Raw genomic sequence first — 57,671 nt, forward strand, 5'->3', positions numbered from 1 at the left:
GGCAGGCCGGCGTGATCCGCCACTTCCAGCGCCATGTCGAGCGGCGCGATCGCCATCGGCCCGCTGGTGGTGCGGCCGACGCGCACCTTGATGCCGCGCACCAGATCGGCATGCTCACGCGCCGCCTTCAGGCATTCCGGCGAAGAGATCAGCCGTAGATTCTCGTTCTCGCCGAACATCACATTCAGCGAGAAGGCGAAGATGCCGGGATAGGAGATGTTGATCAGCGGCACGATGCGGGTTTCCGACCGCTCGATCACATGCTTGCGGAAGCCCAGAATGTTGCCCGGCCCGGCCGAGCCGGCATCGATCAGCGTGGTGCAGCCGGCCTGCCGCGCGTAGGAATCGGGATCGACGCCCAGCGAAGTGCCGCCGTAATAGACATGGGTGTGAAGATCGATCAGGCCGGGCGTGACGATCTTGCCGGAAACGTCGCGGACCTCCTTGCCTTGCAGCCCGTCGCCGACGGCGGCCACCTTGCCGCCCGTAAAGCCGACATCGGTGACCTTGTCCAGCCCCTGCGCCGGATCGATCACCCGGCCGCCCTTCAGCACCAGATCGTGCATTGCCCTGTCCCTCTTCTCAGCTCAGCCGACCGCGCGCGGCCACCGGCAGCTCGCCCACGATCTCGTCCCCGCGCACGGTGACATAGCGGTCCACCATGTTGCACACGACGCAGACATGGTTCGGCACGATGCGCACCACCTCTCCCACGCCCGGCCGTTCGTTGCAGGCCGACAGGTCGAGGAAGCCGTGTTCTTCCGAGAATTTCGGGATGCGCGCCTGCGGATGGTCGAGGATCAACCCGTGCCCGTCCAGCCCCGGCATGGTCTCCACGGTCAGGGTCTTGGAGCCGGCATCGAGGATGCCGCGCTCAGGTGCCGCGCGGCTGACAACCGTCGAATAGACGGTCAGCGCGCAATCCTCCAGCGTGGCCGCCCCGCAGGCCAGCATCATCCGGTCGTTGAAGATGCAGGTGCCGGCGCGGTGTTCGGTCGCCCCCTTGATCTTGCCGAGATTGACGAGGTTCGGCGTACCGCCGGAGGACACCACAGTGACCTCCAGCCCCATGTCGCGCACGCCTGCCGTGGCAGTGTCGAGGAAGGTCTGCGTCTCCGCCATCGCATCCTCGGGCGGATAGAGCATGAAGCCGGCGAAATTCAGCCCCTCGGCCTCCTTGATGGCGCGGGCGACGGCAATCGCGTCCGCCGGGCTCTCGACGCCGGATCGCTTGCGCCCGGTATCGCATTCCACCACCACATCGAGCGGCTTGCCGGCCAGTGTGGCAGCCTTGGCGAGGTCTCCGACCACGATGGGGTTATCGGCGGCGACGCGCATGGTCACACGCTGCATCAGCTTCGCGAGGCGGCCCATCTTCTCCTCGCCCAGCAGATTGTAGCTGATGAAGATGTCGTCCTGCCCGCCATCGGCCATCACCTCGGCCTCGCCCAGCTTCTGGCAGGTGATGCCGGAAGCACCGGCCTTGCGCTGCAGTGCCGCCAACACCGGGCTCTTGTGGGTCTTAATGTGCGGCCGGTTGGCCACCCCCGCCTTGTCGCACAGCGCCTGCACGCGGGCGATGTTGCGCTCCACCACGTCGAGGTCGATGACCACCGCCGGGGTGGAATAGTTGAGGGCGATCTCCCGCTTCAGCTTTTCGATGTTCATGGCGATTCATCCTACTCGCATGTCATTGCCGGGCTTGACCCGGCAATCCAGGCTGCATCGGCTTTTTCCCGTTATTCGATGTCAGAGGCTAGGCACCGCCCCTGGATGCCCGGGTCAAGCCCGGGCATGACAATCGTGTTTACGCACTCTCCGCCGGCGGGGCGGTGACGATGGATTTCAGCTCCGGCCGGGGATCGCGCAGCTTGGCCATATCCGGCTTCGGCCGGCCGAGGCCCGGAATGCCGGCAAAAGCCTGCTCCATGCCCTGCGCGATGTTCAGCAATTCCAGATCGCCGCGGAAGCGGCCGATGGCCTGCAGCCCGAACGGCATGCCCTGCGCATCGACGCCGCAGGGCAGCGAGATCGCCGGGTTGGTGGTCAGCGTGATGAAATAGGTCAGTGCCAGCCAGTGATAGTAGTTACGCAGCTTCTGGCCTTCGAGTTCCTGCAGGTAGAGCTGCGTCCAGGGGAAGGGCGAAACCGGCGTGGTCGGCGCCAGGATCAGGTCGTACTCCCTATAGAGCGCCTGGAAGCGGCGGAACAGGCTGGTCTGCTCGGTATGCGCCCAGGCCGCATCGGCCAGCGACATGGAGGCCGCCAGCTCGTAATTGGCGATGATGTTCGGCCCCAGCTTCTCGCGCTCGTTATTGTAGGAATGGTGATAACGCGCGAGGTAGCTCTGGCCGCGCACGACGTCGAAGCAGCGGTCCGCCTCGCCGAAATCGAACGTCAGTTCGTCGCAGCTTTTGAACAGATGCCCCATCGCCTTCATGCGGTCGCGCATCACCTGCTTGATCTCGGAAGAGACCGGGCACTGGCCGAAATCGACGCTCCAGGCGACGCGGAGCGTACCCAGATCGACCGGACGATAGGCGGCAATCTCCTTCGGATCGACCGGCTGGGACAGCGGATCGCGGTCATCCACCCCGACCTGGCTGGCGAACAGCAGGCGGGTATCGGCCACATTGCGGCCCATCGGCCCCAGCACCGAGATCGGCGTCCAGCCGAGGCCGCGCCCATCCATCGGCACCAGCCCCGGTGACGGGCGGAAGCCGACGATACCGCAGATCGCGGCGGGGATGCGCAAGCTACCGCCTGTGTCAGAGCCGGTGCAGATCGGCAGCATGTCGCAGGCCAGCGCCGCCGCCGAGCCGCCGGACGAGCCGCCGGCATTCAGGGTCGGGTTGAACGGGTTGCCGGTGGCGCCCCAGACCGGGTTGCGTGAATTGGCGCCGGCGCCAAACTCCGGCACGTTGGTCTTGGCGGTGACGATGGCGCCGCCCTTGCGGGCCAGCGCGATCTGCGCCGAGTCCTTCTTCGGCACATTGTCGCGGTAAAGCGGCGAACCGTGGGTGGTCAGCAGCCCCTCGGTATCCTGCAGATCCTTCACGCCCAGCGGCAGCCCGTGCAGCGGACCCAGCTCACCGCCCTTCAGCACCGCCGCCTCGGCGGCCTTTGCCTCCTCCCGCGCGCGCCTGTAGCCCTTGGCGGAGATCGCGTTCACCGCCGGATTCACCGCCTCGATACGATCGATGCAGGCTTCCAGCAGTTCGACCGGGGAAACCTCCTTCGTGCCGATGCGGCGGCGCAGTTCGACGGCGGACAGGGACAACAGCGACTCGGCAGACATGGAACGGTCTTTCAGTAAGGGGATCAGACGGTGGGGGTAAGCGGGACGGGTTCGGCGCCGACCGGGCGGCGGATACAGGCGACCTGCTGGCCCGGCGCCACCTCCATCAGCACCGGATCGATCTGCCGGCATTCCGGGATGACATAGGGGCAGCGTGTGTGGAAATGGCAGCCGCTGGGCGGCTTGGCCGGGCTCGGTACATCGCCCTGCAGGATCAGCCGGCTGGCGCGCTTCTTCTTCGGGTCAGGGATCGGCGCGGCCGACAACAGCGCCTCGGTATAGGGATGCAAGGGGCGCGTGAACAAGGTGCGCTTGTCCGTCAGCTCCACCACCCGCCCCAGATACATCACCGCGATGCGGTGGCTGATATGGCGCATGACGGCCAGATCATGGCTGATGAACAGATAGGCAAGCCGGTATTCCTCCTGCAGGTCGATCAGCAGGTTCAGCACCTGCGCCTGCACCGAGACATCGAGCGCGGAGACCGGCTCGTCGGCCACGATCACATCGGGATTGACCGACAGCGCCTTGGCAATGCCGAGACGCTGGCGCTGGCCACCGGAAAATTCATGCGTGTATTTCCGCATGTTCTCCGGCCGCAGCCCGACGCGCTGGAACAGCTGCGCCACCCGCTCGTCCTTCTCCCGGCCCCGCGCGATGCCGTAATTCTCCAGCGGTTCGCCGACGATGGTGCCGGCCCGCAGGCGCGGATTCATCGAGGAATACGGGTCCTGGAATACGGTCTGGATGCGCCGCCGGTGTTCCCACATCTTCCCCTGGCTCAGATGCGTCACATCCGTCCCGCCCAGCAGGATTTCACCGGAGGTCGGCTCCAGCAGCTTCAGCACGGTCTTGCCGACGGTGGATTTGCCGCAGCCGGATTCGCCGACCACGCCCAGCGTCTCGCCGCGCTTCAGGCTGAAAGACACGCCATCCACCGCACGCACCGCGCCGACCTGGCGCTGCAACAGCCCGCCGAGGATCGGGAAATGCTTCACGAGGTTGCGGACTTCGAGGCTCGGCTGTTCGGAGCTCATGCGGCACTCTCCATCACGCGGGCGGTTTCCCAGCAGGCGGCGACATGGCCCGGCCGGCTCTCGACCAGCGGCGGCCGTTCAGCGCGGCAGCGGTCGGTGGCGAAGTCGCAGCGCGGCGCGAAGGCGCAACCGGGGATCGGCTGTGTCAGCACCGGCACGAGGCCCGGAATCTCCTGCAGGCGGGCGCGGCGCCCTTCCGCCTCGGCATCGATATCGAGGCGCGGCACGGCGCGCATCAGCCCGCGCGTATAGGGGTGCAGCGGGTTCTCGAACAGCTCCTCGACTGTTGCCTCCTCGACCTTGCGGCCGGCATACATGACCACGACACGCTGCGCGGTTTCCGCGACCACGCCGAGATCGTGGGTGATCAGGATGATGGCGGCGTCGATCTTCTGCTTCAGCTCGATCATCAGATCGAGGATCTGCGCCTGGATGGTCACATCCAGCGCGGTGGTCGGCTCGTCGGCGATCAGCACCTTCGGATTGCAGGAGAGTGCGATGGCGATCATCACGCGCTGGCGCATGCCGCCGGAAAGCTGATGCGGATATTCGTTCAGCCGCCGCTTCGCATCGGCGATGCCGACCAGCTCCAGCATCTCCCGCGCGCGCTCTAGTCCCTGCTCCCAGGACACGCCCAGGTGCCGCACCACATTCTCCGCAATCTGCGTGCCGATGGTCAGCACCGGATTCAGGCTGGTCATCGGCTCCTGGAAGATCATCGAGATTTCGTGGCCGCGGATCGCCCGCATCTCCTCCTCGGAGAGTTTGGTGAGATCGCGCCCCTCGAATTCGATGGCGCCATCGACGATGCGGCCGGTCTCGGCCTGGATCAGCCGCAGGATCGACAGCGAGGTCACCGACTTGCCGCAGCCCGATTCGCCGACGATGGCCAGCGTCTCGCCCTGGCTCACCTCGAAGGACACGCCATCGACGGCCCGCACCACGCCATCCTGGGTGAAGAAATGGGTCTTGAGGTCCCGGACCTTCAGAATGCTCACATGCGCCTCGACAATCTCGGGTCCAGCCGGTCGCGCAGACCGTCGCCCAGCATGTTCACCGCCAGCACGGTGAGGGTGAGGAAGGCGCCGGGGATCAGGATGCTCCAGGGCGCGATCTGGAAGAAGGTGCGGCCCTGCGAGATGATGTTGCCCCAGCTGGGGATTTCCGGCGGCACACCGGCGCCCAGGAAGGACAGCCCCGCCTCCACCAGCATGGCGGAGGCACAGACATAGGTTGCCTGCACGATCAGCGGCGCCATGGTGTTCGGCAATATGTGCTTCACCAGCAGCTTCGGCCCGCGCGTACCGCCCGATATCGCGCTCTCGATATAGGGCTGGCTGCGGATCGACAGCACGACCGAGCGTGTCAGTCGCACGATGCGCGGCACTTCGGGAATGACGATGGCAACCAGCACGATGCCGAGGCCCGGACGGGTCAGGGTGATCAGCGCGATCGCCAGCAGGATGGAGGGGATCGACATGATGCCGTCCATGATCCGCATGACGATGGCATCCACCTTGCGGAAATAGCCACACAGCAGCCCCAGCGTCAGCCCGATTACGCTGGCGAAGGCAGCGACCGCCAGACCCACCACCAGCGAGACGCGGGCGCCATAGATGGTGCGGGAATAGACGTCGCGACCATACTGGTCGGTGCCGAACCACCAGCGCTCCGACGGCGGCTTCAGGCGCTGCGCGGGGTTCAGCTTCAGCGGATCGCCGGTGATCCAGGGCGCGATCACCGCCAGCACGATGAGGGTCAGCAGGATGCTCCCGCCGATGAAGATGGTGGGGTTGCGCCGGATCGCCGTGCGGGCGCGGGAGAGAAGACCGGGTGCCTCGGCGGCGCTGGCCGTGCCAGTGCCGCCCTCGGTGACCGCTGCCATGCCCTCAGCCTCTCAAGGCGAAGGAGCGGCGTGGAGGCATTTTCACGGCAATTTCAATTGATTGTCCCATTCGCCTCACCCCGCCTCTGTTCATCAGCGCCGCCTTAGGGCAGCTTTATCTTGTAAAGTATGGTGACAAAAATCCGGTGGGGTCAACGGCGTAACTTCTCCTAGTCCACAGAGCAAAAATTAATTAGCATATCCACATGAACGCCGGACTAAACAAGACATATGAACCGCACAAGCCATGCCCACAGCTAAAGGCAGGCGAAATTTGTTTTGTAGTTGAGCAGTACAATGAAGGTAAAATTGAGCGTCTTTATCATGAACATGCCCCAAGGCGCAGGATGAGCCGCGATGCAATTGTTAGCACATTACGCTGCTTAAATGCCGCCACCACCAAAATGAGCTTAATTCAAATTATATCAGCACATCTAAACACTGCTGGAAAAAAGCCGGAAAGACATCCTGCCTTCAACATCAGATCTGCATACATTGAACCTGGTGTGCAAAGATTATATTGCGGAACCAACACCGTATCTTGGGCAGATATTGTAATTAGTAAATCTCACTTCCGAACATAACAGTTACTTCGTCATGGTCGGGCTTGACCCGACCATCCATCCGGCGTTGCCGCAGGATGTATACGGATGCCCTATTACACCTACATCCTCGCCAGCAAACCGGGCGGCACGCTCTATATCGGCACGACCAACGACCTCATCCGCCGTATCCACGAGCATCGCGAAGCGGCCGTACCCGGCTTCACCAAACGCTATAAAATCCACCATCTCGTCTATTTCGAGGAACACGCCACCTCCGAGCAGGCGATCCGTCGGGAGAAACGTCTGAAGACCTGGTTGCGGATCTGGAAGGTGCAGTTGATTGAAACGGACAATCCGGACTGGAATGATCTGTATCCCTTACTGCTCTGAAGCTGCGCCTTCCGCTGTATGGTCGGGTCAAGCCCGACCATGACGAGATATGTTGGAATGCAAGGAGCTTCCCATACTCCCTCGTCACCCTCGGGCTTGACCCGAGGGTCTAGGGGCGATGCCCTACCTGTGACGTCTCAACCCACCGCGCCTGGATTGCCGGGTCAAGCCCGGCACTGACAGGGGATTAAAAAATCAACCCTGGGCTGGTCTCCTTGTCGAGCGGCCAGATCGGGCGCTGCACCTTGGTGAAGGGAATCTTCTCATAGGTGCGGCTGAGCGGCGCATCGGATTCGATGTAGAGCACCTTCTTGGCAATGGGCCCGAAGGCGGCCATGAAGTGGTTGGTGGACTTCACCAGCAGGATTTTCTGCTCCGTCGGCTCGATGCCGACATTGCGGAACAGCTCCAGCCCCAGCGCCTGGGTACGGTTGGAGATCAGCACCACTTTCACCCCGCCGATGCGGATAGCGGCACAATCGCCCAGCGGCACGGTGGTCGGGCCAAAGCTCTGCCGGCAGTCGCGGGCCAGCGCCGTGACCTCCACCATGGCATCGATGGGCTGGCCGGAGGTCGGGCCGATCTTGCCGCCGAAGCGCAGGGGGAAGGTCGCCCCCAGACCGGCATCGAAGCACAGCCGAACGGCCAGCGGGTCCCAGATCGGGCCGACCGCGGCATCCTGCGCATCCTGCGCGATCAGCTCGCGCAAGATGCTGGTATTGTCGGAGGGCGCGCCGCCGCCGGCATTATCCGCCGGATCGGCCATGACCACAGGTGCCACATTGGAGTCGATACCCTGCCTCACGCCGGAGGAAATCGAGTGATATTCCGGCATGGTCTTACCGCGCATGGAGACGAACTCCTCGCCCAGCTTTGTGGCCAGCGCATCGGCCTTCGCCTTGTCCCCATCCGCCACCACCAGGATGCGTCCCGACAGTTCCGGCACGTCGCCATAGGGGAAGCAGTGCGCGGCGGAGACCGAGAGGATGCCGTCCTTGCCTTCCAGCGCGAACATGCGGTCCACGAAGCCGCGCATCAGCGGCAGTGTCGTTGGGTAGCTGCTGATCTGCCGGCAGTCATAGACCGACATGACCGGCTTCACCTCGCCGCGGATCGTGCGCAGCACCAAGTCCAGCAGGTCTTCCGCGCGGTCCTGCACGTCGGTATGCGGGAATTCCTTGTAGAGGATGACGATGTCGGCGTTCTTCATCCGCTTCAGCGTCAGGTGGCAGTGCGGGTCCAGCTCCACGCCGATCACGCAGTCCGGCCCGACGATGGCGCGGGCGCGCTCCAGAATATCGCCCTCCACATCGTCATAGCCGTGGGCGACCATCGCGCCATGCAGGCCGAACAGCACGCCGTCCAGCGGCAGCGCCGCCTTCAGCTGGTCCAGCACCTCGTCGCGCATGAACTCATAGGCATCGCGGTTCACCGTGCCGGCCGGGCTGGCGGCGAAGCAGCTGCCCTCGATCAGCGTATAGCCCTCCGCCTTGGCGCGCTTGCGGGCAACGAACAGCGGTGCGGTGCACATGCGCGGCGTGTCGTCGGGATGCTCGCCCGGACGCAGCCAGACGCTCTCCCGGAAGGCATCCAGGCTGGTCGGCAGCGGCGAAAAGGTGTTGGTCTCGGTGGCAATGGTCGCGGAGAACAGACGCATGGAAGGCTCCTCAGGCGGCAGACTCAGGCGGCGGGCGGGGTCCAGACGGTCTGCTCGTCCAGCGGATAGACAGGGCGCGGCAGGCGGGTCCAGTTGAAGTTGTGGAGTGCGGGCGAGGTCAGGCCGGGGCAATCCACCTCATAGATCCGGTCGGGCGTGAAGAACTCGTCGAAGCCGGCGCGGAAATGCCCCCGGCTCTTCACCACGAGGCAGCGCACCTTCGACAGATCGACACCGAACAGCTCCAGCTGCATCGGCTCCAGACATTGCTGGCGGTTGGTGATGACCACGACCTGCACGCCGCCGACCTGCAGCAACGCCGCCGGCCCCAGATCGCAGGCCATGTCCTGATACATGCCGCGCCGCCCGACGAAGGGACCATCCGCCAGCGCCAGCACCTCCACCTCGGCGGTGAAGGGCTGCGAGAACTCGTTGCTCTCCCTGGAATTGAAGGTGGCGGTGAAGCGCGTCCCCTTGCCCAGCCGGTGCGCCTCGGCAGCCAATGCGGGGTCGAAGAACACGCCCAGCGCTGCGCCCTTCGCTCCCGCCTCGACCAGCGCCTTCAGGATATAGATAGTGTTGCCGCGCCCGCCGCCGCCCGGATTGTCGGCAACATCGGCCAGCAGAACCGGATCGCGCTTCCCCTCCCCGGCAGCGACGGCCAGTGCCACCGCGTCCTCCAGCGAGGTCATCGGCTTCTTGAAGCGCTCCTTCATCGCCCAGACCTTCTGCGCGATATCCAGCGCCAGCGCACGCGCCGCCGCGCGATTGCCATTGCGCGCCGTCACCACGGGCGTGAAGCCGTTCTTCGGGCAGTCGGAGAAGGCGAAACCAGCCATCACCGAAACATTCATGATGTCACCGCCGACCTTGGACTGGCCGTAAGCGATCACCTCGCCATAGGGATTGCCCGGCGCGGTCAGCAGCGCGATGGAGGGCGGCACCAACGGCAGCTTCACCATTTCGATGGCGGTCTTGCTGCCGGCCAGCAACTCGCGCAGATGCTTCGCCGCCTCGACGCCCCGGTCATAGATATCGGTGTGCGGATTCTTAAGATAGCCAACAAAAACCGACACATTATCAATCATTTTGCGTGAAATATTCGCGTGCAGATCGAATACAGCGGCAATCGGCAGGTCCGGGCCGACAACGCTGCGGATCGCCTCGAACAGATCGCCGTCCGGATCGTCGCTGCCGGTCGCCAGCGCCGCACCGTGCGAGGAAATGAAGATGCCGTCGAGCGGCCCGGCCTTGCGCAGCCCATCCAGGATGTCGGCAACGAATTCCTCGAAATAGGCCTGATCGACCGGTCCGCCCGGCTGCGCCAGCGCGACGCGCAGCGGCACCGGCGTCCAGGGGCCGGTGCGGTCCATCTCCGCGAAGAAGCCCGGAAGGTCCGGCAGGGTGATGGAGTTCTCCGAGCGTGACTGGCGGACGATCTCCTCGCCGCTGATGTCGGTATCCTCCGCGAAATCCGCCGCCGTCGAGACCGGGGAAAAACGGTTGCATTCGATGGCGAAGCCCAGAAGGGCGATACGCGGGTTTTCTGTCGGCACGGGCTGGCTTTCCTAAGGATGGCGGGTCGTAACCGCAGCGGACGCCGCGGACAATTTTCTTATGCAAACCCGGCGGCTAACGCAGGTCAACGAACCGATTTGCAGATCAGCGTTCTATTTTGTTGCGCCCCTGTTTTGCGGACAGCATAGTAAATTAGTCATATTGACAGACAAGTAAGCAAAATATCGATTGAACAGGGATTCCGGAGGGGATGGCGATGACACGATCTTCCTTTAAACGCATTCTGCTGGGTGGTGCTTCCGCCCTGCTCCTGGCCGGCGTGGCCGTCCTTCCCGCCAAGGCGGAATCGGTGCTGCGCGCCTCCATGCATGCCGACGTGCGTACGCTCGACCCGCACTGGACGACGCAGACCATTGCCGGCATCCACGGTATGCTGGTCTATGACACGCTGTTCGGCGTGGACGAGGATCTGGTGCCGCACCCCCAGATGGTCGGCGACTACAAGATCAGCGACGACGGGCTGAAGTACAGCTTCACCCTGCGCGACGGGCTGAAATGGCATGACGGTACTCCGGTCACCACGAAGGACGTGATCGCCTCGCTGAAGCGCTGGGGCGGCAAGGACCAGGCGGCCCGCGCCATGATGAGCTACGTCACCGCGCTGGAAGCGGTGGACGACAAGACCTTCACCATGACGCTGTCCAAGCCCTACGGGCTGGTGCTCGACACGCTGGGCAAGACCGGCACCATGGTGCCGGTGATCATGCGGGAGCAGGACGCCAAGACCGAGGGCAATGCCCAGGTGACGGAAGCCGTCGGCTCCGGCCCCTTCATGATGCTGAAGGACCAGTGGGTGCCGGGCAGCAAGACGGTCTATGCGAAGAACCCGAACTATGTGCCACGCAAGGAAAAGCCCTCCGTCTTCTCCGGCGCGAAAATCCCGAAGGTGGACAAGGTCGAGCTGCTGTGGATCGCCGATGCGCAGACCCGCATGCAGGCGCTGATCGCCGGCGAGATCGATTTCCTGGAACAGCCCTCGGTCGATTTCATCCCGATCCTGGAAGGCGATTCCAACATCAAGGTCATCAATACCGGCAGTGTGGACAGCCACTGGGGCACGATCCGCATCAACCACCTGCATCCGCCGTTCGACAAGCCGGAGGCGCGGCAGGCGATGTACCGAGTGGTCAAGCAGCTGGACTTCCTGCAGACCATCGTCGGCAACGAGAAATATTACCGCGAGTGCTACAGCTTCATCACCTGTGGTACGCCCTATTCGAACGATAGCGGTAAGGAGATGATCGCCGACTACAATCCGAAGAAGGCGCTCGAGCTGATGAAGGCCGCCGGCTACAACAACGAGCCGATCTATGTGCTGGCCGCCACCGACCACCACACCATCACCCCGGCCGCGCAGGTGCTGCTGACCAGCATGCGCGAGGCGGGTCTGAACGTGAACGCGGTGTCCATCGACTGGGGCTCCGTCGTTGCCCGCCGGGCCAAGCGCGAGAAGCCCGAGGATGGCGGCTGGAACATCTTCGTCACCACCTCCTCTGGCGTTGGCTCGCTGAATCCGGCGCTGAATACCTGGATCGGCGCCGGCTGCGACAAGGCCAATGTCGGCTGGCCCTGCGACGAGGAGCTGGAAAAGCTGCGCGCCGAATTCGCCTTCGCCAAGACGGTGGATGAGCGCAAGGCAATGGCGAAGAAGATCCAGGAGCGCGCGGCCTATGTCGTGCCCTACATCAACTTTGGCCAGTGGACCCAGCCGCTCGCCTACCGGTCCGACAAGATCGACGGCATCGTTCCGGTCACCGGCCTGACGGTGTTCTGGAATATCGAAAAGAAGGGCTGATCCCCTTCTCTCCTTCCGGTGGCTGCCTGCAGGGAAAAGCCCGGGGCAGCCACCGGTTCTGTTTTCCCGGTTTTGTGTTTCCGAAGCGTCTGGATGCCCGGATGACCGCCTATCTCCTCCGCCGGCTGTTCGCCACCCTTCCCGTCATGGCCGTCGTGGCGGTTTTCGTGTTCATGCTGCTGCGCCTGGCGCCGGGCGATCCCGCGGCGCTGATCGCCGGCGACGACGCGACCCTGGCCGATATCGAGGCGATCCGTGCCAAGCTGGGGCTCGACCTGCCGATCTGGGAGCAGTTCATCCTCTGGCTTTCCGATATTCTTCAGGGCGATCTCGGTGTGTCGATCTTCTCCAACCTGCCGGTCACCACGCTGATCGCGCAGCGGTTGGAGCCGACGCTGATGCTGATGCTGGCGACGCTGTTCGTCGCCGTCACGCTGGCGATCCCGCTTGGCGTTCTGGCCGCCTGGAAGGCCCGCACCATCATCGACCGGCTGGTCATGGTGATCTCCGTGCTGGGCTTCGCCATTCCCGTCTTCCTGGCCGGATATGTGCTGATCTATGTGTTCTCGATCCAGCTGCGCTGGCTGCCCGTGCAGGGCTACAAGCCGCTGGCGCAGGGGCTGTGGCCCTGCATCCAGAGCCTGATCCTGCCGGCAGTGGCACTGGGCACCACCTATATGGCGCTGATCGCACGCATCACCCGCGCCTCCATGCTGGACGTGCTGGCGCAGGATTATATCCGCACCGCCAACGCCAAGGGGCTGGCGACACAGCGCGTGCTGCTGCTGCATGCGCTGAAGAACGCCTCCGTACCCATCGTGACGGTTATCGGCATCGGTATCGCACTGCTGATCAGCGGCGTCGTCATCACCGAGACCGTGTTCAACATCCCCGGCCTGGGGCGGCTGACCGTCGATGCTGTGCTGAAGCGCGACTATCCCATCGTGCAGGGGCTGATCCTGGTGTTCGCCGGGACCAAGGTGCTGATCAATCTGGCGATCGACATGTCCTACGCCTTCCTCGACCCGCGCATCCGGTATTAGCGGGTTTCCAAGCACGACTGTTTGGATTTCACTCTTCCGTCACCCCCGCACTTGTTGCGGGGGGCCAGGGTTCAGCCAGCTGGATCGCTGCCAAGGCTAGCTGAAGCCTGGATTCCCGGGACAAGCCCGGGAATGACAGGATGATGAGTAACGCACCGCCTCAGGCGATGCCGGGGCGGTCGGAGAGCGTTTCCTCGAAGGCGCCGGTATAGCCGAACAGCCCGACCGAGCCGCCGGTGTGCAGGAACACGACGTTCTCGCCCTTCTTGAAATGGCCCTTGCGGATCAGGTCGATCAGGCCGGCCATGCCCTTGCCGGAATAGACCGGGTCAAGGATGATCCCCTCCATCTCGGCGGTCAGGCGCAGCGCCTCCAGCATGCTCTCGGTCGGGATGCCATAGCCCTGCCCGACATAGTCGGCATTGGCCTTCACAGACTGCCGCGCGACAGCGCCCGGAATGCCCAGATGCGCCGCCGTCTTCTCGACCAGCGCGAAGACATTCTCCTCCTGCTTTTCCTTAGGTGCGCGTACCGAGATGCCCAGTACCGGAATGCCGGAGCGGATCGCCTCCAGCCCGGTCACAAGGCCGGCCTGGGTACCGGCACTGCCGGTCGCATGCACCAGATGGTCGATGCGCAGCCCCATCTCATTCGCCTGCGCCACCAGCTCGATGGCGCAGTTCACATAGCCCAGCGCACCGACCGGGTTGGAGCCGCCGCCGGGGATGATGTAGGGCTTCTTCCCCGCCGCCTTCAGCTCCTCTGCCTTCTTCGCCATTGCCGCGTTCATGTCGGTGCCGCCGGGGCAGTCGGACAGATAGGCGCCGAACAGCCGGTCAAGGAAGACATTGCCGGATTTCAGATATTCGCCCGGTGCCTCGTCAATCCGGTGTTCCAGGATGATGTGGCAGGCCATGCCGAGGCGCGCGGCTGCAGCCGCGGTCTGGCGCGCATGGTTGGACTGGACGGCACCCTGGGTGATGACGGTATCAGCCCCCTGCGCCAGCGCGTCGGCCATCAGATATTCCAGCTTGCGCGTCTTGTTACCGCCCGAGGCAAGGCCGGTACAGTCGTCGCGCTTGATCCACAGATTGGGGCCGCCGAGATGCTGCGACAGCCGCTCCATCGGCTCCAGCGGCGTCGGCAGATGGGCGAAGCGGTGGCGGGGAAAGCGGGCGAGGTTCATGCGGCGTTTCCTGTCGGTTTCTTGTTATCGGTAAAGGCGGGAAGCGGCTGCAGCCGCTTGGCGATTCTGACCGTGAGATCGGCCAGGGCAAGCGAGGAATCGATGAAGGGCAGCGAAAGATCGTCTGGCCCCAGAACCAGCGGCACCTCGGTACAGCCGGCGACGATGGCGTCCGCCCCCTGCTCCGCCAGTCCCTCGGCGAGGCTGCGCATGGCGGCACGGATATCAGCGCCGCGCTCGCCCGCCTTGATGCGGTAGAGCAATTCCATGAAACGGGCCTGCGCCGCATCGTCGAAGCCGACAGGCCGATAGCCGGCGCGTTCCAGCGAAGTCTCGTACAATCGCGCCGCGCGCGTACCCTCGGTCGCCAGCACGCCGACGGTGCGGGCTTCAGGCGCCTGCCGGCGCAGCGCCTCCAGCGTGGCATCGAGGATGGACAGGAACGGCAGATCGGTTGCCGCGCGGATATCGGCCTCCCAGTGGTGCGCGGTGTTGCAGGCCATCACCAGCAGGTCGGCCCCGGCGGCATCGAGACGGCGCGCCATGGCGGCAAGGTCGGGAGCGGGAGACGGGCCGGTGCCGGCCACCGCACGGTTGCGGTTCGGCACCTTGGGATTGCAATCGACCAGCAGATGCAGGTGCTCCTGGTCGGTCGATGCGCCAGTCAGCGCCGTGGTGCGTTCCAGCAGCTTCGCCATGAAGTCCAGCGTCGCCTCGGGCCCCAGCCCGCCCAGCACGCCGACCACCCGGTCGGTTTTATCGCTCATCCCGCTCTCTCCCTTGGCACCGCTCTCAGGCGGCTTTTGCCGTCACTATACACGCCGGCCCGAAGCGTTGGCACCTGCAAGCGCCTATCCTCCGGCCCGACTTTATCGCAGGGCCGCACTGCGCACGCCGGGGCTGCGCATCGGGCCTTCCGATGGCTAGAGTATTGGCTCAACAGGCACAGGCAGACCGGAACCCTTCATGACCGACCCGCACGCCATACCGGTCCGCGCGACGATGACGCTGCTGCCCATGCTGGCGGCCATCACCATCGTCAGCCAGTTCTTCCGTACCTCGCTGGGCGTCATCGCGCCGGAACTGATCCAGGATCTGTCGCTGTCGCCAGCGATGCTCGGCCTGGCCAATGGCAGCTTCTACATCGCGCTGTTCGTGGCGCAGATTCCGGTCGGCATCCTGTTCGACCGCATCGGCACGCGGCGCACCGTTGCCTGGCTGACAGGCATCGCCGTTGCCGGTGCGCTGTTGCACGCCGTGGCGCGCAATGGCGAGGAGCTGGTGGCCGCCCGCCTGCTGCTGGGGCTGGGCTGCGGCGGCAGCTTCATGGGAGCGGTCATGCTGTCCTCGCGCTGGTTTGGCGGCGACCGGCTGAGCATGGTGCTGAGCTGGGTATTCTCGCTGAGCCAGATCGGTACGCTGCTGGCCGCCACGCCGCTTGCCGCCTCCGCAGACCTGTTTGGCTGGCGCTGGACCTTCGCTGGCACGGCCATCGTCACCGGCCTTACCGGTGCCGTGTTCTACCTGCTGGTCCGCGACGATCCACCGGGCCGCCCGGCCCCGCCGCCCAGCAAGGACGGGTTTGGCGATATCCTGCGTGGGCTGATGGCGGTCTGGAAGACGCCGCATCTCAGCCGCATCCTCGCCGTCCATACCTTCGCCTATGCCAGCCAGTCGACCGTTCTGGGCCTGTGGGGCGGCCCCTACCTGCATGACATCCATGGGCTGGATGCGGTGGGACGCGGCAATGTGCTGCTGGCGATGGGGGCGGCGCAGATCGCCGGCATCCTGAGCTTCGGGCCGCTCGACCGGGTCTTCAACACACGCAAATGGCTGGTCGCGGCAGGCGCCGCCGGCACCATCGCCGTGCTGCTGGCGCTGGCCTTGCTGAAATCCCCACCGGCCTGGTTCGCCATCTCCCTGCTGGTACTGCTGTGCTTCGTGACCACCTACTCGCTGGTCATCGTCGCGCATGGCCGCAGCCTGTTCCCGGACCATCTGGCCGGGCGCGGCATCACCACGGTGAACCTGGCGCAGGTGTTCGGCTGCGCCTTCCTGCCGGTGGCGACCGGCGCCATCGTGAATGCCTTCCCCAATACCAGCGCCGGCTACACGGAGGATGCCTACCGCCTCGCCTTTGGATTTATCGCCCTGTGCCTGGCACTGGGCTGCGCCTGGTATCTGGGCGGGCCGGATTCCAAACCGAAGCGGTTAACCAAGCGCTGAGGCCTTGCGCCGTTCCCCCCAGCCCAGCACGAACACCATCAGGCAGGGCAGGAAAGTCAGCGTCACGATGGTCGCGCCCAGGATACCGAACAGCACAATGGCGCCGACTCCCCGGTAGAGTTCGGTCCCCTCACCCGGCAGCAGCACAAGCGGCGCCAGCCCGCAGATCGTGGTGATGGTTGACATGGCAATCGGCCGCAGGCGCGACGCGACAGCCTCGCGGATGGCGTCCCTGATCCCGCGCCCCTCCTTGCGGATCAGTTCCATGGCCTGATGCACGATCAGGATCGGGTTGTTCACCACCGTTCCCATCAGAATCAGGAAGCCAAGCATGGAGATCATGTCGAAGGGCTGGCGGATTTCGGCCAGACCAACGCTCGGCAGCCATCCCCCCACGACATTCATTAGCCACAGCCCGACGATACCGCCGGCAATGCCCAGCGGAATCGTCGCCATGATCAGCAGAGGATACCCCCAATGAGTGAAGATGGCCACCAGCAGCAGATAGACGATCACGATGGCCACGACATAATTGCCGGACAGCGCCTCCTGCGTGGCGGCAAGCTGGTCGCTGGCGCCGGAGATATCGATGCGGATGTCAGCCGGTACCGCGCCGCTGTCGCGCAGATGCTGCACCAGTTCCTGGCGGACCAGCGCCACGCCGGATTCCAGCGGCACATCGTCGGGCGGGATCACGTTCAGGGTGAGGGTGCGGCGTCCGTTCAGCCGGCGGATGATGTTGGTATCGACGGTCTCCACGATCCGCGCCACGGAAGACAGCGGCACGACAGCGCCTTGCGGTGTCCGGATCGGCAAAGTCCCGATCCCGTCCAGCGGCACGCGCTGCCCTTCCCCGCTGTAGAAATAGATGTCGATCTTATCGTCATCCTGGAAGAACTCGCCGACATAGGCGCCATCGGTCAGCGCTGAGACCATGAAGCCGATATCCTGCCCGTTCAGCCCCAGCTCGGCCGCACGCCGCCAGTCCGGGCGGACCTCGATCAGCGGCTGGGAGAGCGACAGGGTGGATGGCTGTGCCTGAATGCGCGGATTGTCGAATATTTCCCCGGCACGGCGGTAGGCGGCCAGCGCCACCTCATACACCGCCTGCAGCGACGGTCCGGAGATATCCAGATTGATGCTGCGCGTGCCGCCATCATTGCTGGTGATGATCGAGCCTTGCGTGGCGAAGGCGCGCATGCCCGGATATTCTCGATACTTTCTGGCAATGGCTTCGCTCAGCGCATCGATCTGCGCCGGATCGACGCTCTCGGCGATGATGCGGATCTGCTGCGCCTCGATCCGCATGTTGATGTAGCGCATCGCCGGTACCGGCACCTCGCCCGCCGCGAATCGCGCCGGGTCATCATCCACGAAGGGCAGGAAATAGGCCTCCAGCTCCCGGCCAATCTCCGACATGGCTGACAGGTTATAGCCCGGCGGCGCATTCATCACCGCGAAGGTCTTGGGCTCCTCGCCTTCGGGAAGATATTCTGCCGCCGGCGTCAGCCCGACGATCACGAAAGCGCAGAGCGCCACTGTGCCGGCAAGGCAGCCCAGCCTTCGGGCGGGCGTGGCGATCAGCGCCTGAACGCCGTCGGCGATACGTTCGTCCAGCTTCTTCCGGGCCGGACCGTCCTTTCCCGCTTTGCCGCCCGGCGCGGCGCCGATGAAATCGATGCGGGCGGCGGCGGTCGGCACCAGCGTGACCGCAACCAGCATGGAAGCCAGAATCGAGGCGGAGATGGCGATGGCGATGTCGGAATAGATCTGCCCGGCTTCCTCCTCGATGAACAGGATCGGGACAAAGACCAGGATCGTGGTCAGGGTGGAGGCAACCACCGCCGGCCAGACCTTGCGGACGCCTTCGATGGCCGCCCGCATGCGGTCCAGCCCCTTGCGGCGGTGGAGATCGATGCTTTCCAGCACAACGATGCTGTTGTCCAGGGTCATCCCAATGGCGAAGGCGACACCGGCGAGCGAGATCACATTGACCGTGCGCCCGGCCAGCAGCAGGCCTAGGAAAGCAGCGACCGTACAGAGCGGGATGCCCATGACGCCGACCAGCGTCGCCTTGCCGGACCGCAGGAACAGGAACATCACGGCAGTCGCCAGCACGGCGCCGATGCCCAGATTGATCCAGACATTGCGCACCGATGCCTCGACATAGCGCACATCGTCGGACAACAACGTCATCTGCATGCCGGCGGGACGCAGCACCTCCGCATTCACCTCGTCGATGGTTTCCAGCATTGCGCGCTTGATGTCGATGACATTGGAGCCGCTCTCGCGCCGCACCGACAGGCTGACCACCGGTTGCCCGTTCACGAAGGATTCGGTGCGCTGCTTGGCATGGCCCAGCCTGATCTCGCCGAGATCCTTCAGCCGGACCAGCGCATCGCCGCGCCGCACGACAATGAGGTCGCCGAGCGCTTCCAGATCGTCGAACCGCCCTATGGTGCGCAGCAGAAAGCGCCGTTTCCCGCTTTCCAGCTCGCCGCCGGATGTGTCCCTGTTGCGCTGCGCCAGTGCCTCCCGGACATCCAGGACGGTCAGGTCACGTTCGGCAAGGCGGGCCGGGTCGAGCAATATCTGCACCTGGCGTTCAGCACCGCCATAGACATTGACGCGCGACACCCCAGTCACCGCCTCCATGCGCGGGCGCACGGTATCGTCGAGGAAATCCTCCATCATGATCATGTTCAGGCCGCGCGGATTGCCCGGCAGCGGCGTGACATTGAAAAACATGAAGGAATTGGCGGAGAAGGAAGTGGCGTAGATGCGCGGCTGATCGACATTCTCCGGATAGGACGGCACCTGGCTTAGCGCGTTGTTCACCTGGATCAGCTTCTCGGTGATATCCACGTCGAAGGCGAATTCCAGCTCGATCTCCGCCTCGCCGGTGCTGGCCGTCGCGACCAGCCGTTCCAGGCTGGGAATGCTGCGCAGATACTGTTCCTGCTCGATCAGGATTTCCTTCTCGATATCCTGCGGCGTCGCCCCCGGCCAGTCCGTCCGGACCGAGATGGTGCGCACATCGAGATCGGGAATCATCTGTACCGGTATGCGCGTCGCGGCAACGACGCCCAGCACGCCGAGCACCAGGACCGTGACGGTCATCAGCGTGCCACGGCGAATGATGGCTTCGAACACGATGCCTCCCCCGGTCAGCTGTCGGAACGGATGGTGACGGCCTGCCCCTCGCGCAGGGACTCATTGCCGCGGGTGACAATCTCCATCCCGGCCTCCAGCCCGGAGAGCACCTGAATACTGCCATTCACCGTGATGCCCGGCCTGATCAGCCGTTCGGAAACGCGGATCTCGCCATTCGTACGCTCGACGATCCAGACCGCCACCCGCCCGTCGGGAAAGCGGACCAGGGCATCGCGCGGGACGATGATGTCCCGGGTGCCGGTGTCGAGCCGGAGAATAGCCTGCGCGGACATGCCCGGAACCACGCGGTGGCTGGCCGCATCGAAGGCAACACGCATGATGGCGGCACGGCTTTCCGGATCGCTGACCGGGATGAGCGCCTGGACGCTTCCCACGATGTTCTGATCCGGCAGGGCATCGAAGCGAACCGTCGCCTGCATGTCCGGAGCGATGCGCGGGAAAACCTCCTGCGGCACCCGTACATCCAGGAACAATTGCCCGGCATCGACCATTTCCAGCACGGCCGTGCCGGGGCTCAGCCATTCGCCGACATTCGCCATACGGCGCGACACGATTCCGGCATAGGGCGCGACCAGCCTGTGCCGGGCAAGGCGTGCCAGCTGGAAGGCTTCTTCCGCCTGCAGGCGCTCCATCTCGGCCTTCGCGATCCGCACGGCAGCGGCGCGGGCCTCGACCTCGTTCTCCGGGATGCCCCGGCGCTGGACCAGCGCCTCGCCGACACGCAGCTGACGGCGCGCCTCGTCATAGGCCGCCCTTGCCGCCCGCGTCGCCGCGGCAAGACGATCCAGTGTCAGATGTTCCAGTTCGGTATCCATCTCCAGCAGCACGGCGCCGGCTTCGACGCGGTCGCCGATATCGGCATGCACCGCGGTCACAAGCCCGGCCACCGCGACCGACAGGGCCGAATGCCTGGGCGCCGTCACCGTGCCGGTCAGCGGCACCGTCTCGACAATCGGCTCCACCGTCACTCTTGCCGTCGTAACGATGGCGTCCTGGGCAAGAGCCTGCGGCATTGCCAGCCACAGGAAAGCTGTTGCCACTATCGGGGCGGCTAGTCTGTGCGTCACATATCCGGGCAAAGCAAATACCTCTCGGCGATCGGGTCACATCGTCGGGTATGTGTGAGAGTAAGTCGCATCTGGCAGAAGTCACCTTCTCATCCGCAATGCCATCAAAGAAGAGGACAAGAAAGCGCCCGGATGCGGCACGGCGCCAGCTCGCTGCTCGGTGAATCACTCCTCGGTGAACCCACGGGCCTTCAGCATCTCGTCCACCCAGCGCCGGTCCCAGGTGCCGGATTCGATCTGCCGCAGGATTTCCGCCTCCTTCGCCTGCTGTGCCTCGGCCAATCCGATGATCGACCCGGCCTCGGCTCGCGGCACCGCCAGCACGCCATCGGCATCGCCAATGACGATATCGCCGGAGTGAACCACCATGCCGCCGATGCTGAGCGGAACGCCGATCTCCCCCGGCCCGTCCTTGTACGGGCCGCGATGGGTGACGCCGGTGGCGAAGATCGGGAAATTGCCACCGCGGAAGGCGTCCAGATCGCGGATCGCCCCGTTAATGACGAAACCGGCGACACCGCGGACCTGCGCGTGGCGGGCAATCAGTTCGCCGACCACAGCACTGGTGGTATCGCCGCCGGCATCGACGACAATCACATCGCCCCGTTCCGCGACATCGATAGCCTTGTGGATCACCAGATTATCCCCCGGCCTTGTCAGCACCGTCAGCGCCGCCCCGGCCAGCCCGCCGCTTCCCCCTTCACAGGCGTGCATTGGCCGTAGATCGGCACCGCCGGCGAACATGCGGTTCATATTGTCGCTGACGATGGCGACGGGCACCGCCGCGAAACGATCCACCAGCGCGCGATCCGCGCGGACATGGCCGCGCACCCATCTGAAACCAACCGGCATGGATATCCCTCCCTCTCTAGGCCTGGCAAAGGCTACACGCGCGAACCGCGCCAAGAAACCGGCTTGTCGAGCCACGGCTTTCCTCGAACAATGCTGAAAAATTCCTGGAGGAACCCCATGCAGCTTACCCTTCTCGGCACCGGATGCCCGGTTGTCAGTCTGGAACGCTACGGACCGGCGCAGCTGATCCGGACACCGGACGCGGCCGTGCTGGTCGATTGCGGTTCCGGCGTCACCCAGCGGCTGGTGGCGGCGGGCTGCCCCGGCAAGCTGCTGGATGCGGTGCTGCTGACGCATCTCCATTCCGACCATCTGGTCGATCTCTACCAGCTCATCATCTCATCCTGGCATCAGGGGCGAGAGCGCCCACAGCGCATCTTCGGGCCGAAGGGGACGCGGCGCTATGTCGAGGGGTTGATGGCACTGTGGGAGCCGGAGCGCCGGCAGCGCATCGCCCATGAGGCAAGGCCATCCACCATCGGACTTGAGGTCGAGGTCACGGAAATATCGGATGGCTGGGCGGAACGCTTCGGCAGCTTGCGGGCTACCGGCTTCGCGGTCAATCACCGGCCGGTCGAACATGCCTTCGGCTTCGCGTTCGAGAGCGGCGGCAGGAAGCTGGTGCTGTCCGGTGATACCCGCCCCTGCCCGGCGCTGGAAGCACAGGCGAAGGGCGCCGACCTGCTGGTGAACGAGGTGTTCATCCATCGCGAGATGCCGGTGATCGCGGGTGTGCGCTCCGCCGAGACGGTGGCGAATGTCGGCGCCTACCACACACTGTCCACCGAGGTTGGCAAGATGGCGCAGCGCGCTGGCGCGAAACGTCTGGCGCTGACGCATTTCGTCCCGCCCGCCTGTGACCGCGAGGCGCTGCTGGCCGAGGTCCGTGCCGACTATGGCGGACCAGTCATCATCGGCGAGGATCTGATGCGCTTCGACCTGACAGCGGAAACCCTGACCTATGGCCAGGCGACCCTGTCGCTGCCCTCCTGAAGACTGGCATTTTAAGCACTTACTTCATTAAGTCTTTCTTAGCACCCCACTGCCATACTCTGCCGCTCAGGGACGCGTTGATCCAAATCAACGCGTCCGGCGTATCAGGCAGCAAGTATGTATGCACAGATGAAAAACTTTCTTCCTGCTCTGGGTCTCGCTTTGCTCGGCACGGTCGCCATCGCCTGGATGGCACTGGCGCCGACGGAAGGCGCGTCCGTTGCCGTGGTTTTTCCCCCGGGGACGGAACGGGAAGACATGCTGTTGCGCGTATCGCAGGCCGGCTGGCTGCCGGTTTCCTATCTGAATGGAAACACCATGCTGGCCGCCCCTTCCGATACACCCCGTTCGCTTCTCGCCAACGGTGCCTTGCTGGTTCTTAACGCCGACGGTGCACGCGGCTGTAGCCTTTAGGAAACAAAGATCATGAACGATTTGATCGCGCTTCGCCACAACATGGCGAAGTTCTCCCTGATCCTGCTCTGGGCCCACCTGCCCCTGATGCTGGCCGTCGGCTATGGCGTCGGGCTGGCAAACACCGTGACCGCCAGCATCATCATTGCGGGCGCCGCCCTCATCGCCACCCTGGCTTCGATCCGCGATCTCGCCCATGCCAGCGCGCGTTACACCATTGGCGTGGCGCTTGTCATCATCGTCTCGGCCTTTGTCTATGCCTTCGCTGGCCATCCCTGGCAGATCGACCTGCACATGTATTATTTTGCGGGCCTCGCCATTGTCGCCGGCTTCTGCTGCTGGCCGACCATCCTGCTGACGGCGGGCGTGGTCGCCGTGCACCATCTGGTGCTGAACTTCGCCCTGCCCGCCGCGGTCTTCCCCGATGGCGGCAGCCTTGCCCGCGTCATCCTGCACGCCGTCATCGTCGTGCTGGAAACCGGCGTGCTGATCTGGCTGACCAGCAATCTGGTGAAAGCGCTGTTCACCTCGGAAAGTGCCGTCAATGCCGCCAAGGAGGCGCAGGCCGAAACCGAACGCCTGTCCCTGGCGCGGGAACGCGACCAGGCGGCAACGGCGGAACAGCGCCGGGCCGAAATGATGAAGATCGCCAGCGAGTTCGAGCAGGGCGTCGGCCGGATTGCGGCCAATCTGAAGCAGGCATCGGAAAAGGCCCGGACCGAGTCCGACCGTCTGGCGGAAACCGCCGCCTCGACGCAGAGCGAGACTGATGAGGCCGCCGGCTCGGCCGAAGAAGCCGCGAATGGCGTGCAGAGCGTGGCCACGGCCTCCGAGGAGCTGAGCGCCTCGATCAGCGAGATCAGCCGGCAGGTAAACCAGGCAACCCAGCTGACCGACTCCGCCGGCCAGGATGCCCGGACCGCGAGCAAGACCGTTGAGGATCTGGCGCAGAGTGCCGAACAGATCGGCGCGGTACTGGTGCTGATCCAGGAAATCGCGGAGCAGACCAACCTGCTGGCGCTGAATGCGACCATCGAGGCCGCACGCGCCGGCGAGGCCGGCAAGGGCTTCGCCGTGGTTGCCTCGGAAGTGAAATCGCTGGCCAACCAGACCGGCGAGGCCACCGACAATATCCGCAAGCAGATCGGCGAGATCCAGGAAGCGACTCGCCTGGCCGTGCAGGCTATCGGTCAGGTCACCGGTGCTGTCTCCAACATCGACGGTGTGACCTCCACCATCGCCTCCGCCGTGCATGAGCAGAGCGCGGCCACCAGCGAGATTTCCGGTGCGGCACAGAAGGTGGCGCAGAGCGTCTCCAACACGGCGGCCAATATTCAGCACCTGCAATCCTCGGCCAGCCGCACCAATGCGGTTTCGATGAGCATGCAGGATGTCGCAACGGGCCTGCGTGACGAGGTCGGCAAGCTGGAGCAGGGGATCGCCAGTTTCCTCGACAATCTGCGCCGCGCCTGATTGACGTCCCTGTTCCCGGTCCGGGCAGGATTCACCCCTCCGGGCGCATGAGGGGTTGAATCCGCCCGGATCACTTTTTAGATGTTATAAAATTTTGAATAACACGCGGATAATCATGTCAACGGGATGCCAGGGCTGCAAAACGCAGCCTGAAGATTCGTTCGATTTCACCATGGCCTTCCAGCCGATCCTGGATGCCAGCCATGAGGAGATCTATGCGCATGAGGCGTTGGTGCGCGGCATGAATGGCGAGTCGGCAGGAAAGATTCTGGGCCAGGTCACCGAGAAAAACCGCTACTGGTTCGACCAGCAATGCCGGGTGAAGGCCATCGAGCTGGCAGCCCAGCTTGGTCTGGGGCCGAAACAGCGCCTGTCGATCAACTTCCTGCCCAACGCCGTGTACCAGCCGACGGCCTGCATCCGCATGACGGTGGAAACCGCCCGGAAAGTCGGCCTGCCGCTCGATCGGATTATCTTTGAGGTTACGGAAGGCGAGCAGGTTGTCGAACACGACAAGCTTGTCGCCATCATCCGTGCCTACAAGGAATTCGGCCTGCTGACCGCAATTGACGATTTCGGCGCCGGCTATTCCGGCCTGAATCTGCTGGCCGACTTCCAGCCCGACATCATCAAGCTCGACATGGCGCTGACCCGAAACATCGACAGCGACCGGGTGCGCCGCTCCATCGTGGCCGGCATCCTGACGGTCTGCCGCGAGCTGGACATCATGGTCATCGCCGAGGGCATCGAGACGCCGGAGGAATATGCGACGCTGCGGGAGATGGGTGTGCGTCATTTCCAGGGCTATCTGTTCGCCCGGCCTGTGTTCCGGGACTTCGCGCGGGAGATCGTCTTTCCCGGAGTTTGATCCTGCCGGTTTGACATAGATCATGGTGCCGCATCCGGCGGGCGCTAGGCTGGTTCCGTCGCCAGTAATGGCCAAACGAAATGCCTGGAGTCATGAATGTCTCACGTTCCGCACGAACTCGCCGAGGAATTCCCGGAATACAAGGAGAAGATGCATACGCTGAAGCAGGAAAGCGCGCATTTTGCACGTCTCAGCGATGAGTATCATGAGGTGAACCGTGCCATCCATCGCATGCAGGAACGCATCGAGCCGGTCTCCGAGGATGTCGAGGAAGAAATGCGCAAGAAGCGCCTCGCCCTGAAGGACGAGATTGCGGCCATCCTGAAAAGCGCCTGAGCCTTTCAGGCATGGACAGACCAAAGGGGGCAAAGCCCCCTTTTCTTTTGCCCGATCCTGACCGATGGTTTCCCGCCTTTTACGGGAGACCCCTGACGATGACCCATCCGCGCCGCGCCCGCGATCTCGGCATAGCCCCCGGCACGCTGCCGACTGGTCCGCTGAACGCCATCACCGACGTCGCCGGTGTGCGCGTCGGCCATGTGACGGTGCGCGAGGGCGAGCGCATCCGCACCGGCGTGACGGCGATCCTGCCGCATGGCGGCAATCCGTTTCAGGACAAGGTGCCGGCGGGCCTCGCCGTGTTCAATGGCTACGGCAAGCTGGCTGGCGCCACACAGCTGGTCGAGCTCGGCGAGATCGAGACGCCGATCCTGCTGACCAACACGCTGGCGGTCGGCCGCGCCATCGAAGCGGTGAACCGCTGGACCCTGGCACAGAAGGGCAATGAGCGTGTTGCCTCGCTGAATGCCATGGTGGGGGAGACCAATGACAGCCGTCTGAACGATATCCGCCAGCCCTTCCCTACCGTGGAACAGATGATAAACGCCATTGAGAGCGCCTCGGACGGCCCGGTCGCCGAGGGTGCCGTGGGTGCCGGTGCGGGCACTGTCGCGTTCGGTCACAAGGGCGGCATCGGCACCAGCTCGCGCGTGCTGTCCGGCAAGGATGGCGGCTACACGGTCGGTGTTCTGGTGCAGTCGAACTATGGCGGCGATCTGCGACTCGATGGGCAGAGTGTCAAGAATTTCAAAACCCTGCAGGCCGATGTTGACGGCTCGATCATGATGATCCTGGCAACCGATGCACCGCTGTCCGACCGCAATCTGCGACGTCTGGCGATGCGCTGCCATGGCGGGTTGGCCCGCACCGGGGCGGCGCTCAGCAACGGGTCCGGTGACTATGCCATCGCCTTCTCCACGGCAGAGGCGGTGCGCCGCACCCCAGACCGCCGCGCCGCCGCCAGCCCGATCCTCGACCTGCCGAACGACAAGATTTCTCCCCTCTTCCTCGCCGCCATCAAGGCGACGGAGGAAGCCATCCTGAATTCGCTGCTTATGGCGGAGACCGTGGAGGGCTGGGACACCGCCAGGGCGAAGCCGAACCGGGTCAAGGCCTTGCGGCTGGGCAATTGAGAACCAGCTTCCTGTTCCATGCAATGCGGCGCGGCGTCATTAGCGGGTGACGAAAGACCTGCCTGTCGGTCTATCATGCCGCCAAATCGAAGAACCCCATCGGGAGAAGACGGACCATGAACCTGCCTCTCGGCACCCGACAGGACGATGTGGCTATCGGCCATTCCGTGAAGCGCAAGGAAGACCCGAAGCTGCTGCGCGGCGAAGGTCGCTACAGCGACGATATCCGCCTGCCCGGCCAGGCCTATGCCGTAATGGTGCGCAGCCAGCACGCGCACGGCACCATCCTGTCCATCGATACCGAAGAAGCCCGCAGCATGCCGGGCGTGCTGGGCATCTATACCGGCAAAGATCTGGAAGCCGCCGGCTTCGGTGGGCTGAAATGCCTGGTCAGCATCCCCTCGCGCGATGGCGGCGGCATCAAGCAGACGCCGCGCCCGGCCCTGGCCATGGACAAGGTGCGCTATCTGGGCGACCCGGTGGCCTTCGTGGTGGCGGAGACGCCAGCCCAGGCGCGCGACGCAGCGGAATCCGTCTATGTCGATATCGACTCGCTTCCGGCGGTGACTGACGCCAAAGCGGCGCTGGAGGTCGGTGCACCCGTTCTCTATGACGAAGTGCCGGGTAATCTGGCGCTGGACTTCCAGTATGGCGACAGCGCCAAGGTGGAGGCTGCCTTCGCCTCGGCAGCGCATGTCGTGCGCATGGACATGGCGAACACGCGCGTCGTGGTGAATGCGATGGAGCCGCGCTCGGCCCTCGCCGAATACGATGCCGATGCCGGCAAATGGACGCTGCATGCCGGCAGCCAGGGCGCCTTCCCTCTGCGCAACCAGATCGCCCGCGACATCCTGAAGGTCGAACCGGAGAAGCTGCGTATCCTGACTGGCAATGTCGGCGGCTCCTTCGGCATGAAGGCGGCGGCCTATCCGGAATATCCCTGCGTGCTGTACGCTGCGCGCGAACTGGGCCGGCCGGTGAAATGGACCGCTGACCGCTCCGAGAGCTTCCTGTCGGACCAGCATGGCCGCGACCATCAGGTGACGGCGGCGCTGGCGCTTGACAAGGAGGGCCGGTTCCTGGCGCTGAAGATCGACGTGGCAGCCAATCTCGGCGCCTATATCTCCTCGGTCGGGCCGCTGCCGGGCAGCATGAACATCGTGAAGAATTCGGTCAGCCTGTACAAATTCCCGCTGATCGAGGTGAACAGCCGCTGCGTGCTGACCAACACCACGCCGATCGGCGCCTATCGCGGGGCCGGCCGCCCGGAATCCAACTATTTCGTCGAACGGCTGATCGACACCGCCGCCGCCGAGATGGGGCTGGACAAGCTGGCACTGCGCCGGCTGAACCATATCCAGCCCGACGAGATGCCCTATCAGGCGGCTTCCGGGAACAGCTATGACAGCGGCGAGTTCACCGCCCTGATGGACAAGGCGCTGGAAGTCTCCGACTGGCAGGGCTTCGCCGCCCGCAAGGCCGAGTCGGAAAAGCGCGGCAAGCTGCGCGGCATCGGCATCGGCGACTATCTGGAAGTCACCGCCCCGCCGGCCAAGGAGATGGGCGGCATCCGCTTCGAGGCCGATGGCGGCGTCACCATCATCACCGGCACCATGGATTACGGCCAGGGCCACGCCACGCCCTTCGCGCAGGTGCTGGCGCAGAAGCTGGGCATCCCGTTCGAGAAGATCGGCCTGCTGCAGGGCGACAGCGACCAGCTGATCGCCGGCGGCGGCACCGGCGGCTCGAAGTCGCTGATGGCCAGCGGGGCCGCCATTCTGGAAGCCGCCGACAAGGTCATCGAGAAGGGCCGGGAGATCGCCGCGGCGGCGTTGGAGGCCGCCCCCGCGGATATCGAATTCGCCGATGGCCGCTTCACCATCGCCGGCACCGACCGCTCCGTCTCGATCATGGAGCTGTCCGGCAGGCTGCAGCGCAAGGAAATCCCGCTGGGTGGCGCGCCGGACAGTCTGGATGTCAGCCACATCTATGATGCGGCGCCCTCCGCCTTCCCCAATGGCTGCCATGTCGCGGAAGTCGAGATCGACCCGGAAACCGGCGTGGTCGAGGTAGTGAAATACACCGCCATCAACGATTTCGGCACGGTGGTGAACCCCATGCTGGTCGAAGGCCAGGTGCATGGCGGCGTGGCGCAGGGGCTCGGCCAAATCCTGATGGAAACCACGATCTATGATGAGGGCGGTCAGTTGCTGAACGGCTCCTTCATGGATTACGCCATGCCGCGCGCCGACAACATGCCGGACATCGTGCAGGCCTATCATTCGGTGCCGGCGACGACGAACCCGCTGGGTGCGAAGGGCTGCGGCGAGGCCGGCTGTGCCGGCTCCATGCCGTCAATCATGAACGCCATCGTCGATGCGCTGTCGCCCTACGGGATCAGGCACATTGACATGCCGGCAACGCCGTTCCGGGTCTGGCAGGCGATTCAGGCGGCTAAGGCCGCCTAACCGCCAAACAGACGGCGCAGTCGGTCACGCAACACCTGCCAGATCAGGCTGGCGAGGTTCAGCTCCGCCTTTGCGGGTGCCTGGGCCTCGCCGCCGGTCAGCATGGCGGTAAGGTTAGCGGCGAAAGTCTCGGTCATGCGCCGCGCGAAGTCGGTGACAAGCGCGGAGCGGCCGAACTGCGCCAGCGGGCCGGTCAGCTTGTAGCGCACCGTGACATCGATGCGCGTGCCCTCGCCCTCCGCCAGCACCGTGTAGGCGATCTCACCCGCGGCCGAGGAACCGCCTTTGGCGTCGCGCCCCCTGCCCTTCACCGTACCGGTGCGGGATGAGTCGTCGCGGGCGACCTCGCCCTCGCCGGCGAAGCTGGCCTTGATCGGCCCGAAGCTGACAGTCAGCGAACCGGTCACGCGGCCGCCTTCCACCGTATCGACTGATGCGCCGGGCAGGCAGGCGGCCATGCGGCGGATGTCACCCAGCGCCGCCCAGACCTGATCGGCAGGCGCCGGCACCGTCACCTGCTGCGTCAGAACGGAGAACCCGTCGCCAGAGGTGCTGAAATCCATCGGTGCGGCTGCCGGCGCAACTGGCGCTGACTCGACAGCAACAGAAGCGGCAGCCGTTTCCGCGCGCGCCTCGAAGGACCAGTTCTGCGGCTGCGGCTGGCGGCCCTTCGCCACCTGCCGTATCGCCCCGACGATGCCGACATAGCCGGTACAGCGGCAGATATTCCCCGACAGTTCCCGCCGGATCGTCTCCTCATCCACATCGCCCAGCCGGGTGACGATGTCGCGTGCCGTCACCAGCATGCCCGGCGTGCAGTAGCCGCACTGCAGCGCATGATGCGCGGCGAAGGCCTCGCGCAGTTCCGCCATCACCGCGTCACCGTCGAAGCCCTCGACCGTGCGGATGTCGTCGCCATTGCAGGATACCGCGAAGGTCAGGCAGGAGCGCTGCGGCATGCCATCGACCAGCACGGTGCAGGCGCCGCACACACCCTGCTCGCAGCCCAGATGCGTGCCGGTCAGGCCGAGTTCGCCGCGCAGGAAATCCGCCAGATGGGTGCGCGGTTCCGCCTGTCCGCTGACCTTGCGGCCATTGACGGTCAGCTCGATGGGGTGCGCGGTCATTGCTGAGCCTCCGCAAGGGCTTCAAGGGCGCGGCGGACAGCGATCCTGTGCAGCTGCCGCGCCGAAGGTGGCCGATCCGACAGGCGCTCATCGATCTCGGCGGCGGCGGCTTCGGCGTCGCACGCCTCCAGCAGCAGCGGCGTGACCTCGACCGCGCCGCACACCAGCCGGAACACGCCGCGTTCCGGGTCGCTGACCACGGCACCGGTGGCCTTGGCGAATTCACCCGTCTTGCGGCAGATCTTGTAATAGCCCCAGCGCGCCGAGGCGGACAGGCGCGGCACCGACACGCCGGTGATCAGCTCGCCCGGCTGCAATATTGTCGTGAAACCGCCAAGCATGAAGCGTTCGACCGGCCAGGCGGTCTCGCCCTTCTTCCCCCGCACGATCACCCGCGCATCCAGCGCCATCAGCGTGGACACCCAGTCCGCCGCCGGGTCGGCATGGGCGAGGCTGCCGCCGATGGTACCGCGGTTGCGCACCGCGCGGTAGGCGATACCGCCCGCGACATGGCGCAGCATCCCGTTCGTGCCGTCCGGCACCGCGCCATCCTCGAAGGCCGCATGCGGCAGAGCAGCACCGTAACGGATGGCGTCGGGAGTCTCGGACACCGCGAGCAAATCCGGCTGGCGGCGGATATCGACCAGCGACGCCGGCCGCGCGAGGCGCAGATTCAGCATCGGCGTCAGCGACTGACCGCCGGCGATGGGCTTGGCCTCGTCCGACAGGGCGCTGAGAGCGGCGGACAGATCGGCGGGCTTGGTATAGTCGAAGGCGGCAGGTTTCATTCGGCGGCCTGCTTGGTTTGCGCGGCGAAGATGGCGTCGAGGATGCGCTCCGGCGTGGCCGGTATCTGGCCGATCTCCGCCCCATATTCCTTCAGCGCATCGTTGATCGCGTTCACGATGGCCCCGGCAGGCGCAATGGCCCCGCCCTCGCCCACGCCCTTGATGCCATGCGCCGAATAGGGCGACAGCGTCTCCATATGGCCGATGCGGAAGCCGGGCAGCTCGGTCGGGCCGGGCAGCAGGTAATCGATCAGCGTCGAAGCCAAAGGCTGGCCGGCGGAATCATAGGGGCTTTCCTCGAACAAAGCCGTGCCGATGCCCTGCGCCGCCCCGCCATAGGCCTGGCCCTCGACGATCATCGGGTTCACCATCTGCCCGCAATCCTCAACGATCACATAATCCAGGATGTCGACCATGCCGGTCTCGGCATCGAGCGCGACCAGCGCCGCATGCGTGGCATAGGAGAACACGCCGCTGTCGACATCCGGCTTATAGCCCTGCGTGACTTCCAGCCCGTTGGTGTCGATATCGTCCGGTAGCGTCTCGGGCCTCAGATACCAGGCCTTGCCGACATCGGCGAAGGACAGGCTGGCCTCCCCGGCATGGATGCGGCCATCGCGGAACGCCACATCCTCCGGCTTGCATTGCAGCAGATGCGCGGCCAGCCGCTTCACCCGGCCGGCCAGCTCGGTCGCCGATTTCGACACCGCACCGCCGGCCATGACAATGCCGCGCGAGGCATAGGCGCCGGTCGAATAGGGCGTGCTGGCGGTATCGCCCAGCTTCACCGCGATATCCTTCAGGGGGATGCCGAGCGCCTGGTTGGCGACCTGCGCCAGCGTGGTTTCCAGCCCCTGCCCGATGGTGTGGATGCCGGCACGGACCTCCAGCGTGCCGTCGGCCAGCAGCTTCACCGTCGCCTGCTCGAACCCCGGCACCAGCGGCAACCCCCAGGCGGCGAACACCTTGGTGCCATGCGCCGACTGCTCGGTATAGGTGGCGAAGCCGACGCCGATACGCCGGCCGTCCGGCTCCCGCCCCTTCTGGCGTTCGCGGATGGCGTCCAGCGCGATCATCTCCCGCGCCTTGGCCAGGCTGCCGGGATAATCGCCGGAATCGTAATGCTTGTTGGTGACGTTGGTGTAGGGCATCTGCGCCGCCTGCACCAGATTCTCGGCCCGCACATCCACCGGCTCCCGCCCGACGGCGCGGGCAATCGCGTCGATGGTCAGCTCGATGGCGAAGCACACGCCGGGCCGTGCCACGCCGCGATAGGGCGCAAAGGGCGGCTTGTTGGTCGCCACCGAATAGGTCCGTGCCCGATAGGCCCGGAAATCGTAGGGCCCCGGCAGATTGCCCCCGGCCTGCGCCGCCTCCAGACAGGCCGAGAAGGGCCAGACCGAATAGGCGCCGATATCGACATTGATCTCCGCATCCAGCCCCAGCAGCCGGCCGCGCTCGTCAGCATAGGCGGTGACCTTGTAGTGATGCTGGCGGGCATTGGCCCCGGCCACCAGATGCTCGCGCCGGTCCTCGACCCAGCGATAGGCGCCCTTGCGGGTCATGGCGAGCCAGGCGACGGCTACCTCCTCCGGCTGCAGCAGGCATTTATAGCCGAAGCCGCCGCCGACATCGGGCGGGCTCACACGCACACGCGACTGGTCGAGCCCCAGACACTCCGACAGGCCGGTGCGGATCAGGTGCGGCACCTGGGTCGAGGTGATGACGACCAGCTGGTCGGCCTGAAAATCCCAGTAGGCGACCAGGCCCTTGCCCTCCATCGGGTGCATGCATTGCCGGGCGGTTTTGTATTCCCGCACCACCTTCACCGGGGCGGTCTTCGCCACCTCCTCGATACCGCTGTCGAAATCGGTGACGAGGCAGAGATTGTCGCCCCACTCCTCATGCACCAGCGGGGCATCCTTCGCCTTGCCCAGTTCGCTTTCGGTCACCGCCGGCAGTTCGTCGAAATCGACGGAGACCAGCTCCGCCAGATCCTCCGCCTCGGCCCGGCTGGGGGCAACGCACAGGGCAATGCCCTCGCCGACATAGCGCACCTTCTCATGCGCCAGCGGATAATAGGAGGACAGCTTGTAGCCCGGCAGGCTGGACCGGGTGACGATGGGCTGGACGCCTGCCATGTCGGACCAGAAGAACACCTGATCCTCTCGCCCCTGCGGCTTGGCGAGGCTACGGAGTCGGGCATGCGCGACGGGGCTGCGCAGGAAGGCGACCTCCAGCATCCCCGGCAGCTGGATATCGCCGACAAACCGCCCACGCCCCATCAGGTGGCGGGCATCCTCCTTGCGGCGGACACGGGCGCCGATCCCCTCTCCCTCAACCGTTGAAGCCGCCATCCGTCACCTGCCTGTCTCTTCTGATTATGCGGTATGCTGACTTTTATCCAGGGGCCTGTCAATCGAGCGGCGAAGCGCCGCAGGCGGCTTTTTGAATAGCCAAACCAAGGATTAGACCGCATTATCGGACCCAAGAATCAGTCTCAAGGCAAGTAATGCGGCATCGGAAATTCCAATGGAATGCCGCCTATCGGGAGAAACCGCATGGCGGTCGAAAAGAAACTGGCATCAGAGGCGCCGCAGGCCGAGGGCAATGAGGACAGCCTCATCATGTCGCGCATGCCGCTCTGGGCGCGGCCGGGCTATCTCGTACGCCGGCTGCACCAGATCCATTACGCACTGTTCTTCGAGGAATGCGCTGCCTTCGACATCACGCCGGTGCAGTACGGGCTGCTGACCACGCTGGCGCAGAATCCCGACATGGACCAGAACTCGCTGGGCCGCGAACTCGGCATCGACCGCACCAATGTGGCCGATGTGCTGAACCGGCTGGCCAAGCGCGGGCTCGTCGCGCGCGAGCGCAGCAAGACCGACCGCCGTATGGTGCTGTGGCGGCTTACGACCGAGGGCGAGAAGATCACCGGGGAAATGTACGAGGCGATGCAGCGCGCCCAGATGAAGCTGATGGAGCCGCTGCGGCCGGAGGAGCGTAACGCCTTCGTCACCATGCTGATGCGGCTTGTGGACGGCAACAACCATCTGGGCCGCACGATTTTCCGGCCGAGCTGAGGGCTAAAGCCAGGAATATAGATATACTTTCTGTTTCGTCATGGTCGGACTTGATCCGCCCATCCAGCGAACGGCACCGTCGCTCTGGACCCTCGGGTCAAGCCCGAGGGTGACGAAGTAAGAAATTGTGACCTCACACCGGATAGACAACCGAATTGTCGATCAGCAGATTGTCGTACACCGTGCGGCGTTCCTTCAGCTTCAGCGCGCCGCCGGTCCGCACGAACACATCGTAATAGGTGCCGATCTGATGCAGTGTCGGCTCCGGCCGGTCGAACAGCGTCTGCAGCAGGATGTAGTTCGATGTGGCGACGATCTCGCCGTTCGCGCGGGTCTCGACCACCCGGCAATTCGAAATGAAATGCCGCATGTAGCGCGGCGCGAACATCGCCGTCTTCTCGATGGCGAAGATGCGGTCGCGCAGCATGCCCTTGCCCTCGCAATAGATCAGCCCGACCGGCAGGCCGCTGGCAAAATTCTCCCGCGCGGTGATGACGTAGAGCGCATCCTCCGCAAACAGCTCCGGCCAGTCCGAGAGCGGGCCATTATCCAGCACATCCGCATAGGCGGCGTTGAACTCCTCGATCTCCTGGCGCAACAGCAGCCGGTCGATCAGCGCGTCAGACGCGGCGGGGTTTTTCAGCGAAGTCACGGTCATGTCGTTGCTCCTCAAACCCCGATGACATCGCGCCAGTGCTTGTACATGGCGCGGATCGCGGATTCCGAAATCAGCGTGTCGGCGGTTCCGGTCGCCGTGCCGGGGTCGAGCGCCACCAGATGCTCGCCGCCCGGCACATGCTTCATGCCGTCCTGCACGAACTTCATCGCCTCATTATCCTCCAGCCCCAGGAAGCCGGCCGGCCCCATCAGATTGCCCTGGCGCAGCCGGTGACGGGTCATCTCCTCGTCATCGCCCTCGAAGCCGAACATGGTCCAGATCATGGTGAACTGGTTCGGCCCTTCCGGCACGATATGGCGCACGCCCAGCGTGTTCATCTCGCGCTGCACGATCAGGTTCGGCCAGATGGTGGACATGGTGACCGACCAGGGCGAATCGAACTCCGGCACGAAATCCATGAAGCGCGGCTCTTCCAGCTGCATGCCTTCCTTGTAGGCGCGCATCTCCTTCTTGGCGTCGGCGCTCACATTCTTGCCGTCCGACTTGGCGGAGCACATGGCGCCGTGCCGTCCGCTGGCATCGCACAGCATCTGCGACTTGTTGCCGGCAACCAGCAGCCCGAAGGTGACCAGGAAGGTGTGCAGCAGCGTCGCGTGATACGGGTCCTTCAGATTCTCGTGATAGAGCTTCCAGTTGCCCGGCAGCGTGTTGCGGTAATAGCCCAGCACCACCAGCTTGCGGCCATCGAAGGTGGCGTCGAATTCGCGCGTCATTTCCGGCCCGAGATAGACGTCGAACGGCTCCATATCCTCGGCATAGGAGGCGAAGATCACCCCGCCGCGCGTGGTGACGGAAAGCTTACGCGGATGATGGTCGGCGGGGTCGAAATCCGCCGGCATGCCGCCCTTGCCATCGACGCCGCGGCGGAACGGGACACCCGCCAGATTGCCCTTAAGGTCATAGGACCATTGATGATAAGGGCAGACGAATTCCTGCACATTGCCGCGCAGTTCGCGGCAGAACTCGGCAGCGCGGTGCGAGCAGCGATTCTCGAAGACATTGATGCCGCCTTCCTCGTCGCGTGACACCACCACCGGCACCGGACCGACGAAGGAGCGGGTGAAGTCGCCCGGATTGGGAATTTCGGCTTCCAGCCCGACATAGTTCCAGGTGCGGCCCTTGAAGATCTTCTCGACCTCCAGCCCGTAGATATGATCGTCGGTATAGACCCAGTCGGGCACGCGGTTCAGGCCTTCGGCCGGCCAGACAAACTGCTTCGCCTGAGGGGCAGCCTGCTCCGGCAGGCTCTCCAGCGCACGTTCATAGCCCATGGAACTCTCCTCCTCCTGCTGGTCCAGCCAGCGCAATCCCCGCAGACCCTCGGCGACATCAGCCCCGGTCTCCAACCGCCGCCGCGCAATGCGGAAGGTCTCCGCATCGCCGAAGATGATGGCGCTGGCGATGGCACCGTCGCGCTCTGTCAGATAGACCGATTCCGGCTGGCCGATCCCGCCCTGCACCGCCACCCGGTCGCCGGCCTGCGGAATGCCGGCCATCTGGATATTGAGGCCAAACTGCTCGGTCCAGAACCAGGGCAAGGGCGGCTTCTCCGCCGGCTTTCCCAGCATGGCGCGCGCGGCGGCGCGGCCCTGTGCCTCCGCATTGGCCCAGCTTTCCAGGCGGATACGCGCACCGGCAACCGCTTCGGGATAGAGCGCGCAATCACCCGCCGCGAAGATATCGGCATCCGAGGTGCGGCAGGCCGTGTCGATAACGATGCCGCCCGATTGCACGGACAGGCCGGCCTGTTCCGCCAGCTCCGTATTGGCGATGGCGCCGATGCCGGCGACGACTAGATCGGCGGTCAGATCGCCGCCATCGGCGAAGGCCAGCGTCGTCCCCGCACCGTTGCGGCGGATCGCCTCGATCTTCGTGTCCAGCCGAAAGGCAACGCCCTTCGATTCGGCCAGCTTCTGGAAAGCTTGCCCCAGCGCCGGCGGCAGGATGCGCGACATCAGCGCCGGCTCACGCTCGATCACCGTGACGTCCAGCCCCTTCTCGCGCGCGACCGAGGCAATCTCCAGCCCGATGAAGCCGCCGCCGATCAGCGCCAGGCTGCGCGCCCGCGACAGGGCCGTACCGATGGCCTGTGCGTCCTCCAGCGTGCGCAGATAGAGCACGCCATCGCCGCTTCCGTCTGGCAGCGTCCGCGCCCGCGCACCGGTGGCAATCAGCAACCGATCATAGGGCAACGTCTCGCCGGTCGAGAGCGTCACCGATTTCGCCTTGCGGTCGATGGTGCTGGCGCGCGTACCGGTGCGCAGATCGACGTCTAGCACATCGAACTCGGCCGGCTTCAGCACGGCGCAATCGGCGGCACCGGCCTTGCCCAGCAGCACCTCCTTGGACAGCGGCGGCCGTTCGTAGGGGCGATGCCCCTCCTCCGCGATCATGACGATACGGCCGGTGAAGCCCTCGCCGCGCAGATGCTGCGCCGTGCGGCAGCCGGCCTGACCGCCGCCGATAATGACGAAACTCCGGTGATCCTGTGACAGCCCTGCCTTCGGTGCCTCAACTTCAACGGCGGGCGCCTCCAGATCGACGAAGATGTCGTCGCCCTCGCGCTTCACCTGATAGGTGGCGAGCCGTCCGGTGACCGGGGCGCATTGTGCCTTGCCGGTGCGGATATCGAACTGGCCCTGATGCAGCGGGCATTCGATGCAGCCATCCTCGACATAGCCCTCCGACAGGAAGGCGAACTGGTGGGTGCAGATATTGTGGGTGGCATACACCACGCCATCGAGCAGATAGAGGGCGACCGCTGTGCCGGCGACATCGACGCCGATGACACCGCCTTCCTTCAGATCGTCGAATGACGCTGCGCGCAGCCAGCCCATCTCTTCAAGCCCGTCCTGCCGTGACAATAAGATCAGTATGCCGCCTATTTTTGGTCCCATCAAGCGGCGCATGCGGCACGGTCTTTACGCCACAAATATATTCAGTGTACCGTCCTATTTAACGCGACACCGACCAGCAGGAGGCATCAGCATGGCCCAGGAACCCCTGGCGACGAAGGGCAATTTCCTTCACATCTACGATTTCCGCATCAAGCCGGGCACCGAGGCCGAATTCATCCGGCTGTTCGAGGAATTCGACTATTCCGACGGCAATCCGATGCACAAGAGCTGGGCCCAGGTGAAGGACGGCGTGCTGTGCCGCGACACAGAGGACCCGTTGCGCTTCTTCCTGATCGCCGAATGGTCGGACATCAAGGAACATGCGGCGATCCGCAAGATCCTGGCGGAAGAGATCAAGCCGGAATTCATCAAGTTCATCGAGGGCGGCAAGTTCATCCCGAAATATGTCGAGGTCGTCTCCTCCACGCCCGAGGAAATCCTGAACAAGGCGGCGGGGGAGTAGGCATAGCGCTTTCTTATTGCCAGCAATGTCCTTCGAGACGCGCACACCCAAGAAGGGCGCGCGCTCCTCAGGACGAGGTCATTGTTGGAATACTGACGGCGCCACCTGGTGACCTCATGCTGAGGAGGCGTCCAAGCCCGTCTTGGACGCCGTCTCGAAGCATAGGGCGGCGTGTCCACCCCATCACAGCCTTCCTCTCACAGCGTCGAGTAGGTCGCCCGGCCGATGGCGAGCAGCACGCCGGCCTCGTTGAACACATCGACATCGGCGATACCCACGCTCTTGCCGTTGCGGCGAACCTTCGCCACAGCGACCAGGTCGGTGTCGATGGCCGGGCGCAGGTAATCTACGCGGAAATTCACCGTCGGCAGCGGCTTGCCGACCAGATAGGCCAGTGCGAAGTCGCCGACCGTGTCGATGACGGCGGCGATCGGTCCGCCATGCCACTGGCCGGTACCTGCCTCGCGCGCCATTTCCGGCCGCATTGGCGCACGCACCGTCAGCTCCTGCGTGGCGGTATCCAGCTTCACCACCTTCAGCCCCAGGAAGGCGATGAAGGGAGAGGAATCGAAGATCGCCTGGATATCGGTGTCATTCATCATGGCATCACCCGCATGCCGGTCAGATCGAGGGCCGGCACCTTTCCGGCGATGAGGTCGGCGGTCACCCGCGCCGAGCCCGGCGCCATGGTCCAGCCGATATGGCCATGGCCGGTATTGAACCACATGTTGCGGTAGCGCCCGGCGCCGAAGATCGGCGTACCCTCCGGCGTCATCGGCCTGAGGCCCGCCCAGTAGAAGGGCTGCGAATAATCCGCCCCGTCCGGATAGATATCCTGCACCGCCTTAAGCATGTGGGTGTAGTCGGAGGGCTGGTGGCTCTTGTTATAGCCGGCGAATTCCGCCGTCGCCGTGACCCTCATCCGGTCGCCGAAGCGCGCATAGGCAACCAGATTATCCTCGTCCACCCCGCCCACCGTCGGCGGGTTGTTGCGGCCGCCAATCGGCATCGTCACCGAATAGCCCTTGATCGGATAGATCGGCAGCGTCACGCCCAGCTGCTTTGAGAGGCGCGGGCCGAATACGCCCAGGCTGAACACGAAACCATCCGCCTCGATGCGGCCGGTCGAGGTGCGCACGGCGGTAACCTTGTCACCCTCGGTGTCGAAGCCCTGGATCTCGCTGCCAAAGACGAACTTCACCCCCTGGGCCTCGCAATATTTCGCCAGATTCTGGGTGAACACCCGGGCATCGCCGCTCTCGTCCGAAGGGCAGTAGATGGCACCGGCGAATTTATGCTTCACCGGCTCCAGCGCAGGGTCGATCTTCGCCGCCTCGTCCGGCGTGATGGCGCGCAGTTCCAGCCCCTCCTCGCTGAGGATGCGGGTGTTGGCGCTGCCGCGCGCGAAGCTCTCCGGCGTGCGGTAGAGATAGAGCAGACCGCCAGTTACGCCGTGATACTCGATCTTCGTTTCGGCAGCGATACGGTGTAACTGCTCTTGCGAGTACATGCACAGCCGCACCTTGCGCTTGGTGTTGATGCGGGTCTTCTCCGCCGTGCAGTTCTGCAGGAATTTCAACGACCAGAGCCAGAGATTCGGGTCAAGGCTGGGCTTGAAGCGCAACGCCTGCCCTTCCTGGAACAGTGACTTCAGCAGAATCTTCGGCGCCTTGGGCGAGGCCCAGGTATAGGCATGCCCTGGCGAGAACAGGCCGGCATTGGCAAAGCTGGTTTCCGACGCCGGCTCGTCCAGCCGGTCGATGACCGTCACCTCATGCCCATCCTTCATCAGCTCATAAGCTGTCGAGACGCCGATGACGCCCGCGCCCAGTACCGCTATCCGCATAAGCCTTCCCTCGCCTCTTCTTTTCTCGTTCGGTCACAGATTGTTCCGGCCCGCCTTTGCACTACCTCGGATGGGCGGGCACAAGACAGTCTTGTCGACACAAGTGTATCCATCCATGCATTATTGAACTTGAGTGCGGGACGGTCTATAGGGAGCGCCCGAATTTTGGAGGAAGCGCAATGAACAACCGGATCGGCGGCAATCCGGACTTTTCTTCCGCCCCGCTGAAGAGCATCCGGGCGGCCGACAGCGTTAATCGCGTCTATCAGGAAATCAAGGAACTGGCCGTCGAATACCGGTTCCGGCCCGGCCAGAAGGTGAACGAGGTCGATCTGGCCGAGAAGCTGGGTGTCAGCCGCACGCCGGTCCGTGAGGCGCTGAACCGGCTGGTGCGCGACGGCTTCATGAGCTTCGTCCCGAACAAGGGTTTCTTCGCGCGCGAACTGTCCGCCGACACGGTGCGCCAGCTTTACGAACTGCGCGCGGCAATTGAGTGCGCCGCCTACAAGCTGGCCTGCACCCGCGCGACCGACCGCGAGATCGAGGACGCGGTGCGCCCGTGGGAAATCGCGACGGACCCGGCGACCGGTTTTTCGCAGACCCGGATGGCGGAGGCGGACGAAGCGTTCCACATGGCGGTGGCACGGCTGTCCAAGAACCCCGAGATGATTGACGCGCTGGAGCGGATCAATGCGCGCATCCGCTTCTTCCGCCGCACCGACATGGAAACCCAGCCGCGCCGCCAGGAAACCTTCGGCCAGCATGCCCGTATCATCGAGCATCTGCGCCGGCGCGAACCGGAGGCCGGCGCGCCGATCCTGGAACAGCATGTGACCCTGAGCTCCGCTCACGCGATCCTCGTCACCAAGGAGGTTATCGCCCGCATCTTCCTCGGCCCCGCTGCCTGACTCTCCCCTCGCCCCCAACTGGCCCTATCGCAGCACCACCGGCAGCCACAGCGCCAGCGATGGCCAGAAATAGACCAGCACACCGGTCAGCAGCTGGCAGGCGACGAAGGGGATCACGCCTTTGTACATCTCTATCGTCCGGAAATCCGGCGGGGCGATGCCACGCAGATAGAAGATCGACGGCGCCATCGGCGGGGTAACGTAGGATGTCTGGATCATCACGATCACCAGGATCGCGAACCACAGCGGATCGATCCCTGCCGGTGCCAGGAACGGCATGAACAGCGGGATGCAGATCAGCACGACCGATACCCAGTCCAGCAGCGCGCCCATCACGAAGACGATGCCGAGGAACAGCAGCAGCAGGCCGGTCGGGCCGAAATCCAGCGCCCGCACCAGGTCGGTCACCAGCATGCCGCCGCCCTGCAGGCGGAAGACGCTGGTGAACATGGTGCCGCCGACGACGATCAGCAGGATCATCGAGGTGATGACCACCGTCTTGTAAGCAGCGCCCCAAAGCCCCTTCCAGGTGAAGTCCCGGTAGATGACGTTCAGCAGCACGGCCCCCGCAGCACCGACAGCGGCAGCCTCGGTGACTGCCGCGATGCCGGCCAGGATAGAGCCGACGACGGCGCAGATCAGCAGCAGCGGCGGAATCAGCGCGGTGACCGTCAGCTTCAGCTTCTCGGACAGCGGCATGTCGAATTCGCTGGGGTCGATCCGCGGTGCAGCCTGTGGACGGATCGTGCAGTAGAGCAGAATCCAGAGGATGAACAGCGCCACCATGATGCCGCTCGGGATGATCACGGCCGCCAGCACGTCGCCAACCGGAATCTGCGCCACCGAGGCGTAGATGATGACGACGATGGAGGGCGGGATCATCGTGCCCAGAGAGCCGCCGGCGCAGATCGTGCCGGAGATCAGCGACTTTTCGTATTTGTTGGCGACCATGGCCGGGATCGCCAGCAGGCCGACCATGACCTCGACCGCGCCGACGATGCCGGTGCCGGCGGCAAACACCGCGCACATGCTCATGGCGGCCAGCGCCAGCCCGCCTGGCAGGCGGCCCAGCCACAGCTTCATCACCTCGAACACGCGGCGGCCGATGCCGGAATTCTCCAGCACCGCGCCCATGAAGACGAACAGCGGCACGGCGGCCAGCGCGTAGTTGTTCGCCACGCTGCCGACGAAGCGATAGAGCTGCAGCCCGGCCAGCTCAACGCCGAAGAAGGGAATGGAGAAGGCAACCGCGATCACGATCAGGCTGAGCGATACAGGCATGCCCAGGAAGATCAGGACGAAGGCAGCCGGGAACATCCAGGCCGCAAGTGGCATGGCGGACATATTCCGGCCCCCTCAGTGTTGCGATGATTGTTCGGCCGGCGCGAGCACGCGCGCCAGGACCTGAAGCCACAGGGCGGACAGCCCGACGGCCAGCATCAGCCGGAACGGCCAGATCTTGGGCTGCCAGGGGCTGACCGTCTCGACCTCCCCGCTGACCCAGGCCTTCCAGAATTCGCCCCAGCCGGCATAGGTCACCAGGCTGAGGGCCGGCAGGATAAGACACAGATAGACGGCGATCTCGATAACCCGGAACCAACGTTCGGGGATCGCCTTGGAGAAGATATCGATGGAGACATGCTGGTTCAGCCGCAGGGTCATGGCCATCGCCAGGACGAAAACCGCGCCATTCAGCATGTAGGAAACGTCAAAGGCCCAGACCGTCGGCGCATGGAAGGCATAGCGCGAAATCACCTCGAACATGGTGACGACCACCAGTCCGAATGAGGCCAGAACGGCCGCAGCGCAGCAAACGCTGGAAATCCGCCCGATCAATCGAGTCATGAAGCATCCAGGGTAAACGGCAAATCAACGGCAGAAAACCGCCGGCAAGGAAAAGGGCGGCGGCCCGCAACCGGCCCGCCGCCCGCCTTTCGTCAGTCCACCGCCCGATAGACGGCGTTCTCTGCCCAATCGTCGTAGAAGGCGTAGTAGGAATCCGTGACCTTCTTCATCCACGGATCGCCCTTCGCCGTCTGCTCCTCGGCCTTCTTCATGGCCCACTTGCGGCCGGCCTCGCGCAGTTCCACGGCAAGGGACGGATCGGGGGTGATGATCTCGGCCTTGCTCTTGCGCATCTCTTTCATCGCCTTCATGTCCTCGACGGTCCAGGAGAACAGCGTCTCAGGCGTCGAGGCGCGGGCCGCCGTCTCGATCATGAACTTCACATCATCCGGCAGGGCGTCCCACTTCGCGACCGGCATGATCAGCTCGAACAGGAAGCAGTTGGTGTGCGGGGCCGGCATGATGATGTAGGGGGCGGCGTTCTGGAAGCCCATCTTGATGTTCTCGGCCGGGCTCGACCATTCGATAACATCGACGCCCTTGCGCTCCAGCATGGTGTAGATTTCGCTGCCCGATACGGTGGTCGCGGCGCCGCCGAAATACTCGTTCAGGATCTGCGCCCAGGCGCCCGCGGTGCGGAACTTCAGGCCCTTCAGATCGGCCGAGGTCCTGATCGGCACATGCGAATGCCAGATCTCGTTCGGCCCGATGCTCAGCGGAATCGAATGCAGCTTCATCGTCGCGCGGCGATGCTCGGCCAGCAGTTCCTGGCCACCGCCCTTGTACAGCCAGTGCATCATCATCTCTGGCGGCATGCCGCCGACATGGCCACCGTAGAAGGTGTTCACCGGGTCGCGGTTGACGATGTAGAGCGGCGTCATCTGGCCGGCATCGGCGATGCCATCCTCGACCGTCTTGTAGGCCTCCAGCGGCGGCGACAGCACGCCCCCCGGGAAAGGCTGGAACTCGATCCTGCCGCCGCTCAGCTTCTTGATCCGCTCCGCGAAGGGCAGAATCGTCAGTGTATAGAACATTGACGTTTCGCCGGCGAAGTGATTCAGGCGGAATTTGTAGCTTTGCTGCGCCTTGGCGACCGACGGCGCGGCGATGATGCCAGCGCCAGCCGCGCCGGCGACAGCGGCCCCGGAGCCAACATTCTTCAGAAAGTTTCTACGGCTTGTCATCGTGATGCACTCCTCTGTTGGGCGGGAGATTCCAGCCATCCGGCCCGACCATTCGGCCTTGTATGAGCCCCACCTCAACTGTATCGTGATGTGGATACACTTTTGCGTCAAACACAAAACGCGCGAAAAACGGGCAGATTGAGGTGAATCGCATGACGCTGCACATGGAATCGGCAATTGACGAACAATCGGGCGGTACACTGATTAATTTGGAGCACCTCCCCTTCGCCACTGATTCTGGGATCGGGGCGCGGGCCGCCATCGGCCTGCTGGTCCTGGAAACCGATCAGACCATCGAAGATGAGTTCCGGGCGATCTGGCCGCGCGACGGCGTGGCGCTCTATGCGGCACGGCTGCACAACGACGTCATGATCACCCCGGAAACCCTGATGGCGATGAAGGCGGAAATACCGCCGGCAGCGAAGCTGCTGCCCTTCATGACCGACTTCAAGGTCGTTGCCTTCGCCTGCACCTCCGGCGCGCTGGTGATCGGCGAGGACAAGGTTGCGGAACTGATCCACAGCGTGAAGCCCGGCGTGAAGGTGACCGATCCGGTGACGGCCGCGCGGGCAGCGATATCCTCGATGGGTGTGAAGCGCGTGGCGCTGCTGACGCCGTACCTGAAGGAAATCAACGAACGGCTGCGCAACAGCCTGATCGAGCGCGGCCTGAACATCCCGGTGATGGGCAGCTTCAACGAGGCCGACGACGACATCGTGGCACGCATGACGCCGGAGTCGATCCGCGACGCCATCGTGAAGCTGGGCTCCCTGCCCGATTGCGATGGCGTGTTCGTCTCCTGCACCTCCCTGCGGGTCGCCAAGATCGCCGAGGAGGCCGAGGCGCTGATCGGCAAGCCGGTCACCTCCTCCAACCATGCGCTGGCCTGGCACATGCTGCGGCTGGCCGGCATCGAGGACGAGATACCCGGCTTCGGCCGCCTGTTCCGCACGCCGCTGAAGGGCTGAGGCATGTCGCAGAACCTGCCGATCATCCAGCGCCGCCGGATCGAGGCGGAAATCCTGAAGCAGGTCTATGAGACCGCGAAGGAACGGCTCGGCGTAGCGGAGGCACAGACCCTGATTGGCGAATCGGTGCGCCGCGCCTCCATCGCCCAGGCCCAGCAATTCGCCGCCAGCGAGCCGGAGGGCACCAGCCTGGAAAGCTTCATCCGGCTGTTCGACCTGTGGACCGCCGAGGATGCGCTGACCGTCGAGGTGAAGCATGCCGACGCCGAACGCTTCGAGTTCAACGTCGTGCGCTGCCGCTATGCCGAGATGTACAAGGATATGGGGCTGGGAGACATCGGCCATCTGCTGTCCTGCCAGCGCGATGGCACCTTCTGCGAGGGCTATGACCCCGACATCAGGTTCGAACGGACGCAGACCCTGATGCAGGGCGCCAGCCATTGCGACTTCCGCTACGCCTACAAGCCCACTGATAAGTCCTGAACACGCCTCCCCAAAACACGCGACCACAAGGAAGAAGAACGTGAAAGCCATTCTCTACAGCGCCCATGGCGGACTCGACCAGATCAGCCATGGCGACTATCCGACTCCGACCGTCGGTCCTGACGAGTGCCTGCTGAAGGTGAAGGCGGTCGCGCTGAATGGCTTCGATCCGATGATCCTGAAGGGTATCCCGGGCCTGAAGACGCCCTTTCCGATGATTCCGGGCGGCGATATCGCCGGTGAGGTCGTCGATGTCGGCGCCAATGTGCCGGGCGGCAAGTTCCGGCCCGGTGACAGGGTGCAGGTCGTCCCCTTCCAGCCCGGCATCGGCCAGATGGGCGAGACGCTGCGCGGCGGTGCCTGCGACTATATTGCCGTCGATGCCAAGTTCCTGCTGCAGATCCCCGAGGGCGTCAGCTACGAGCAGGCGGCCTCCCTGCCCATCGCCTATGGCACGGCGCGCCGCATGATGATGGTGCGCGGCCAGGTGAAGGAAGGCGAGAAGGTGCTGGTGCTGGGCGCCACCGGCGGTGTGGGCACCGGCGCGGTACAGCTGGCCAAGATGGCGGGCGCTTATGTGATCGCCTGCGCCAGCTCCGCCGAGAAGTGCGAGAAGCTGAAGGAAATCGGCGCCGACGAGACTATCGACACCTCGCAGGAGGATTTTGTCGCCGCCATCCATGAACGCCACGGCAAGCCGCGCATCTGGGGCGGCGGCGGCGTGAATGTGGTGGTGAACTATATTGGCGGCGACACCTGGACCAAGAGCCTGAAAGTCATGTGCCGCTTCGGCCGCATGCTGGTCTGCGGCGCCACCACAGGCTACGACCCGAAGGAGGATATCCGTTACATCTGGTCCTACGAACAGTCGATTGTCGGCTCCAATGCCTGGACGCCGGAAGACCAGGTTGCGCTGATGGAAATGGTGCGCGACGGCACGCTCGCCCCGGTGATCGACCGGGTGCTGCCGCTGACGGAGGCCAATTTCAAGGAAGGGCTGCAGGCGCTGATCGACCGCAAGGTGTTCGGCAAAGTGGTGTTCGTTCCGTAACGGGCAGCAATCGATGACCGGTATTCCAAATCTTGGCGCCATCCTCTCCCCCGACGCCGATCCTGACCGTACCGTCCTGTGGGATTATGCGGCCGGCGATCCGCCGCGCGCCTGGAGCGCCGGGGAACTGGATGGGCTGGCCAACGGGCTGGCGCGCGGCCTTTTGAAACGAGGGCTGAAGCGCGGCGATTCCATCGCCGTGCTGGCGGCCAACCGGGCGGAGTTCGTGGCGCTGTATTTCGGCGCCATGCGGGCCGGCATCGTCGTGGTGCCGGTCAACTGGAAGCTGGCCGCCGAAACCGTGGCGCTGATCGTCGAGGATGCAGAGGCGAAGCTGATCTTCGTCGATGAGGACCGCGCCCGCCTCGCCCCCGCCGGCGTGCCCCGCATCCTGTTCGGCAGCGCTGACTGGGAGGCCCTGCCCGATCCCGGTGCGTTTGAGCCCATCACCCCGGAACCGGACGAGCCTGCGCAGATCCTCTACACCTCCGGCTCCACCGGACGGCCCAAGGGCGTGCCGCTCAGCCATCGCGGCCAGCACTGGATGGTGCAGGTGGTCAGCAAGGGCGACAACAGCCAGCACCGGCTGATCGTCGCCGCACCCATGTATCACATGAATGCGCTGTTCAACCTGAAGTTCGCCTTCCTGAACCGCGCGCAGGTGATCCTGCAGCCGGTCTTCACGGCGGAAAGCTATGTGAAGGCCATTATCGATCATCAGGCGACCTGGCTGACCTGCGTGCCGACCATGATGGCGATGGTGGCGAATCATCTGGGCGACGGGCCGCGCCCGGCGGAATTCGACGGGGTGACGCGGCTGTTCATGGGGTCCTCTCCCTACTCCCAGGCGCTGGTGGACCGGGTGCGGGCGCTGTTCCCGAACGCCCGGATCACCAATGGCTATGGCACGACGGAGGCCGGTGCCGCCGTCTATGGTCCGCACCCGGACGGCATCCCGACGCCGGACGAGGCGCTGGGTTATCCGATTCCCGAGGGCGAGACACGGCTGGTCGCGCGCGACGGCAGCGTGGTGGACGGTGTCGGCGAAGGCATCCTGCAGATGCGCAACCCGGCGACCATGCAGGGCTATCGCCACATGCCGGAAAAGACGGCGACTGCCCTGCGCGATGGCGGCTGGTATCACAGCGGCGATGTGGTGCGGCGCGACGAGAACGGCTTCCATTATTTCGTTGGGCGCGAGGACGACATGTTCGTCTGCGGCGGCGAGAATATCTGGCCGGCCGAGGTGGAGCGCCTGCTGGAATCGCATCCCGCGATCAGCCAGGCCGTCGTGGTCCCCGTACCGGACGACGTCAAGCAGAAGCTGCCTGTTGCCTTCGTCACCCTGCGCGAGGGCGAAAGCCTGTCGGAAGAGGCCGTGAAACAATGGACCATCGAACGCGGCCCCGCCTATCAGCATCCGCGCCATGTGTTCTTCGTGCCGGCGATCCCGCTGGCCGGCACCAACAAGATCGACCGCAACGGGCTGACACGGCAGGCGGCTGAGCTCGCGGCGGCGCGGAATTCTAGCCGAACTTGACCGCCGTAGTGTTCGCGCCGCAGACCAGCACCGCCACCTTCTCGCCGGCCCGCGGAACATAGCGGCCAGACAGCAGCGCGGCGAAGGCGGCGGCTCCGCCCGGCTCCGTTACCACACGAACGGAATCCCATAACGCCTTCTGCGCGTTCAGAATATCGTCATCGCTGACCAGCACCGATTGCGCCACATGATCGCGCGCCAGCGGGAACATCAGGTCGCCCACCTGGCGGGGGGCGAGGGAGTCGGCGGCGATGCTGCCGGCCTCCGCCTCGACCGGATGGCCCGCCGCCAGCGCCTTGTTCAGTGTCGGCGCCCCTTCCGGCTCCACCGCGACGATCCGCACCCTGCCGCGATACCAGGCACAGAGGCCACCGATCAGCCCGCCACCGCCGACCGCGACCAGCAGCGTGTCGATATCCGGCAGATCCTGCTCGATCTCCGCCCCCAGCGTGCCCTGCCCCAGCAGCGTCGTCGGCTGGTCGTAGGCATGGACCGGCAGCGCACCGCTTTCCTTCACGAACAGTTCGCTGGCCGCCAGCGCATCGGCATAGCGCTGCCCTCCGATCTCCAGCCTGGCGCCGTAGGAGCGGATGCGCTCCGCCTTGGCCGGGCTGGTGATCTCCGGCACGAAGATGGTGGCCGGCACGCCCCGCTTCATTGCCGCATAGGCAACAGCGGCACCGTGATTGCCGCCCGAGGCCGCGACCACGCCGGCGGCAGGAATGTCCTGCGTCATCAGGCTGGTGAAGGCACCGCGCGCCTTGAAGGACCCGCTATGCTGCAGTTGCTCCAGCTTCAGATCGACAGGGCGGGACGCGGCACCGAAATCCGCCATATCGACGCGTAGCACTGGCGTGTGGCGAACATGCGGTCGGATCAGCCGCAGCGCCTCGCCGATCTTTTCAGGCGACAGGGCGGCGGGGATATCGGCGATGGCGGACATGGCTGGCTCTGATGTGTCGGGCAGGAAAGACAGCTCTTTTTCGCACGGACGCGTCTTTGCTGGCCAGAGCCGATAAGGAAAAACTGTCTTTTGCAGCTATTGCGCCGCCTGCTTCTGCACCACCCGACCGGCAGGCAGCCAGGCGATGGCGCAGGTGCCCTCGCCCACAATGCTGCGCAGCTCGATGCGCCCGCCATGCAGCTCCATGAAACGCTGGGCGAGCGACAGGCCCAGACCGAGACCGTGGCTGTTCAGGCCGCTATCCTCCAGCTGGACGAAGGGCTGCATGACTGACCGCAGCTTTTCCGGCGGGATACCCTCACCAAGGTCGGTGACGCGCAGGCCAAGGGCACCATCTGGTGCCACCTCGAAATCGACAGTGACCGGCAGGTCCGATGGCGAGTATTTCAGGGCATTCGAGATCAGGTTGGTGAGCACCTGGCGCAACAGCCTCGTATCGACATCGACGATCATATCGAAGGCACTGCTGACCTGTATTCTCCCTTCATTGGCACCACCGCCGAAGGCACGGGCGCAATAGCCGATGATATCGGCCAGGGCCGCCGGTTCCGTGGTCAGCTTGAAATCGCGATGATCCATCCGGCTGAGTTCGAGCACATCATTGATGATGCCCAGCAGATGCGTCCCGGAATCGAGGATGTAGGAGGTGTATTCCTTGTATCGGTCATTGCCGAGCGGCCCGAAACTCTCCGCTCGTAAAATCTCCGAAAAGCCGATGATTGCGTTCAGCGGCGTGCGCAGTTCGTGGCTCATATGCGACAGGAAGATCGATTTTGCCTGATTGGCGGCTTCCGCCTGTTGCTTCTGTTCGATCAGCGCTTGTTCTACACCCTGCTGGTGCCGCACTTCGCGCTCAAGGTCACGCTGCGCCTGGACTGCGCGGGCCATGGCGCCGATCTCGTCGCGGCGCTCGGTGCCTTCCACCTTCTGCGGCTCTGCGCCCGGCACCCGCCTGGCGACGGTATCGGTCACCTTCTTCAGCGGCAGTATGATGCCATAGCCAGACACCGCATAGGCCAGCAGGATCGACAGGGCAATGCCGATGGTGGAGGTCGCCGCAATCAGGAAGAATGCCTTGTCATACTGCTGTTCTCTCAGCGCATTCAGCCGCACAACCTGTTCAGTGTTATAGGCTGCCTCCTGCGCCATCAGCACGTTGAAGGCCTGTCGCGTGCTGCGGTTGTCATAATTGTCGCCCATGACACGGGCCAACGCCGGATCGACTTCCATTCCGGTCCGCGCCAGCTCGCGCCGGAAGGCGATGAATTCCCTGGCGGCCCGGTCCAGTTCATTGAAGGCGGCAATTCTTGACGGTTCGATCAGCAGGCGCCAGTCGCCCATATTCTGCTCGATCTCTGTAACCAGCGCCTGAATGCCGATAGCAAACTGCCGTGCTGAATCGGTGGTGTCGGACATATAGACACCGCGCGAATCCATGACCGTGGCATAGACCAGCGCATTGGTTCTCTCGCCCAGGATGGCGCGCTGCTTCGCCTGCTGCGCCTGCTTCACGATAGTGTTGTAACTGTCGAGGGTGGATAGGGTGATGATCGCAATGATGATCGAGGCGGCCAGCTGCACGCCAACCACCAGGAAGATTTTCGTTGCGATTCCCATCCGGCCCAGCAGGCCAACAACATCCATGAGACGATTCCCGTCCGTTTTAGGGACGAGGCTAGGCCGGATTTAGTTAAAAACTTATAAAGGACCGTCAGTTTTTCCGACAGCGTCAGCTTTTCCGGTAGCGGAACCGGAAATCGCAATGGCTGGCGCCCTGCATCACCGTCTGGGTGCGGGTCATCTCGATCTTCGGGTCATAGCCCTCGCACAGCGCGCCGTCGCGCTGGCAGGACAGCAGGTGGCCGATAGGGCCCAGGCCCATCTCGTGATACATCTCGGCATATGCGCAGCGGCGAATGTTAAAGTCGAATTTCTCGGCTGACTGTTCCAGCAGCTCGAAATTATAGGCACCGCCTTCCTTCCAGCGCTCGAACAGCACGGCGAAGCTTTCCAGGCTGGTACCCCCCTTCTCCTCCGCCGCAAATTCCCGCCCGCTGTCCCGCGCCGCCTGGCGGATCGCCTTGCCCAGCAACTCCTGCGCTTTCTCCCGGCCCAGCTCGCGCTCCAGTGTCTCATAGATCGGCTTCACGATGCCGGCTTCGATGCGGCGCTGTTCCAGGATGGTGAGCTTCGGTCGGGACTCGGTCATGTCATTCCTATCCGCAGGGTTGCTTTCGGTAAGCGGCATTGTCCGGTGAGCCGCCCGCCCTGTGCAAGACCGCATGTCGAATCGTATGGACAGGCCGGGATGGCGAGCGGCTATGCTTGCCGCGCACGATAATCCGGAAAGCGGGAGGAACAACCAAGTGCCAGGCGTCCTGAGCAATCTGCGCGTCGTCGAGGTATCGGCCTATGTCGCGGCCCCGCTGGGGGGCATGACGCTGGCCCAGCTCGGTGCCGATCTTATCCAGATCAGCCCGAAATCCGGGCGCATCGACTATAACCGCTGGCCGCAGACCGACGATGGCAAGAGCCTGTACTGGGCCGGGCTGAACAAGGCCAAGCGCTCCATCCGGATCGACCTCGCCCGTCCCGAGGGGCAGGAACTGGCGGCCGCCCTTATCGCCGGAAAAGAAGGCGATGGCGGCGGCATCCTGATGACCAACCTGCCCTCGCGCGGCTGGATGTCCTATGAGGCGCTGAAGCAGCGCCGCGACGATCTCATCATGCTGAAGCTGACCGGCAATTACGATGGCTCGGCGGCGGTCGATTACACGGTGAACTGCGCCAGCGGCTTCCCGATGGTGACCGGCGACGGCACCCAGCCGATCAACCACGCCATCCCGGTCTGGGATATCGCCACTGGCCTCTACCTCGCCACCGGTACGCTGGCCGCCGTGCAGCATCGCCTGGCGACCGGCAAGGGCCAGGAAGTCTCCATCGCGCTCTCCGACGTCATGCTGGCAACGGTAGGCAATCTCGGTTACATCGCCGAGGTGCAGATGACCGGCCGGCAGCGCCCGGCCATAGGCAACCATCTCTATGGCGGGTTCGGGCGGGATTTTGCAACAAAGGATGGCCGCGCCGTCATGGTCGCCGCCTTCTCCGACCGGCAATGGCAGAGCCTGCTGCGGGCCACCGGCACCGAGGAGCGCATGCCGCATGTCGCCGCCGCGATGGGCGTGGACCTTGCCGACGAGGCTGGGCGCTATGCCGCACGAGACGCCATTGCCGCCGTGCTGGCGCCCTGGTTCGCGGCGCGGACGCTGGCCGATATCCGCCAGGCCTTCGAGGGCAGCGGCGTGCTGTGGGGGCCGTTCCAGGATTTCCGTCAGCTGGTCGCGGAGGATGTACGCTGCTCGACCGCCAATCCGTTGTTTCGCGAGGCAGAACAGCCAGGCATCGGCACCTACCTGACACCGCATATCCCGCTGTCTTTCGGTGCCGCCCCGCATGGCAATATCGTGCCGGCCCCGGCGCTTGGCCAGCACAGCGAGGCGGTGCTGGCCGATGTGCTGGGCCTGTCCTCCGGCGAGATCGGCAGGCTGTTCGACAGCGGCCTCGTCGTCGGGCCGGACCGGGAGTGACGGCGATGATCACCATCTTCGAGGCGCGCAAGATCCTGACCATGAACCCGGCCCGCCCGCTGGCCACCCATGTCGCGGTGCGCGACGGGCGCATCCTCGGCGCCGGCAAGCTGGAGGAGTTGACCGGCTGGGGCGAGCACAGGATCGACCGGCAATTCGCCGACAAGGTGCTGATGCCGGGGCTGGTCGAGGGGCACAGCCATATCTCCGAGGGTGTGTTCTGGCAGTCGGTCTATTGCGGCTATTTCGACCGCATGGACCCGGACGGGAAAATCTGGCCGGGCCTGAAGAGCGTCGATTCCGTGCTGGAACGGCTGCGCGAGGCAGAGAGCAAACTGGACGACCCGGCAAAGCCGCTGACCGGCTGGGCGCTGGACCCGATCTATTTCGGCAGCGCACGCATCGGCCGGGCCGATCTCGACAAGGTCTCGACCGACCGCCCCATCGCGGTGATGCATGCCAGTGGCCATATCCTCAGCGTGAACAGCAAGGCGCTGGAGCTGGCCGGATTCCTGCGCACCGGCATCAATCATCAGGGCGTGCCGCTGGATGCGGAAGGCCTGCCGACCGGCGAGTTGAAGGGGCCGGAGGCGATGATGCCGGTCGGCCGCCATTCAGGATTCGACCGCGAAGCCCAGGCCGGCGACGAGACCGGCCTGCGGCAGTTCGCCCGGCTGTGCGTGCGCAAAGGGGTGACCACCGCCACCGACCTTGCCAATCTGCTGCCCGACAATGCGGTGGCGATGATGCGCCGCGTCACCGGCGAGGACCGGTTCCCGGCGCGCATCGTCTCCTTCCGGCGCTTCGTCGGCATGACGCCGGCGGCGCTGATCGACCGCGCGCTGGAGCTGAAGAAGCAGAGCACCGACCGGCTGCGGCTGGGCGGCATCAAGCTGTTCGCCGATGGCTCGATCCAGGGCTTCTCCGCCCGGCTGCGATGGCCTGGCTATTATAATGGCCAGCCGAATGGCCTGTGGTACGTGACGCCGGAACATCTGGCCGAGGCGCTGGAACTGGCGCTGGCCAACGACATCCTGGCGCATATCCACACCAATGGCGACGAGGCGACGGAACTGATGCTGGACACGCTGGAGGCCGTGCTGCGCCACCAGCCTGGCCCCGACCATCGTTTTACGTTGCAGCATTGCCAGCTGGCCGATGCCGCGCAGTTCCGCCGCATGAAAAAACTCGGCCTGTGCGCCAACCTGTTCCCCAACCATCATTTCTACTGGGGCGACCAGCATTACGCGATCACCGTCGGGCCGGAACGGGCGGAACGCATGAATGCCTGCGCCACCGCGCTGGCGACCGGCGTGCCGCTGGCGATTCATTCCGATGCGCCGGTCACGCCTCTGGGGCCGCTCTTCACCGCCTGGGCGGCGGTCAACCGGATCACCGCGAGCGGGCGCGTGCTGGGCGAATCCGAACGCATCTCCGTCGCCGATGCGCTGCGCACCATCACGCTGGGCGCGGCCTATACGCTGAAGCTGGATGGCGAGGTCGGCTCCATCGAGACCGGCAAGCGCGCCGATTTCGCGGTGCTGGAGGACGACCCGACGGAGATCGCACCGGAGGCGCTGAAGGATGTCCGGGTCTGGGGCACGGTGCAGGATGGCCGGGTCTTCGCCGCCGCCGACATCTGAGGCGATGGCGCCGCTTCCCGTAACCGTCATCGGCGGCTATCTGGGCGCCGGCAAGACGACGCTGGTGAACCATCTGCTGCGCCATCCGGAAGGACGGCGGCTGGCCGTGCTGGTGAACGAATTCGGTGACCTTCCCATCGATGCCGACCTGATCGAACGCCGCGACGAGGACATGATCGCCATTGCCGGCGGCTGTGTCTGCTGCAGCTATGGCAGCGATCTGATCGAGGCGCTGGAGCGCATGCTGATCCTTGATCCGCGCCCGGACCATCTGCTGATCGAGGCCAGCGGCGTTGCCCTGCCCGGCGGCATTGCCAGTTCCCTGACGCTGCTCATGGGCTATCGGCTGGATGCGGTGCTGGTGCTGGCCGATGCCGAGACGATCCGTGCCCGCGCGACCGACCGTTATCTAGGCGATACAATCGCCCGGCAGCTCGCCGAAGCCGATCTCGTGCTGCTGAACAAGGCCGATCTCGTTTTGCCGGACGATCTTGCGGAAACCGTACGCTGGCTGGAGGGGGCCAGCCCGCACGCGCGCATCGTCACCACGACGAACGCGGCTGTCTCCACGGGCATTGCCCTGGGCCTCGCGGCGATGCGCCCGCCGCAGCGCGATCATGCCCACTCACACGACAGCGCCGGTTATGACACGGACAGCTTCCCAGTGACGGAGCCGGTACAGGCGGAAGAACTGGCGCGCGCACTGGCCGACCCGGCATTATGCCTGCTGCGCGCCAAGGGCTTCGTCGCTGCTGCCGATGGGACGCTGCACACGATCCAGACCGTCGCGCGGCGCTGGAGTGTCTCCCCAGCACCCGCCGGCCTTGCGGGGCCGGGGCGGCTGGTCGCCATCGCCCTGCCCGGCCAGCTTGACCGCGACGCCATCCGCCGCGCTATCGAGGCGGCCAGCACCACCTGACCATCATTTCACCTCGACCCCGTCGGAGTGGTACATGATCGACAGGATCATCAGCAGATCGACCGTCACCCCATCGGCGGCAAAGGGCAGGATCATGTTCTGCACGAACCGGTGTTCCCGGTCATGGACGAAGGCGACCCGGCCAAAGCGATAGGTCGCGCGGCCCGTCTCAACCGCCGCCATGTAGCGGCTGGCGATATCCGGCCGCGTGCGGAAGGCGTCGTGAACCTCGTCAAGCCAGCGACCCGTCGGGTCCATGCCCAGCGTTTCCACCTCCATGGTGCCGGCCAGCCGGTAACGGAAGCGCGGGCCGGGCTGGACCACGTCCAGCATCCAGACACGCGGCATGATGCGCGCGATATCCAGCGGATCGAAGTGCTGGCGGCCCGGCAGCTGGCCCGGCGGGGTGATCTCCCGCCAGTAATCGTGAAAGCGGCTTATATCCGGGTGCCAGTGCGTCCGGTCGGTACTGGCATCGACAAACACCCAACCATCGGTGAGCCCTTCCATGAAACCTCCCCCGGTATTTTTAGAAATTCTAATACCGAAAAAGGTTTATGGAAAGTTAACTAATAATTCTTCCAAAATACCGAAAAGGTTTTCGGAAATTATTATTCACGATTGTACCTGTCTATAAGGTACATCAGGATATATCAGGGTTTTCTTTCTTACGGTCTTCTTCCATCAGCTCGAACCACATCGCGTTCAGGATGGCGAAGGCCGCGGCAAGCGGCAGGCCCAGCACCCAGGCGAAATACCACATCGCGTTCTCTCCTCAGTAAGCCGTATCCTGGCTGTCCTCGATGTCCTTGGCGGTCACCTTGCCCCACAGCACTTTGTACACCCAGCTGGTATAGGCCAGGATCAGCGGCAGGAAGATCGCCGTCGCCACCAGCATGTTGAACAGGGTGGAATGGCTCGACCCCGAATCCCAGACCGTCAGGCTGGAGCGCGGATCGATGGAGCTTGGCAGGATGAACGGAAACATCGACAGGCCGACCGTCGAGATGATCCCGACCACGCTGAGCTTCGAGAACAGGAAGGTCGAGATTTCCCGCCCGCGCAGCAGGCCCAGCAAGGCGCCCAGCGCCCCAAGGAAGCCCATCGCCGGGGCGATCAGCATCCAGGGATAGATGGCGTAATTGGCAAACCACAGGCCTGGCTCCACCGCCACTTCCTTGCGCAGCGGGTTGCTTGCCATGTCCGGCGTGATGCCGGCTGTGATGCGGTAGCCGTCGATGCCGAGCCATATCCACACACCGCCCAGCGCGAACAGCACGATCACCGCCGCCGCCGCCAGCACGCCATAGTCGCGTGCCCGCCGGGCGACCATGCCCGTGGCTTTCAGCCCCAGCCAGGCACCGCCATGCATCACCAGCATCGCGACGCTGAGCACGCCGCACAGCAGCGCAAACGGGTTCAGCAGGCCGAAGAAGCCGCCCTCATAGAACGGCCGCAGCTCGTCGCTCAGCCGGAAAGGCACGCCCTGCAGCACATTGCCGACGGCCACACCGAACACCAGCGCCGGCACGAAGCCGCCGATGAACAGCGCCCAGTCCCACATCTCCCGCCAGCGCGGGTCGTCCCGCTTGGAGCGGTATTTGAAGCCGACCGGCCGCAGGATCAGCGCCGCCAGGATCAGGAACATGGCAATGTAGAAGCCGGAGAAGCTGACGGCATAGAGCGGTGGCCAGGCGGCGAAGATCGCCCCGCCCCCCAGGATGAACCACACCTGATTGCCTTCCCACACCGGGGCAATGGTGTTGATCGCGATACGCCGCTCCATATCGGTCCGCGCAGCGAAGGGCAGCAGCGTGCCCACCCCCATGTCGAAACCGTCGGTAACGGCGAAGCCGATCAACAGCACGCCCAGCAGTACCCACCAGATCAGCTTCAGCGTGTCATAGTCGATGAATTCGTGAAGGATCATGGTCTTTACTCCGCCGGTGCCGGAACGGGAGAGAGTGTGGGGCGGCGCTGCATGCCCTCGGCATCCAGCGGGCCGTCAGGCTGCGGTCCTTTGCGGATGTACTTCACCAGCAGCATCACCTCGACCACCGCGAGCACGGAATAGAACAGGACGAACCCTGCCAGCGTGAACAGTACCTGCCCGATGCCGAGCTGCGAGACCGCATAGGCGGTCGGCAGCATGCCCTCGATCACCCAGGGCTGGCGGCCATATTCGGCGACGAACCAGCCAAGCTCGGCGGCGACCCAGGGCAAGGGTATCGAATAGACCGCGACCCACAGCAGCCAGCGGCGTCTTTCCAGC

Annotated in this window: 51 protein-coding genes and 1 pseudogene (1 of these 52 running past the window's edge); 22 read left to right on the plus strand and 30 right to left on the minus strand. The window is 64.5% G+C overall.

What is annotated here, in order from left to right; translation table 11 throughout:
* The 6 genes and pseudogenes from P24_RS13210 to P24_RS13235 form a co-directional block, all read right to left on the minus strand.
* Positions 1–566, minus strand: a pseudogene (locus tag P24_RS13210) (hypothetical protein); the annotation flags it as partial.
* Between the two features lie 16 nt (positions 567–582).
* On the minus strand, positions 583–1,668 hold the full coding sequence (locus tag P24_RS13215; RefSeq protein ID WP_008945236.1) for a D-TA family PLP-dependent enzyme: 1,086 nt from the start codon (positions 1,666–1,668) through the stop codon (positions 583–585).
* A 139-nt stretch (positions 1,669–1,807) separates the two neighbouring features.
* Entirely contained in the window at positions 1,808–3,298 is a 1,491-nt protein-coding gene (locus tag P24_RS13220) for an amidase (protein ID WP_008945237.1), read from the minus strand.
* 23 nt (positions 3,299–3,321) lie between these two features.
* Positions 3,322–4,335: an ABC transporter ATP-binding protein gene (locus P24_RS13225; protein WP_008945238.1), complete on the minus strand. Its 1,014-nt coding sequence runs from the start codon at positions 4,333–4,335 to the stop codon at positions 3,322–3,324.
* A complete protein-coding gene (locus tag P24_RS13230; RefSeq protein WP_008945239.1) occupies positions 4,332–5,333 on the minus strand; it encodes an ABC transporter ATP-binding protein in 1,002 nt (333 codons plus the stop codon). Before P24_RS13230 ends, P24_RS13225 begins: the two co-directional genes overlap by 4 nt.
* On the minus strand, positions 5,330–6,220 hold the full coding sequence (locus P24_RS13235; RefSeq protein ID WP_008945240.1) for an ABC transporter permease: 891 nt from the start codon (positions 6,218–6,220) through the stop codon (positions 5,330–5,332). The genes P24_RS13230 and P24_RS13235 overlap by 4 nt, the downstream gene beginning before the upstream one ends.
* Positions 6,221–6,426: 206 nt before the next feature.
* Between P24_RS13235 and P24_RS20100 the strand changes: the two genes are divergently transcribed.
* On the plus strand, positions 6,427–6,804 hold the full coding sequence (locus P24_RS20100) for a hypothetical protein (RefSeq protein ID WP_156816304.1): 378 nt from the start codon (positions 6,427–6,429) through the stop codon (positions 6,802–6,804).
* Positions 6,805–6,870: 66 nt separating this feature from the next.
* Complete coding sequence (locus P24_RS13240; protein WP_008945241.1) at positions 6,871–7,155, plus strand: GIY-YIG nuclease family protein; 285 nt, start codon at positions 6,871–6,873, stop codon at positions 7,153–7,155.
* A 187-nt stretch (positions 7,156–7,342) separates the two neighbouring features.
* On the opposite strand, the gene P24_RS13245 is transcribed toward P24_RS13240, so the two are convergent.
* Both P24_RS13245 and P24_RS13250 read right to left on the minus strand, forming a co-directional pair.
* The gene (locus P24_RS13245) at positions 7,343–8,812 is read right to left on the minus strand and encodes a M81 family metallopeptidase (RefSeq protein ID WP_008945242.1); all 1,470 of its coding nucleotides are present in this window, start codon (positions 8,810–8,812) and stop codon (positions 7,343–7,345) included.
* A 23-nt stretch (positions 8,813–8,835) separates the two neighbouring features.
* The gene (locus P24_RS13250) at positions 8,836–10,368 is read right to left on the minus strand and encodes a M81 family metallopeptidase (protein ID WP_008945243.1); all 1,533 of its coding nucleotides are present in this window, start codon (positions 10,366–10,368) and stop codon (positions 8,836–8,838) included.
* Between the two features lie 218 nt (positions 10,369–10,586).
* Here P24_RS13250 and P24_RS13255 point away from each other — a divergent pair, with 218 nt between their 5' ends.
* Both P24_RS13255 and P24_RS13260 read left to right on the plus strand, forming a co-directional pair.
* Entirely contained in the window at positions 10,587–12,185 is a 1,599-nt protein-coding gene (locus tag P24_RS13255; protein WP_121219133.1) for an ABC transporter substrate-binding protein, read from the plus strand.
* Positions 12,186–12,286: 101 nt separating this feature from the next.
* Positions 12,287–13,228 (plus strand): ABC transporter permease, encoded by a 942-nt coding sequence (locus tag P24_RS13260; protein ID WP_008945245.1) that lies wholly within the window; start codon positions 12,287–12,289, stop codon positions 13,226–13,228.
* 160 nt (positions 13,229–13,388) lie between these two features.
* Here P24_RS13260 and cuyA read toward each other — a convergent pair whose 3' ends face one another.
* Positions 13,389–14,414: a D-cysteate sulfo-lyase gene (gene cuyA / locus P24_RS13265; protein WP_008945246.1), complete on the minus strand. Its 1,026-nt coding sequence runs from the start codon at positions 14,412–14,414 to the stop codon at positions 13,389–13,391.
* The gene (gene cuyB / locus P24_RS13270; RefSeq protein WP_008945247.1) at positions 14,411–15,181 is read right to left on the minus strand and encodes a cysteate racemase; all 771 of its coding nucleotides are present in this window, start codon (positions 15,179–15,181) and stop codon (positions 14,411–14,413) included. Before cuyB ends, cuyA begins: the two co-directional genes overlap by 4 nt.
* 199 nt (positions 15,182–15,380) lie before the next feature.
* Between cuyB and P24_RS13275 the strand changes: the two genes are divergently transcribed.
* Entirely contained in the window at positions 15,381–16,640 is a 1,260-nt protein-coding gene (locus P24_RS13275; RefSeq protein WP_008945248.1) for an MFS transporter, read from the plus strand.
* Here the strand turns inward: P24_RS13275 and P24_RS13280 are convergent.
* From P24_RS13280 to P24_RS13290, 3 genes are all read right to left on the minus strand, one after another.
* Positions 16,626–19,793 carry an efflux RND transporter permease subunit gene (locus P24_RS13280; protein ID WP_008945249.1) on the minus strand — a complete coding sequence of 1,056 codons (3,168 nt, stop codon included), beginning with the start codon at positions 19,791–19,793 and terminating at the stop codon, positions 16,626–16,628. The two genes, P24_RS13275 and P24_RS13280, sit on opposite strands and share 15 nt — an antisense overlap.
* Positions 19,794–19,807: 14 nt before the next feature.
* Positions 19,808–20,827, minus strand: a complete 1,020-nt coding sequence (locus tag P24_RS13285; RefSeq protein ID WP_083859769.1) for an efflux RND transporter periplasmic adaptor subunit — start codon at positions 20,825–20,827, stop codon at positions 19,808–19,810.
* 219 nt (positions 20,828–21,046) lie between these two features.
* Positions 21,047–21,733: an RraA family protein gene (locus P24_RS13290; RefSeq protein ID WP_008945251.1), complete on the minus strand. Its 687-nt coding sequence runs from the start codon at positions 21,731–21,733 to the stop codon at positions 21,047–21,049.
* Between the two features lie 117 nt (positions 21,734–21,850).
* Between P24_RS13290 and P24_RS13295 the strand changes: the two genes are divergently transcribed.
* From P24_RS13295 to P24_RS13325, 7 genes are all read left to right on the plus strand, one after another.
* The gene (locus tag P24_RS13295; protein ID WP_008945252.1) at positions 21,851–22,726 is read left to right on the plus strand and encodes an MBL fold metallo-hydrolase; all 876 of its coding nucleotides are present in this window, start codon (positions 21,851–21,853) and stop codon (positions 22,724–22,726) included.
* A gap of 117 nt (positions 22,727–22,843) precedes the next feature.
* Positions 22,844–23,140: a hypothetical protein gene (locus tag P24_RS13300; RefSeq protein WP_008945253.1), complete on the plus strand. Its 297-nt coding sequence runs from the start codon at positions 22,844–22,846 to the stop codon at positions 23,138–23,140.
* Between the two features lie 12 nt (positions 23,141–23,152).
* Positions 23,153–24,613 carry a methyl-accepting chemotaxis protein gene (locus P24_RS13305; protein WP_008945254.1) on the plus strand — a complete coding sequence of 487 codons (1,461 nt, stop codon included), beginning with the start codon at positions 23,153–23,155 and terminating at the stop codon, positions 24,611–24,613.
* A 172-nt stretch (positions 24,614–24,785) separates the two neighbouring features.
* A complete protein-coding gene (locus tag P24_RS13310) occupies positions 24,786–25,481 on the plus strand; it encodes an EAL domain-containing protein (protein ID WP_008945255.1) in 696 nt (231 codons plus the stop codon).
* Positions 25,482–25,577: 96 nt separating this feature from the next.
* Complete coding sequence (locus P24_RS13315) at positions 25,578–25,817, plus strand: YdcH family protein (protein WP_008945256.1); 240 nt, start codon at positions 25,578–25,580, stop codon at positions 25,815–25,817.
* A 98-nt stretch (positions 25,818–25,915) separates the two neighbouring features.
* A complete protein-coding gene (locus P24_RS13320) occupies positions 25,916–26,953 on the plus strand; it encodes a P1 family peptidase (protein WP_008945257.1) in 1,038 nt (345 codons plus the stop codon).
* Between the two features lie 116 nt (positions 26,954–27,069).
* Positions 27,070–29,421: a xanthine dehydrogenase family protein molybdopterin-binding subunit gene (locus P24_RS13325; protein WP_008945258.1), complete on the plus strand. Its 2,352-nt coding sequence runs from the start codon at positions 27,070–27,072 to the stop codon at positions 29,419–29,421.
* On the opposite strand, the gene P24_RS20670 is transcribed toward P24_RS13325, so the two are convergent.
* Genes P24_RS20670 through P24_RS13340 form a run of 3 tightly spaced genes read right to left on the minus strand, consistent with a single transcriptional unit; the run spans position 29,418 to position 33,693 of the window.
* The gene (locus tag P24_RS20670; RefSeq protein WP_008945259.1) at positions 29,418–30,548 is read right to left on the minus strand and encodes a xanthine dehydrogenase family Fe-S subunit; all 1,131 of its coding nucleotides are present in this window, start codon (positions 30,546–30,548) and stop codon (positions 29,418–29,420) included. The two genes, P24_RS13325 and P24_RS20670, sit on opposite strands and share 4 nt — an antisense overlap.
* Entirely contained in the window at positions 30,545–31,336 is a 792-nt protein-coding gene (locus tag P24_RS13335; protein WP_008945260.1) for an FAD binding domain-containing protein, read from the minus strand. Before P24_RS13335 ends, P24_RS20670 begins: the two co-directional genes overlap by 4 nt.
* Entirely contained in the window at positions 31,333–33,693 is a 2,361-nt protein-coding gene (locus tag P24_RS13340; RefSeq protein WP_040707729.1) for a xanthine dehydrogenase family protein molybdopterin-binding subunit, read from the minus strand. The genes P24_RS13335 and P24_RS13340 overlap by 4 nt, the downstream gene beginning before the upstream one ends.
* 204 nt (positions 33,694–33,897) lie before the next feature.
* Between P24_RS13340 and P24_RS13345 the strand changes: the two genes are divergently transcribed.
* Positions 33,898–34,422 (plus strand): MarR family winged helix-turn-helix transcriptional regulator, encoded by a 525-nt coding sequence (locus P24_RS13345; RefSeq protein WP_008945262.1) that lies wholly within the window; start codon positions 33,898–33,900, stop codon positions 34,420–34,422.
* Between the two features lie 133 nt (positions 34,423–34,555).
* Here P24_RS13345 and P24_RS13350 read toward each other — a convergent pair whose 3' ends face one another.
* Together P24_RS13350 and P24_RS19830 are read right to left on the minus strand one after the other, a co-directional pair.
* Entirely contained in the window at positions 34,556–35,080 is a 525-nt protein-coding gene (locus P24_RS13350; RefSeq protein ID WP_008945263.1) for an aromatic-ring-hydroxylating dioxygenase subunit beta, read from the minus strand.
* A gap of 11 nt (positions 35,081–35,091) precedes the next feature.
* Positions 35,092–37,998 carry an FAD-dependent oxidoreductase gene (locus P24_RS19830; RefSeq protein WP_192813247.1) on the minus strand — a complete coding sequence of 969 codons (2,907 nt, stop codon included), beginning with the start codon at positions 37,996–37,998 and terminating at the stop codon, positions 35,092–35,094.
* 91 nt (positions 37,999–38,089) lie between these two features.
* On the opposite strand from P24_RS19830, the gene P24_RS13360 reads away from it, so the two are divergent.
* Positions 38,090–38,461, plus strand: a complete 372-nt coding sequence (locus P24_RS13360; protein ID WP_008945265.1) for an antibiotic biosynthesis monooxygenase family protein — start codon at positions 38,090–38,092, stop codon at positions 38,459–38,461.
* A gap of 197 nt (positions 38,462–38,658) precedes the next feature.
* Here P24_RS13360 and P24_RS13365 read toward each other — a convergent pair whose 3' ends face one another.
* Positions 38,659–39,063, minus strand: a complete 405-nt coding sequence (locus P24_RS13365; protein ID WP_008945266.1) for a PaaI family thioesterase — start codon at positions 39,061–39,063, stop codon at positions 38,659–38,661.
* On the minus strand, positions 39,060–40,307 hold the full coding sequence (locus P24_RS13370; protein ID WP_008945267.1) for a D-amino acid dehydrogenase: 1,248 nt from the start codon (positions 40,305–40,307) through the stop codon (positions 39,060–39,062). Before P24_RS13370 ends, P24_RS13365 begins: the two co-directional genes overlap by 4 nt.
* A gap of 179 nt (positions 40,308–40,486) precedes the next feature.
* On the opposite strand from P24_RS13370, the gene P24_RS13375 reads away from it, so the two are divergent.
* Positions 40,487–41,215: a GntR family transcriptional regulator gene (locus P24_RS13375; RefSeq protein ID WP_008945268.1), complete on the plus strand. Its 729-nt coding sequence runs from the start codon at positions 40,487–40,489 to the stop codon at positions 41,213–41,215.
* Positions 41,216–41,239: 24 nt separating this feature from the next.
* On the opposite strand, the gene P24_RS13380 is transcribed toward P24_RS13375, so the two are convergent.
* From P24_RS13380 to P24_RS13390, 3 genes are all read right to left on the minus strand, one after another.
* On the minus strand, positions 41,240–42,559 hold the full coding sequence (locus P24_RS13380) for a TRAP transporter large permease (RefSeq protein WP_008945269.1): 1,320 nt from the start codon (positions 42,557–42,559) through the stop codon (positions 41,240–41,242).
* 12 nt (positions 42,560–42,571) lie between these two features.
* Positions 42,572–43,060, minus strand: a complete 489-nt coding sequence (locus P24_RS13385; RefSeq protein ID WP_040707734.1) for a TRAP transporter small permease subunit — start codon at positions 43,058–43,060, stop codon at positions 42,572–42,574.
* A 92-nt stretch (positions 43,061–43,152) separates the two neighbouring features.
* The gene (locus tag P24_RS13390) at positions 43,153–44,244 is read right to left on the minus strand and encodes a twin-arginine translocation signal domain-containing protein (protein WP_008945271.1); all 1,092 of its coding nucleotides are present in this window, start codon (positions 44,242–44,244) and stop codon (positions 43,153–43,155) included.
* Positions 44,245–44,396: 152 nt separating this feature from the next.
* Here P24_RS13390 and P24_RS13395 point away from each other — a divergent pair, with 152 nt between their 5' ends.
* Genes P24_RS13395 through P24_RS13410 form a run of 4 tightly spaced genes read left to right on the plus strand, consistent with a single transcriptional unit; the run spans position 44,397 to position 48,286 of the window.
* Positions 44,397–45,212 carry a maleate cis-trans isomerase family protein gene (locus P24_RS13395; RefSeq protein WP_008945272.1) on the plus strand — a complete coding sequence of 272 codons (816 nt, stop codon included), beginning with the start codon at positions 44,397–44,399 and terminating at the stop codon, positions 45,210–45,212.
* Between the two features lie 3 nt (positions 45,213–45,215).
* Positions 45,216–45,695: an L-2-amino-thiazoline-4-carboxylic acid hydrolase gene (locus P24_RS13400; RefSeq protein WP_008945273.1), complete on the plus strand. Its 480-nt coding sequence runs from the start codon at positions 45,216–45,218 to the stop codon at positions 45,693–45,695.
* 40 nt (positions 45,696–45,735) lie between these two features.
* Positions 45,736–46,746, plus strand: a complete 1,011-nt coding sequence (locus P24_RS13405; RefSeq protein WP_008945274.1) for a zinc-binding dehydrogenase — start codon at positions 45,736–45,738, stop codon at positions 46,744–46,746.
* 13 nt (positions 46,747–46,759) lie between these two features.
* Positions 46,760–48,286, plus strand: coding sequence for a class I adenylate-forming enzyme family protein (locus tag P24_RS13410; RefSeq protein ID WP_008945275.1), 1,527 nt, complete (start codon positions 46,760–46,762; stop codon positions 48,284–48,286).
* On the opposite strand, the gene P24_RS13415 is transcribed toward P24_RS13410, so the two are convergent.
* From P24_RS13415 to P24_RS13425, 3 genes are all read right to left on the minus strand, one after another.
* On the minus strand, positions 48,273–49,229 hold the full coding sequence (locus P24_RS13415; RefSeq protein ID WP_008945276.1) for a threonine/serine dehydratase: 957 nt from the start codon (positions 49,227–49,229) through the stop codon (positions 48,273–48,275). The two genes, P24_RS13410 and P24_RS13415, sit on opposite strands and share 14 nt — an antisense overlap.
* Positions 49,230–49,325: 96 nt before the next feature.
* Complete coding sequence (locus P24_RS19320) at positions 49,326–50,894, minus strand: sensor histidine kinase (protein ID WP_008945277.1); 1,569 nt, start codon at positions 50,892–50,894, stop codon at positions 49,326–49,328.
* A gap of 85 nt (positions 50,895–50,979) precedes the next feature.
* Positions 50,980–51,459 carry an L-2-amino-thiazoline-4-carboxylic acid hydrolase gene (locus tag P24_RS13425; RefSeq protein WP_008945278.1) on the minus strand — a complete coding sequence of 160 codons (480 nt, stop codon included), beginning with the start codon at positions 51,457–51,459 and terminating at the stop codon, positions 50,980–50,982.
* Positions 51,460–51,616: 157 nt separating this feature from the next.
* Between P24_RS13425 and P24_RS13430 the strand changes: the two genes are divergently transcribed.
* The 3 genes from P24_RS13430 to P24_RS13440 are packed head-to-tail and all read left to right on the plus strand — an operon-like array spanning position 51,617 to position 55,399.
* Complete coding sequence (locus P24_RS13430; RefSeq protein WP_008945279.1) at positions 51,617–52,837, plus strand: CoA transferase; 1,221 nt, start codon at positions 51,617–51,619, stop codon at positions 52,835–52,837.
* Between the two features lie 5 nt (positions 52,838–52,842).
* Positions 52,843–54,480: an amidohydrolase gene (locus P24_RS13435; protein WP_008945280.1), complete on the plus strand. Its 1,638-nt coding sequence runs from the start codon at positions 52,843–52,845 to the stop codon at positions 54,478–54,480.
* A gap of 4 nt (positions 54,481–54,484) precedes the next feature.
* Positions 54,485–55,399 carry a CobW family GTP-binding protein gene (locus tag P24_RS13440; RefSeq protein ID WP_040707754.1) on the plus strand — a complete coding sequence of 305 codons (915 nt, stop codon included), beginning with the start codon at positions 54,485–54,487 and terminating at the stop codon, positions 55,397–55,399.
* A gap of 3 nt (positions 55,400–55,402) precedes the next feature.
* Here P24_RS13440 and P24_RS19325 read toward each other — a convergent pair whose 3' ends face one another.
* From P24_RS19325 to P24_RS13460, 4 genes are all read right to left on the minus strand, one after another.
* Positions 55,403–55,909 (minus strand): PAS domain-containing protein, encoded by a 507-nt coding sequence (locus P24_RS19325; protein ID WP_008945282.1) that lies wholly within the window; start codon positions 55,907–55,909, stop codon positions 55,403–55,405.
* Between the two features lie 133 nt (positions 55,910–56,042).
* On the minus strand, positions 56,043–56,162 hold the full coding sequence (cydX, locus tag P24_RS19835; RefSeq protein ID WP_008945283.1) for a cytochrome bd-I oxidase subunit CydX: 120 nt from the start codon (positions 56,160–56,162) through the stop codon (positions 56,043–56,045).
* Between the two features lie 12 nt (positions 56,163–56,174).
* Positions 56,175–57,329 carry a cytochrome d ubiquinol oxidase subunit II gene (cydB, locus tag P24_RS13455; protein ID WP_008945284.1) on the minus strand — a complete coding sequence of 385 codons (1,155 nt, stop codon included), beginning with the start codon at positions 57,327–57,329 and terminating at the stop codon, positions 56,175–56,177.
* A 5-nt stretch (positions 57,330–57,334) separates the two neighbouring features.
* Positions 57,335–57,671 carry the end of a cytochrome ubiquinol oxidase subunit I gene (locus P24_RS13460; protein WP_008945285.1) on the minus strand. 1,256 nt of this gene lie beyond the right edge of the window, so the window shows 337 of its 1,593 coding nt (coding positions 1,257–1,593); its start codon lies beyond the right edge, outside the window; its stop codon occupies positions 57,335–57,337.

It is taken from the genome of Oceanibaculum indicum P24, from assembly GCF_000299935.1.
Taxonomy (GTDB): domain Bacteria; phylum Pseudomonadota; class Alphaproteobacteria; order Oceanibaculales; family Oceanibaculaceae; genus Oceanibaculum; species Oceanibaculum indicum.

Coding starts and splice junctions, on each gene's coding strand:
- P24_RS13215 (WP_008945236.1), bottom strand. CDS start 1,668: ATGAACATCGAAAAGCTGAAGCGGGAGATCGCCCTCAACTATTCCACC.
- P24_RS13220 (WP_008945237.1), bottom strand. CDS start 3,298: ATGTCTGCCGAGTCGCTGTTGTCCCTGTCCGCCGTCGAACTGCGCCGC.
- P24_RS13225 (WP_008945238.1), bottom strand. CDS start 4,335: ATGAGCTCCGAACAGCCGAGCCTCGAAGTCCGCAACCTCGTGAAGCAT.
- P24_RS13235 (WP_008945240.1), bottom strand. CDS start 6,220: ATGGCAGCGGTCACCGAGGGCGGCACTGGCACGGCCAGCGCCGCCGAG.
- P24_RS20100 (WP_156816304.1), top strand. CDS start 6,427: ATGAACGCCGGACTAAACAAGACATATGAACCGCACAAGCCATGCCCA.
- P24_RS13240 (WP_008945241.1), top strand. CDS start 6,871: ATGCCCTATTACACCTACATCCTCGCCAGCAAACCGGGCGGCACGCTC.
- P24_RS13245 (WP_008945242.1), bottom strand. CDS start 8,812: ATGCGTCTGTTCTCCGCGACCATTGCCACCGAGACCAACACCTTTTCG.
- P24_RS13255 (WP_121219133.1), top strand. CDS start 10,587: ATGACACGATCTTCCTTTAAACGCATTCTGCTGGGTGGTGCTTCCGCC.
- P24_RS13260 (WP_008945245.1), top strand. CDS start 12,287: ATGACCGCCTATCTCCTCCGCCGGCTGTTCGCCACCCTTCCCGTCATG.
- cuyA (WP_008945246.1), bottom strand. CDS start 14,414: ATGAACCTCGCCCGCTTTCCCCGCCACCGCTTCGCCCATCTGCCGACG.
- cuyB (WP_008945247.1), bottom strand. CDS start 15,181: ATGAGCGATAAAACCGACCGGGTGGTCGGCGTGCTGGGCGGGCTGGGG.
- P24_RS13275 (WP_008945248.1), top strand. CDS start 15,381: ATGACCGACCCGCACGCCATACCGGTCCGCGCGACGATGACGCTGCTG.
- P24_RS13285 (WP_083859769.1), bottom strand. CDS start 20,827: ATGCCGCAGGCTCTTGCCCAGGACGCCATCGTTACGACGGCAAGAGTG.
- P24_RS13290 (WP_008945251.1), bottom strand. CDS start 21,733: ATGCCGGTTGGTTTCAGATGGGTGCGCGGCCATGTCCGCGCGGATCGC.
- P24_RS13295 (WP_008945252.1), top strand. CDS start 21,851: ATGCAGCTTACCCTTCTCGGCACCGGATGCCCGGTTGTCAGTCTGGAA.
- P24_RS13300 (WP_008945253.1), top strand. CDS start 22,844: ATGTATGCACAGATGAAAAACTTTCTTCCTGCTCTGGGTCTCGCTTTG.
- P24_RS13305 (WP_008945254.1), top strand. CDS start 23,153: ATGAACGATTTGATCGCGCTTCGCCACAACATGGCGAAGTTCTCCCTG.
- P24_RS13310 (WP_008945255.1), top strand. CDS start 24,786: ATGGCCTTCCAGCCGATCCTGGATGCCAGCCATGAGGAGATCTATGCG.
- P24_RS13315 (WP_008945256.1), top strand. CDS start 25,578: ATGTCTCACGTTCCGCACGAACTCGCCGAGGAATTCCCGGAATACAAG.
- P24_RS13320 (WP_008945257.1), top strand. CDS start 25,916: ATGACCCATCCGCGCCGCGCCCGCGATCTCGGCATAGCCCCCGGCACG.
- P24_RS13325 (WP_008945258.1), top strand. CDS start 27,070: ATGAACCTGCCTCTCGGCACCCGACAGGACGATGTGGCTATCGGCCAT.
- P24_RS20670 (WP_008945259.1), bottom strand. CDS start 30,548: ATGACCGCGCACCCCATCGAGCTGACCGTCAATGGCCGCAAGGTCAGC.
- P24_RS13335 (WP_008945260.1), bottom strand. CDS start 31,336: ATGAAACCTGCCGCCTTCGACTATACCAAGCCCGCCGATCTGTCCGCC.
- P24_RS13340 (WP_040707729.1), bottom strand. CDS start 33,693: ATGGCGGCTTCAACGGTTGAGGGAGAGGGGATCGGCGCCCGTGTCCGC.
- P24_RS13345 (WP_008945262.1), top strand. CDS start 33,898: ATGGCGGTCGAAAAGAAACTGGCATCAGAGGCGCCGCAGGCCGAGGGC.
- P24_RS13350 (WP_008945263.1), bottom strand. CDS start 35,080: ATGACCGTGACTTCGCTGAAAAACCCCGCCGCGTCTGACGCGCTGATC.
- P24_RS19830 (WP_192813247.1), bottom strand. CDS start 37,998: ATGGGACCAAAAATAGGCGGCATACTGATCTTATTGTCACGGCAGGAC.
- P24_RS13360 (WP_008945265.1), top strand. CDS start 38,090: ATGGCCCAGGAACCCCTGGCGACGAAGGGCAATTTCCTTCACATCTAC.
- P24_RS13365 (WP_008945266.1), bottom strand. CDS start 39,063: ATGATGAATGACACCGATATCCAGGCGATCTTCGATTCCTCTCCCTTC.
- P24_RS13370 (WP_008945267.1), bottom strand. CDS start 40,307: ATGCGGATAGCGGTACTGGGCGCGGGCGTCATCGGCGTCTCGACAGCT.
- P24_RS13375 (WP_008945268.1), top strand. CDS start 40,487: ATGAACAACCGGATCGGCGGCAATCCGGACTTTTCTTCCGCCCCGCTG.
- P24_RS13380 (WP_008945269.1), bottom strand. CDS start 42,559: ATGTCCGCCATGCCACTTGCGGCCTGGATGTTCCCGGCTGCCTTCGTC.
- P24_RS13385 (WP_040707734.1), bottom strand. CDS start 43,060: ATGACTCGATTGATCGGGCGGATTTCCAGCGTTTGCTGCGCTGCGGCC.
- P24_RS13390 (WP_008945271.1), bottom strand. CDS start 44,244: ATGACAAGCCGTAGAAACTTTCTGAAGAATGTTGGCTCCGGGGCCGCT.
- P24_RS13395 (WP_008945272.1), top strand. CDS start 44,397: ATGACGCTGCACATGGAATCGGCAATTGACGAACAATCGGGCGGTACA.
- P24_RS13400 (WP_008945273.1), top strand. CDS start 45,216: ATGTCGCAGAACCTGCCGATCATCCAGCGCCGCCGGATCGAGGCGGAA.
- P24_RS13410 (WP_008945275.1), top strand. CDS start 46,760: ATGACCGGTATTCCAAATCTTGGCGCCATCCTCTCCCCCGACGCCGAT.
- P24_RS13415 (WP_008945276.1), bottom strand. CDS start 49,229: ATGTCCGCCATCGCCGATATCCCCGCCGCCCTGTCGCCTGAAAAGATC.
- P24_RS19320 (WP_008945277.1), bottom strand. CDS start 50,894: ATGGATGTTGTTGGCCTGCTGGGCCGGATGGGAATCGCAACGAAAATC.
- P24_RS13425 (WP_008945278.1), bottom strand. CDS start 51,459: ATGACCGAGTCCCGACCGAAGCTCACCATCCTGGAACAGCGCCGCATC.
- P24_RS13435 (WP_008945280.1), top strand. CDS start 52,843: ATGATCACCATCTTCGAGGCGCGCAAGATCCTGACCATGAACCCGGCC.
- P24_RS13440 (WP_040707754.1), top strand. CDS start 54,485: ATGGCGCCGCTTCCCGTAACCGTCATCGGCGGCTATCTGGGCGCCGGC.
- P24_RS19325 (WP_008945282.1), bottom strand. CDS start 55,909: ATGGAAGGGCTCACCGATGGTTGGGTGTTTGTCGATGCCAGTACCGAC.
- cydX (WP_008945283.1), bottom strand. CDS start 56,162: ATGTGGTATTTCGCCTGGGTGCTGGGCCTGCCGCTTGCCGCGGCCTTC.
- cydB (WP_008945284.1), bottom strand. CDS start 57,329: ATGATCCTTCACGAATTCATCGACTATGACACGCTGAAGCTGATCTGG.